Genomic DNA, 57,671 nt, shown 5'->3' with positions numbered 1-57,671 from the left:
ACAGCGGAGTGTCGTACAGCGGTACCACCGGCACACCGTTTACTTCTTCAATGCGTGAATGGAGGATGTTGAAAGTAAAGACGTCCGGGATCAGGATCACCGAGCAGGTGGTGTCCGCCAGCTCGCGCATCAGCTGCTTAATGCGGGATTCGTCCTTCATCTGCATGGCAATGTAGACGTTATGAATTTTGCCGGCCTTCGCGTCTTCAATAAGCTGCGCGTAATTGCCCGCCCAGTCCGACGGCACGCCGCCCGGCTTCGCGTCGTGGTAAATCCCCACCACTTCAAACCCTAACCACGGCTCTTTGCGGAAGCTGTCGAGCAGCACTCTTCCGACCGGTAAATCACCCGCTACGGCGACGAAACGACGGTTATAGCCGCGGTTACGCAGCCAGCCCGCGCCAAAGCGGATCAGGGAACGGCACACTACCATGCCGACGCTGGTTAACAGGTACCAGCAGAGATAGGTCACGAAGCGGTTGTCAAAATCATGGCTGAACGCCACCAGACCCGCGCTGAAGATCAGGCTCAGGGTCCAGTTCTGCAGCAGCAGCATCAGTTCGGTGGTCATTTTCACGCCGCGCCACGAGCGGTAGAAATCGGTCATCCCGCCGATCATCTGAAACACGACCAGCGCAATCAGGGCCATCAGCAGATGCATATATAAGAACGGCAGGCCGCTAATCCGACACACCGCCCACAATCCACCGACCATGATGGTGATATCAGAAAAACGCTGCACCATAGAGATTAACGATGCATTCGTTCTCGCTCGTTCGCGTTTTTTTAGATTCGTCATCGTTGTTCCTTTATTCAACCAAAACCTTACCCCTCACCCCAGCCCTCTCCCCAAAGGGGAGAGGGTGTTCAAGTTCCCTCTCCCCTTTGGGGAGAGGGTTAGGGTGAGGGGCAGACTTCAGGTTTTCGTATTACTGATTCAACAGCGCCAGAATGTCCTTCGTTCGGGCTTCCATCAGCGCCGCGTCGGCACGGGATTCCACGTTCAGGCGCACCACCGGCTCGGTGTTGGACGAGCGCAGGTTAAAGCGCCACTGCGGGAACGCCATGCTGATGCCGTCGGTACGGTCAATTTCCAGCGCGTGAATGGCAAAGTGCTGCTCCACGCGGGCGATGGCCTCGGCCGGCTGCGCCAGCTTGCTGTTGATCTCCCCGCTCGCCGGGAACGCCGCCATGCGGTCGCGCACCAGCTCGCCCAGGGTTTTCCCCTTCAGGCACAGGAGTTCGGTCACCAGCAGCCACGGGATCATCCCGCTGTCGCAGTAGGCAAAGTCGCGGAAATAGTGGTGGGCGCTCATCTCGCCGCCGTAGATGGCGTCTTCTTCGCGCATGCGCTCTTTAATGAAGGCGTGGCCGGTTTTGGACATCACCGGCGTGCCGCCCGCCGCGGACACCACGTCGACGGTGTTCCAGGAGAGGCGCGGGTCGTGGATTATCTTCGCGCCCGGGTTTTTCTCGAGGAACGCTTCCGCCAGCAGGCCGACAATGTAGTAGCCCTCGATGAACTGCCCTTTCTCGTCGAACAGGAAGCAGCGGTCGAAGTCACCGTCAAAGGCGATGCCCATGTCCGCGCCGTGCTCAATCACCGCGTTGCGGGTGTCGTCGCGGCACTCAGGCAGCAGCGGGTTAGGAATACCGTTCGGGAAGTTACCGTCCGGGGTGTTGTGTACCTTGACGAAGGTCACCGGCACGTTCTGCGCCTTAAAGCGCGCTTCCAGCGCATCGACCACCGGGCCGGCCGCGCCGTTACCGGAGTTGATGACCAGCTTCAGCGGCTTGAGGTTCGCCACGTTGATGTAGCCCAGCAGGTGGTCGATGTACTCTTTCTGCAGGTTAATCTGCTTATAGCTGCCGCGCTTCGCGTCGTTCACCGGCGGGAAATCGTTGGCTTCCGCCAGACGCTGCACGTCGCGCAGGCCGGTGTCGCCGCTGATGGGACGCGCGCCCTTGCGCACCAGCTTCATGCCGTTGTAGTCCATCGGGTTATGGCTGGCGGTCACTTCGATACCGCCGTCCACGCCGAGGTGGAAGGTGGCAAAGTAAATCTCTTCGGTCCCGGACAGGCCGATATCCAGCACGTCCACGCCCGCGTCCTGCAGCCCTTTTGCCAGCGCCAGCTTCAGGGATTCGCTGGTCAGACGCACGTCGCCGCCCAGCACGATGGTCTTTGGTTTTAAATATTCGCCGTACGCGCGGCCAATGCGCCACGCAATGTCTTCATTCAGCTCTTCGCCCAGCTTGCCGCGAATATCGTAGGCTTTAAAACAGGTTAATTTTTCCATGATGACCTCTTTTTCAGGCAACAGTTGGCCCTGACCACTTAATGGCCAAATTTATTTTTGTCATTCGTAGGCCCGGCAGGCGCAGCGCCGCCGGGCATGATGCGGAGTGCTACACGCGCCCGTAGCGATCCTGGAAGCGCACAATATCGTCCTCTTCCAGATACGAGCCGGAGCGCACCTCAATTAAGTCGAGTGGAATTTTCCCCGGGTTTTCCAGACAGTGCGTGGCGCCCAGCGGAATATAAATGGACTCGTTCTCGCCCAGCAGCTTCACTTCGCCGTCGATGGTGACTTTGGCCGTACCCGCCACCACCACCCAGTGTTCAGCGCGGTGATGGTGCATCTGCACAGAGAGCCCCTCGCCCGGCTTCACGGTGATGCGCTTCACCTGATAGCGGTCACCCGCGTCGATGGAGTCATATTTGCCCCACGGACGGTACACTTCACGGTGAATGTGGTGCTCGTGACGGCCATCGGCCTTAATCTTCTCCACCACTTTTTTAACGTCCTGCACGGCGTTACGGTCGGCAATCAGCACGGCGTCTTTGGTCTGGACAACCACCAGATCCTTCACCCCGACGGTGGTCACCAGGCCGGATTCGGCGTAAACGTAGCTGTTTTCGGTTTTGTGGCTAATCACATCGCCGTGATGGACGTTACCCTCCGGGGTATGGGCGCTGATCTCCCACAGGGAGGACCAGGAGCCAACGTCGCTCCAGCCTGCGTCCATCGGTACCACGACGGCGTCAGCCGTGCGTTCCATCACCGCGTAGTCGATAGACTCTTCCGGGCAGGAGAGGAACGCCTCTTCATCCACGCGGATAAAGTCGAGATCCGGGTCCACCACCGCCATCGCTTTCTCGCAGGCGTTCAGAATATCCGGGCGGTATTTGCGCAGCTCTTCCAGATAGCGTCCGGCGCGGAACAGGAACATCCCGCTGTTCCAGTAATATTCACCGCTGGCGACATAGGCCTGGGCGGTTTCTAGATTCGGTTTTTCGACAAACTGCGCCACGTCAAACGCCACGCTGTCGCCTTCACCCGGCGTTACGCTGCCGCGACGGATGTAGCCGTAGCCGGTTTCCGGCAGATCCGGCACGATGCCGAAGGTCACCAGCTTGCCGCTCTCGGCGTAAGGGATCGCGGCACGCACCGCGTCGCGGAACGCGTCTTCCTGCTGGATAACGTGGTCAGCCGCCAGGACCAGCATCAGCGGGTCACAGTCAGGGCTGCTGCGCTTTGCCGCCAGCGCCGCCAGGGCGATCGCAGGTGCGGTGTTGCGACCGGCAGGCTCCAGGATGATGTTTTCCGTGAGCTTGTTAAGCTGACGCAGCTGCTCGGCAACGATAAAGCGGTGCTGTTCGTTACAAATCACCACCGGGCTTTCACACTCCACGCCGTGCAGACGGTTTACCGTCGTCTGCAGCATGGTGAGATCCCCTTTCAGGCAGAGGAACTGTTTTGGATAGAGCACGCGGGACAGCGGCCACAACCGGCTACCAGAGCCACCAGCCATCACAACCGGATACAAAGTGGTTTGACTCATGATTTATCCCCGTATATCTGCAATAAATTGGCTCAGCACGTTCTCTTTCTCGAGCGTGCGTTCGGCATATTCACGTGCCACCGTGTTCACTTTTGGCATGGCGAGTGCCTGCTCAATGCCGGTGACCAGCGCCGGGACCGATTCCGGCTCCACGCACACGGCAATCCCCGGATAGCTGTCACACAGCTGGCCTAATTCTGTTTCGGCTTCCGCCGTAATCACCGCGTTACCGCCCACTGCCAGAATGTTGGTCAGCTTGGACGGCAGCACCGCATCCGCCGCGCCGCGCTTTTGCACCACCAGATGGCAGTCGCCCATCTTCAGCAGCGCAGGCAGCGCGTCGTAAGACTGCAGCGGGAAAAACTTCACGTTGGTCAGGCCGCGTTCGCCGGCCATCTTCTCCAGCCGCGCTTTTCCCCCGCCCTGCCCGACAATCACAAACGTCCACGGCTGTTCGCTCAGCAGCTGAGCTGCTTCAATAACGCTCTCCAGCCCCTGCTTTTCGCCGATGTTGCCTGAGTAAAGAATGATTTTTTGGTCTTCAGGCAAACCGAGCCGGGCGCGCAGCGCCTGAGCGTCTTGCTCCGTCACGTCGCGAAAACGCGCCACTTCGGACCAGTTCGGGAAGAAGATCACCTTCTCCGCCGGGACGCCCTTCTCCTGCGCCTTGTTCATCATCGAGCGCGAGATCGTCGAAACGTAATCCACGTTATGCAGCCCGCTGCGCTCAAAGGCGCTGGCGAGTTTCGCCACCTTGCCGCCCTTGCCTTTGCCTGCCATCCCCAGGCCCAGCATGGCGTCCACTTCGTAATCCTGGATGTGCAGCAGGGTGCGCGCGCCGGAGAGTTTGCCCAGCAGGCGCATGCCCGGCGTGCAGAACAGCGTCGGCACCACGCCGATAATGCGATCCGGCTTCCAGCGACGCTGCGCCATCAGCGGGAAGAAGCTGCTCAGGGCAAAGCTGCCCAGATGAATTAACCGTTTCAGCGTCGAAGGCTGCTTCGGTACGTAGAGCGGGCAGCGCCAGACGGTCGCTGCACCCTCTTCGCGACGGTAGCGCCAGCTTGAGTAGCGCTCCCCCACTTTCCACTCCGGGTAGTACGGCGGCGCGGTAATGACCCGCACGTCATGTCCCTGGCTCGCCATCCACTCCACCATCTCGCCGGTGTATTTCCCGATGCCGGTTAGCTCCGGCGAGTAGTTAATTCCGTACACGAGGATCTTCATAGGCCCGGCACCCCGGCCTGACGTTCAGCCAGGAAATAGGCACGGCTGTTGTCATGCACATTTTCACTGGCCAGCAGCGCATCTGGCGTTAGCCAGCGGTAGTCGTCATGCTGGGAATCAGGCAGACGCAGGTCTGCCTCACTCACCTTCAGGCGGAACCCCAGCACGATGTAGTGCGTGGAGAACCCGGTACCTGAAAAGTTATCGTCATAGAAGTGCTGCCAGACCCCGTAAAACTGGCCCGCTGCCATTGGCAGCTGCAGGCCAAGCTCTGCCAGAGTGAGACGCTCGAAGGCATCGACCAGCGTCTCATCCTTCTGCACGCGCCCGCCGGGCACGAACCAGAAGCCCTGTGCAGGACGGTTGGTTCGTTTTCCCAGCAAGAACTCGCCGCGTTCGTTCTCCACGATCAAATCAATCGAGATGAGCGGAGTGGAACGCACCACCGTGGCAAAATCTTCCTGACTTAAAAACATCGTTACCCCCGGAAGCGGTGCTGGTTTTCCAGGAACCACTGATAGGTGCTGGCCAGCCCCTGCTCCAGTGAAACCTCGTGATACCAGCCCAGCTGATGCAGACGGGTCACGTCCAGCAGCTTGCGCGGCGTGCCGTCCGGTTTAGTCGCGTCAAACACCACGCGGCCCTTGTAGCCCACCACCTGCGCGATGGTTTGCGCCAGCTCGCGAATGGTGCAGTCCACGCCGGTACCCACGTTGATGTGCGACAGCATCGGCTCGGTGTTCTCCTGCCACACCTCGCGATCCAGCTCCATCACGTGAATGCTGGCGGCAGCCATGTCGTCCACGTGCAGGAACTCGCGCATCGGCGTCCCGCTGCCCCACACCACCACGTCCGGCGCGTTCTCGGCGGTCGCCTCGTGGAAGCGGCGCAGCAGCGCCGGGATCACGTGCGAGTTGCTCGGGTGGAAGTTGTCGTGCGGTCCGTACAGGTTGGTCGGCATCACCGAGCGATAGTCACGGTTGTACTGACGGTTGTAGGACTCGCACAGCTTGATCCCGGCAATTTTGGCAATCGCGTACGGCTCGTTGGTGGCTTCCAGCGTACCCTGCAGCAGCTCGCTCTCGGCGATTGGCTGCTTCGCCATTTTCGGGTAAATACAGGACGAACCGAGGAACAGGAGCTTATTCACGTTGTTAAGGTGCGCGGCGTGAATGATGTTGCTCTCGATCATCATGTTTTCGTAGATGAAATCCGCCGGATAGGTGTTGTTAGCGACGATGCCGCCCACCTTCGCCGCCGCCAGATACACCTGGTCAATGCGTTCGTTCGCAAAGAAGTCCTGTACCGCACGGCTGTCGAGCAGGTTCAGCTCGTCACGGGTGCGGACAATCACCTCTACGTCACCGCGCTGCTCCAGTTGGCGAACAATCGCGGAACCCACCATTCCGCGATGACCGGCGACAAAAATACGTTGTTTTGTCATTCTCAGGACTCCAGCGCGATGGCAACCTCGTAGCCATGAGACTTGAGCAGGGAGTGTTTTTTCGCCGCTTCAAGATCTTTGGCCACCATCTCGGAAACCATCTCCTGCAGAGTGGTTTCTGGTTTCCAGCCCAGCTTCTCGTGCGCTTTGGTTGGGTCGCCCAGCAGGGTTTCTACTTCAGCAGGACGGAAGTAGCGCGGGTCAACCTGCACAATTACGTCGCCTGGCTTCACGCCCGGCGCGTCGTGGCCGGTCACGGACACAACGATACCTTTCTCTTCCACGCCGGTGCCTTCAAAGCGCAGCTTGATGCCCAGCTGCGCCGCGGCCATCTCAACGAACTGACGCACGGAGTACTGCACGCCGGTCGCGATAACGAAGTCTTCTGGCTGTTCCTGCTGCAGCATCATCCACTGCATTTTCACGTAGTCTTTTGCATGGCCCCAGTCACGCAGGGAGTCCATGTTGCCGAGGTGCAGGCAAGATTCCAGACCCTGAGCAATGTTGGCGATAGCGCGGGTGATTTTGCGGGTCACGAAGGTTTCGCCGCGGCGCGGGGATTCGTGGTTGAACAGGATGCCGTTACAGGCGTACATGCCGTAAGATTCACGGTAGTTCACGGTGATCCAGTAGGCGTACAGTTTTGCTACCGCATACGGAGAACGCGGGTAGAACGGCGTGGTCTCTTTCTGTGGAATTTCCTGCACCAGGCCGTACAGCTCGGAGGTCGATGCCTGGTAGAAGCGAGTTTTCTTCTCAAGGCCGAGGAAGCGAATCGCTTCCAGCAGACGCAGGGTACCCATGGCGTCAACGTCAGCGGTGTATTCCGGGGACTCGAAGGAAACCGCTACGTGGCTCATCGCGCCCAGGTTGTACACTTCATCAGGCTGCACTTCCTGCAGGATGCGGGTCAGGTTGGAGGTATCGGTCAGGTCGCCGTAGTGCAGGTGGAATTTCGGGTTCGCCGCATGAGGATCCTGATAGATGTGATCCACACGCTCGGTGTTGAATGAAGAGGCACGACGTTTAATACCGTGCACTTCGTACCCTTTCTCCAGCAGCAGTTCTGCCAGGTAAGAACCATCCTGCCCGGTAACGCCGGTGATGAGAGCGACTTTAGACATGTTTATATTCCTCTACTTATGAATTTAATCAGTTTCAACGCGTTCGCGTATCACCACTGCGGGGTTGCCACGGCAAATGCTATTTGCCGGTAGCGATTTAAAAACGCTGCTGCGGGCACCGACTACCGTGCCATCGCCAACAGAAATACCGGGTGCAACAAAAACATCCGTTGCCAGCCAGCATTTTTCACCGATCGCGATAGGCGAAGCGGTAATATCAAAATGCGGGCTCATAAAGTCGTGGCTGCCGGTGCACAAATAACACTTCTGTGAAACCACCGAATTTGCGCCAATCGTAATCTCGCCCAGGGTATATAACACCGCGTCATCCCCTACCCAAGCGTAATCCCCGAGGGTTAATTTCCAGGGGTAGGTAATTTTAACCGAAGGTCGGATGACTACGTTTTTTCCGATTTTTGCGCCAAACAGGCGCAATAAAAAGGCTCGCCAGCGGTACAGTATTTGCGGCGACCAGGCAAATAAGGTTGCCTGAACCGCCCACCACAGCTGTACCTTAATACCGTTCCCGCCCCGAAAACCTTTCGGTACGGAGAAACCTTTTAAATCCTGCATTGCGTTTCCTTATATTCAGGCTTTGTTATATAAGGTTTTCGTTTTGCCCGTGGTACGCAGGCGTAACAAATAAGACAATTCCGCCCAGAATCCCGGCACGCGTAATATTTGACGCTGCACCTTTTTTGCGTCCTGGCATAATTCAAGATTATTAGACGTTGACACGCCGCCCATCGAAAATTCAGACACCAGCCCTTTAATTCGGCGGAACGGATAACCTGATTTATACAGGCTGGCGGCCAGCGCATAATCGGATGACACCTTGTACTGCAAATCGTAAGGCTGTTTTTTCAGACCGTTTACCGGGAAGAAAATGGCCTGATGGCTGGCCGGCAAACTGTGGTAGATATACCAGCCTGGCTTGGCGCTGCGGCAGACTTTATGCCCGTCGCCAAAATCGAGCAGCGCATCGCCAATATACATGGCGTCCTCTTTCTGGCGCGCCAGTTGACGGGCAAACAGCGCCACGTCGTCGTGGAAAATATCGCCGGAATTGAGGAAAATGGCATAACGGCCCTGGGCCATATTAATGCCCTTGTTCATCGCATCGTAGATGCCTTTATCTTTCTCGCTGATGTAGCGTAAGTTGAACTCACCGTTGAGTTTTTCCAGAAACTCCGCCGTGCCATCGTTCGAGCCGCCGTCGACCACAATCCACTCAAAGGTGAGGCTTGGATCGCGCGCCAGGTTGCGCAGCGAGCGCCAGGTTTTTACCACCCCTTCGTAATTACGAAAAGCGACAGTAATGACGCTAAGAAACATAAATCACCTCATTTCGTCATACGTTCGTAATATTAAGCGCCTTGCGCAAAATAAACGGACAGACAATCAAGAAAGCATATTCCGGGCTAAATATTGACCCGGTAAAAAACAGCGACACCGGCGTAAAAAGATAAAGCTGCACGCGAAAGTTCTGGTTATCACCAAACGCGTTGATCATCATTTTGAAAACTTTAAACAGATACCATAGCGTCAACAGTACGGCGAACCACGAAAAATAAATAATTAACAGATACAGACCATTGTCTATGGTTTTACCGACATCCGCACCGTTAAAGATTCCGAATGATGCAACATATTCGTAAAGTGAGCCGAATCTTACTACACCATCAATATGGGTTAAGGAATAACCCACCATCACCAGCGGACCAATGATGCGATAATAGGACGATGATCCCTCCGTTCCCAAATCTCCCAGACGTTCTGAGATGTACGGGAAGGCAAATATCACGCCGACCATAAATACCGTCAGGGAGATAATCGCCAGCGGCAGTTTTTTCTTAATCGCATCTTTGTTCAGGTACTGGAACGCCCACTCCAGCAGGTAAAACAGGATAAATGTCATTACCCCTGAGAACGATCCAGACAGAACGATTCCTGCAAGAATCATAGCATCGGTCTTAGGCGTTTTGATACCAAACTGTTTGATGCTGAGCCAAATTGAGATTAACGCCAGAGCGAAAAACGCCGGTTCAAAATAGAGCGCCGTGGTACGCTTCCCGCCAAACTTAATGAAGTTCAGTACATAGCTGTTACTGTAAATGAGATATTTCGAAATTATCTCCATCAGGCTGCTGCCACCGGTCAAAATAATTTGCGCCATTTCCAGTGCGGCAAGCATAACAATTAACGCAACGGCAATATAAAAGAACCTGAGGATTTTCCGATAATTGTGCGGAGATATTGTTTTAAAGCGAATACTCCAGACCATTCCGATAATAATGACAATATAAACAAACAGCATGGTGGAGGTGACGTATTTACTGGCATCCAGCGACTGGCCAAAGATGTAGTTAAACAGCGTCAGGCCCGTGCCCAGCCCCAGGGCAATCATCAGCTTCTTCAGGTTGATTTTATCGACATACAGCAGAAGCAGAACGGGCAGAAAAGTCACGATGGTTATCGGGAAGCTTTCGCCGAGCTGGGCAATTTTGACGTTGACCAGCAGGTAGATCAGCGGCAGCAGCAGATAACTACAGATTCTGATAGAACGAGACATACTCCTCCAGCATCTGTTGTCCACTGTAGGCCTTGCGGCTGTGGTTGCGGAACGATTCCAGGTCAGTGCCAAAAACGGCCTCGGCGATCTGCGCCTTCGGCAGCTGCACCAGCGGCAGGACCTCGTGCTCGGCGAAGGTTTTCCCGCCGGATTTTTCCAGCACTTCGCGCGCCGCATCGCTGTGGGTGGCAATCACCGGCACGCCGATGGAGAGCGCTTCGCAGAGGATCAGCGGGTAGTTATCCACGCGGGAGCTGAACACCAGCGCGTCCATACCGTTCAGGGCGCTCATCAGCTTGCGCTTGTCGGTTTCAAACCCGTGGTTTACCACGTTGGCCCCTTCGAACGGGGAAAACTTGCCGAAGGTGTGCAGTTCAATCTTGTCACCCAGCGCCATCATGTCGCGCACCAGCTGCTGGTTGGTTTTGCCGTCGTAACGCAGATCGTGCGCAACGATGGCGATTTTAGGTTTACCCGCGGTTTCCGCCACCGGCGTCAGCTCGGCCAGGATGGCTTCCGTCGCCACGTCGATGCCGTTGTTGATAATCTGACAGCGCCCTGCCCCATACAGGCTGTTGAAGGCATCGGCCACGTGCTGGCTCGGGGAGATGAACGTGCAGCCGAGCGAGAGCATGTCGCGGAACAGCTGACGCTTTCCGTCTACCAGCTGATGCGCGCGATCCACCTTCACCGGCGGATAGTTGCTCAACGTCGGGCATTTCTGGCAGCTATCTTTCCAGCCTTCGCAGCCGTCGGTAAACGCGCAGCGTCCGGTCACGCTCCAGTGATCGTGCAGCGTCCAGACGAAGCGGGTGTCGGGCTTGTGGGACTGCACCTTCTGACAAAACGCCACCACCTCTTCCAGATTCAGCCAGTAGCTGTGCAGAACGTGGAAATGCAGCACAACCGGGCCCGACGCGCGGGTCACGGTGCGATAAAGACTGTTCAGGTTACCAAACAGATCGCGGTTAAACAGGCGGAACAGCGCGATGTTGGCAACAGAGGTCAGACGCGGCGTGTGCTTGTGCACCTGCGGATAGTTATCGTGGCTGACGCTTTTCTTGCCGCCTTTGCCGTAGCCGTAAATAAAACGAGACTGGAGTCCTTTTTGCAGCGCGCGCTGGTGCAGATCCAGCGCCACGCCGGCCGCCCCGCCTTCTGCGAGGCGCACGTTAAATTGCAGAATGTTCATTTAATCACCTTCACGCGGGCTTTCTCTCCCACCACCAGCGCGTTATCGGGGATGCTGTCCAGCACCACGCTGCCCGCCCCGATCGTCACGTTGTTACCTATCGTAATGTCGCCAATCACCACCACGTTCGCGCCCAGCTCGACGCCGTTGCCGATGACCGGACAGGCCAGGCTGTCTGGCCCACGGTTGCCGATAGTCACCCCATGACGAATGGTGAAATCATCCCCGGCGACAACGAACTTGTTGATCACCACCGCATAGCCGTGGTGGATGGTAAAGCGGCGGCCAATGGTGGCCGCAGCCTGGATCTCATACCCAAAAAAGCATTCGGTGATGATGCGGTACAGCACCAGCACCGGTGCCGCCCAGATATTGTTCAGTACATTTTTCTTGCGCCACACCGAGCAAAAATGCGCGATGCGGTACGCCAGAACCATGCAGCACGGGCGCAGGCTCCAGCTGTTTGCGCGGCAATCTTCCAGAAACATTATTTCCCCCGAAGCCCGTCAGCCAGACGTTTGCCGTTACGCACGGACAGCAGCGTCAGCAGGGTGCGCCAGGTCATGCGCTTATTGCGGATCTGGTACAGGGTGAAGAGCTGATACTTCCGGCTGGCACGGTCAAACTTGTCCTTGTGCTTGCGGTAAAAATGGAAGTAGCCCGAGAACTTCTTCGGTGAGGAGGTGATCTGCATCTCCCCGTGGTTGATGTGCAGGATCTGCGTGGCCTCTTCCACCTTCCACGGCTCGCCGTACTCCACCACCATCCGCAGGAAGATGTCGTAATCCTGCGCGGCCTTCAGTTCGGTATCGAACAGGCACTCCTTAAAGCGCCACGCCCAGGTAAAGACCTGATTGCCAATAATGTTGCGCTTGTAGAACAGGCGGCGAGAATACGGTGATTTCGGGTACAGCGGCAGGCTGGCCGGCTGGGAGTACACTTCGCCCTGGCAGACATAGTCGTTGGCATACAGAAAGGCGTGCGTGACCAGTTGCTCTTTATGCGACAGGAAGACGGACAGGCGGTTTGGCGTCCATTCGTCATCGTCGTCGATGCCGGTCAGATACTGCCCTTTGGCCTGCATAATCGCCTGATTACGTACCGCGCACGCCCCGGAGTTGATGGCGTTGTGCGTGTACACCACGCGCGGATCGTTCAGGTCTTCGACAAATTTTTGCAGCTGCTCGTAAGAGGAGGAACAGTCATCCACGATAATCAGTTCCCAGTTATCGTAATCCTGACGCAGGACTGATTTAATCGCGCGGATCGCCAGCTGCTGACGGTTCCATGTCGGCATATAGATAGAAATCAAAGGGCGTTGTGTGCTCATGTATTCCTCCTGCCCCTCACCCCGGCCCTCTCCCCGGAGGGGAGAGGGTGAAAGACCGCACCAGGCAGTCCCCTCTCCCCTCAGGGGAGAGGGTTAGGGTGAGGGGTGTGGGTGTGTTTTATTATTTACTGTCAGACTTATATTCGTACTCGTAATAGCCGTAATCCTGGTACCCGGTCGCGCGGCGGAAGATGGAGTTCAGAATCACCCCTTTCACCTCAATCCCGTTCTGCTCGAAGCGGCTCAGGCTGGTTTCCACTTCTTTCAGGGTATTCACGGCATAGCGCGCCACCATCAGCGTGGTACCCGCATGGCGGCCCACCACGGCGGCATCGGTCACGGCCAGAATTGGCGGCGTATCGATCAGCACCAGGTCATAGTGTTTGCTCGCCCACTCAATCAGCTGGGTGAAGCGTTCGCTCATCAGCAGTTCAGACGGGTTCGGCGGCACCTGACCACGCGGGATCAGGTCGAATCTCGGAATCGAGGTCGGCTTGGCGCTCTGGCTAATCTCCCCCTGACCCAGCAGGATTTCCGACAGACCGTTCACGTTGTTGGTGCCCAGCAGTTCGTGGGTGTAGCCCTTACGCATATCGCAGTCGATCAGCAGCACGCGCTTGTTGGTCTGGCTCACCACGGCAGCCAGGTTGGCGCACACAAAGGTCTTACCGATAGACGGGCTGACGCCGGTTAACATCAGGACGTTGTTTTTAGCCTGCATCATGGCGAAGTGCAGGCTGGTACGCAGGCTGCGTATCGCTTCAATCGCCAGGTCGGTTGGGTTACCCACGGCCAGCAGCTGGCTCTGTTTGTAACGCTTAACGCCCTTGATGGTCTTGACGCTGTCACGGGATTTTTGCCACTCGGACAGCGGAATGCTGGCGTAGACGTTGATCCCATTCTCTTCCAGCGCCTGCGGGCTTTCGATGCCGCGGTTGAACAGCGAGCGCAGCAGCACGCCAACGATAGAGAGCATCAGGCCGAGAATAATGCTGCCGAGAATAATCAGGGCTTTCTTCGGCTTCAGCACGCCAGGCTGGGTAATGGCCGGGTCAACGATGCGCACGTCACCCACGGTGCTGGCCTCGGTGATTTTCAGCTCCTGCTGCTTGTTCAGCAGCTGCATGTAAACCTGCTGTCCGGACTCCACGTCGCGGGTCAGACGCACGATCTCCTGCTGCGTTTTCGGCATCGCGGTTACGCGGTCGTTCAGCTTCGCCTTCTCCTCTTCGAGAGTGCGGCGTTTTTCCAGCAGCGTGCGGTAGGCCGGGTGGCGTTTGGTGTAAAGCTTGGAAATCTCCGCCTCTTTGAAGGTCAGCTCGTTGAGCTGCGCATCAATGTTGACCATGGAGTCGAGAACCGATTTGGCCTCCAGCGGCAGGTCGACGGAGTCTTTATCCTGACGGAAGGCGTTCAGCTTGTTCTCGGCATCGTCCAGACGGGCACGCACTTCCGGGAGCTGTTTAGAGAGGAACGCCAGGCTTTTCGCCGCTTCCGCCGACTTGCGCTCGACGTTCTGCTCAAGGTAGTTGCGGGTAATGCTGTTCAGGATGTCGCGGATCTGATCCTTATCTTCACCGGTGAAGGTCATGCTCAACACACCGGTGTCCTTACCGTTTTCCGTGACGGTCAGGTTGTTCTGCAGATTGTTAATCATTCCCAGCGTGGAGAATTTGGTCACGGTGAATTCACCGCCCTCCTGGGCGTGGATCGCGCTAACCATCATGCTAACGCCGTCTTTATTCAGCATCTGCCCCACTTCGCCGCGTGCGCTAAAGCCCGCATCGCTGGTCAGCTGGTACTGTTTCGGGCCCAGCACCGTCAGGGTAAAGGTTTGATCCCCCGCCCCTTTCGGCAGCACAAAGTCAGTGACTTTGACGGTGTCATTGCTGCGCCCCATCAGCCGATCCCAGCCGGCACCAAAGATCGGGAACGTATTTTTGGTGACGGAGATGTCGAGGCCGAGGTCGTGAACCGTTTTACCCAGCACAAGACGTGACTGAATCAGCTGAATTTCAGCGTCGGATGCCGGCGGCTTGTTCGCCAGCGCGGAGCCGATATCCTGCACCAGGGAGTTGCCGGTATTCTGTTCAATCTGCACCAGCGCGTCGGCGCTGTAGATAGGCGTCGCAAAGAGCGTATAGATAACGGCCGCCGCGGCAAAGACGGCGGTGATGCCGAGCACCCACCACTTTGCCTCAATAACCGTGCCGACCAGGCGACCAATATCAATTTCATCACTGCCCGAAGTCGGGGCGGCAGAAGGTTTTGTTTTTTCTGTCATTGTTATCCCTGCTGAGCTTTCAGTGCCTGCGCCCACTGTTGGGCAGACTGGTCAAGTAAGGTGTAAACCGCCTCGAAGGCTTCATGGCTCTTGCGATACGGATCGGGGATTTCGCGTTCGTTGTCCCAGTGACCAAACAGCATCACCTTGCCGCGCATCTCCGGAGCGATATCGCATAGCGCATGAATATGGCGTTTTTCCATTGCCAGAATCAGGTCATACTCCCGGCACATGCGGCCGGTGACCTGGCGGGCAATATGCCCGTCAAGAGAGAGGTTGTGATCGCGGGCCACGCTCGTTGCGCGCTCGTCGGCACTTTTGCCCACCAGCGCGCCCAGCCCTGCGGACTCGACCGTTAACTCGGGCTGGTACTGTTTCAACAGCCGTTCAGCCGTGGGGGAACGGCAAATGTTCCCCACGCATACCACCAGAATTTTGTTAAACATCGCGGATTACCAGGTATGAATGTCGCGCGCCGTATCCGTCATGTAGCGAACGCCACTGATGGTTGGCAGCAACTGGTTGATCAGACGGTTCCAGCGGGCAACCGGCGCGGTGGTGACGTAAACCACATCGTATGGCTGGAGACGGAACTCCGTCGCCATCACCAGAGACGTCGCGTCGGACATATCCAGCTGGTAGATGTTGGCAATCTTGCCCTTCGCGCTGCCTTCGCCTTTCAGCGGACGGATGACGAAGATACCGGTCGCGTTGGAAGTGGTCAGATCGATGCCCTCAGCATTGCCCAGCGCTTCGGTCAGGGTCATGCCGCTGAAGTCCATTTTGAGGGTGCTCTGTTTCTTCACTTCACCCATCACGAAGACTTTCAGATCGTCGTTGCGCGGTACGTAGAGGATATCGCCCGGATAGAGCAGGCGGTTCTGGGTCAGATCGCCATTTTGCATCAGCGCCTGCAGCGAAATGCGCTGCTCTTTGCCGTTGTGGGTCAGCACCACGTTGCGCCAGTCGGCGCCGTCGGTTAAGCCGCCCGCGGCGTTAATGGCGTCCAGAACGGTGAGCGGAACGTTGGTGATGGCCTGCTGGCCGGATTTGTTCACCTGACCGGAGATATAGGCTTTTTGCGAGCGGAATGCGGCGATATTAACGTCCACCTGCGGGTCGGCGATGTACTGCGCCAAGCGGCCGGTAATATCACTACGGATCTCGGCAAGCGTTTTTCCGGCGACATGCACTTTACCAATGTACGGATAGAACATGGTGCCATCTGACTGCACCCAGTTCCCGGTGTCGCTTGAGCTGCGGTACTGGCCCGCTGGCGTGGTCAGTTCAGGGTGATCCCAGACGGTCACGTTGATCACGTCGCCCGGCCCCACGCGATACTGATAGGAGGCAATTTCCTGGTCCAGAGACATATTCGGCTGGGCAACGTTCGGACGTGGACGTAATTGTTCGACCAGACGTGGCGTAAGTGGATAAACATTCACCATTTTGTCGAGATCAAAATCGGCATCCTGTTGCTTGATCACATCCTTACCCATTGTTGACATATTGCTGCCGGGAAAGACCGTGCAACCACTCATCAAGGTCACAGACACCAATAATGGCATCAATTTCATTTTGGATTTCATCATTGATTATTTATCACTTTGGCAGAGTAATTATCCTGTGCAATTTAAATAAGCTTGAGACGTATTGGGTTTCAGCATGCAGTTAATCAAATAGAAATATAACTGGCATCAGTCCTAAAAAAAGCTTATTCATCCATTGGCTATTGACAGAATAATCGAGGCTGATTCACACGCTTTCAGGCACGCTACCGCCCTTGGCTTTCAGTTACCAATCCACTGACTAAACAATGTGTTATGGATAGACACCCTCTTGAGTAAGGTCTTCTGGAAATATATCAGCCGCTTGAAATACACAACGGATAATGAATGACCATTCCGAAGACCAAAACAATAATAGCAACAACAAGATTTAACATTTGATGCTGGGAGAATTGTTGCAGCTAACCTAATAGCAGGCAAGGAGACAACTGTCCTAATATCGGTTTTTAAGATTAATATTAAGAGCAAAGTTTTGACCTTTTAGGATTTTCTTTATATTGACAAAAAGAGAGCAAAAACCACTATCTGCGATATATCCTAAAATGTTCTCTGAATAATAAAATATACGTATTTCGCTTATTTACACCCACCTGAGATTGCTCTCTTTTTTACGCATCGTATTAAGAGAAATCTCAGCCCGACATTGCATTTTCCCGCAGCTTTATCCATGATCGAAGTGTGACATTCGTCATATAACAGAAGGTATTGCTATTACTATGGAATGGATTGCCGATCCATCAATCTGGGCCGGGCTGGTGACGCTGGTCGTCATCGAATTAGTGCTCGGGATTGATAATCTGGTCTTTATCGCCATCCTCGCTGAAAAACTGCCCCCTTCCCAGCGCGACCGCGCGCGCGTGACGGGTCTGCTGCTGGCGATGGTGATGCGTTTGCTGCTGCTGGCCTCTATCTCCTGGATGGTCACGCTCACTCAGCCTCTGTTCTCCGTTCGCGGTCTGAGCTTTAGCGCGCGCGACCTGATCATGCTCTTCGGCGGGCTGTTCCTGCTGTTCAAAGCCACGGTGGAGCTTAACGAGCGGCTCGAAGGCAAAGACAGCGAGAACCCGACCCAGCGACGCGGGGCGAAATTCTGGCCGGTGGTGGCGCAAATTGTGGTGCTCGATGCGGTCTTCTCCCTGGATTCGGTGATTACCGCCGTCGGGATGGTGGACCATCTCGCCGTCATGATGGCCGCGGTAATCATCGCCATCACGCTGATGGTGATGGCGAGCAAAGCGCTGACCCGCTTTGTGAACAGTCACCCGACCATCGTGATCCTCTGTCTGAGCTTCCTGCTGATGATTGGCTTTAGCCTGGTCGCCGACGGTTTCGGGTTCCACATTCCGAAAGGCTATCTGTACGCCGCCATTGGCTTCTCCGTCATGATTGAAGCCCTCAACCAGCTGGCGATATTTAACCGCCGCCGATTTCTCTCCGCGAATCAGACCCTGCGCCAGCGCACGGCAGAAACCGTCATGCGCCTGCTGAGCGGCAGGAAAGAGGATGCCGAGCTGGACGCCGAATCCTCCGCCCTGCTTGCCGATCACAGCGACGGGCAGATCTTTAACCCGCAGGAGCGGCTGATGATCGAGCGTGTGCTTAACCTGAATCAGCGCACGGTGAGCAGCATTATGACCTCCCGTCATGACATTGAGCATATTGACCTCACGGCACCGGAAGAGCAGATCCGCGCCCTGCTGGATAAAAACCAGCACACCCGCGTGGTGGTTACCGGCGGTGAAGAGGAAGAGGAGCTGCTGGGAGTGGTACACGTGATTGACCTGCTCCAGCAGCAGCTTCACGGCGAGCCGCTCAACCTGCGCGCGCTGGTGCGCCAGCCGCTGGTCTTCCCGGAAGCGCTTCCGCTGCTTTCCGCGCTGGAGCAGTTCCGCAACGCGCGCACGCACTTCGCCTTCGTAGTGGATGAGTTTGGTTCGGTGGAAGGGCTGGTCACGCTCAGCGACGTGATGGAAACCATCGCCGGCAATCTGCCAAACGAGGTGGATGAGATTGATGCCCGCCACGACATTCAGAAAAACGCAGACGGTTCGTGGACGGCCAACGGCCACATGCCGCTGGAAGACCTGGTGCAGTACGTGCCGCTGCCGCTGGACGAAAAACGGGAATACCACACCATTGCCGGTCTGCTGATGGAGTATTTACAGCGCATTCCGCAGCCGGGGGAAGAGGTTCAGGTGGGCGACTATCTGCTTAAAACCCTGCAGATTGAAAACCATCGCGTGCAGAAAGTGCAGCTTATTCCACTGCGGGATGAGAAAGAGCTGGATTTTGAGGTTTAGGTAAAACAAAACGGCAACCTCGTTGCCGTTTTCGTGTTTGCTCCCTCTCCCGCGGGAGAGGGGCGGGGTGATGGCATCAGGCTGCACCGCCTGCACCACGAACCTTAAAGCTTATCCAGCAGCTTCTTCACGTCCTTGCCGTTCTGGGAATCTTTATTACGATCCGCCCAGCTGTTAAGCCGACGCTTCGCTTCATCCTGCAGGTGCTTACGCAGGATCTGATCCACCTGAAGGCTGTAGTTCAGCGCCTGCCATTTGCCGTATACGCTAAGCGGAACCGGCGTCTCTTTGAGGAAGTCAATCAACTTGCTTTCGCCCTGCCAGCCGGAAAGTACCCGGACGTTAAAGCGCGTGTCCGCCGTCTCTTTGACCAGATCCAGCGAGCCTTCTCCGGTTAACGACAGCATAGACGAGGTTCCCTGCATTCCGGCCATCGTCAGTATCCCGTTATCCAGCGTCAGATCCGTGGTGAAGCTGTCGAGGCGCGTTGCGCTGTCATAGTTTTCCTGGGCTTTAACATCGCTGCTGCGCTCCACCGCCTGCTGGACCAGCTGCTGGAAGTTGAGCCCTTCCATTCGCGAATCTTTCAGGTCAACGTGCGCCTCGCCCTGCCACTCACGGCGGAAGGCGTTGGCATCAATTCTGGTGCCTGAGAAATCCCCGGCCAGCGTCAGCTGCCCCGTCAGGGAAATCGGATAGTTAAAGGCTTTGAGGATGCTGCCAATCTCAACGTTGTCGAGACGCGGCTGGAATTCAGCGCTGGCAACGTCCTTACGCACGTCCAGCGTACCCGGAAGTGACAGGTGACCCGCCCCCATTTTGCCGCTCAGTTCTGAAATCACCAGCAACCCATTATGGTTGAACATCTGGCCGCTCACGTCGGTGAAATCAATACCGCGCCAGCGCACGCTGTTGGCTTTCAGCAGAATATCCGCCGTGAAGCCGCGCAGCACGTTATAGTCAGGCTGTTCAAGGTTGGACGAGATAACCGGACGCGACACCGGTGACTGGCTTTGCCCCGTCTGTACGGCATCGCTGTCCGTTGCGCTTGCCGGCACCGGCGGCAGGATGTTCTCCAGGTTGAGCTTGTCAAACTGCAGGTTCAGCACCCACTTCGGCTTATCGTCGAGCGTGACGCTCGCCTGCCCTTTCAGGCTGCTGTCGTTGGCCTGCAGATTGAGGTTATCCAGCGCCAGCTGTTTTTGTTCTTCGCGCCAAACGGCCTGCAGCGTCCCCTGCCCGGTAATCCCCTGGGTAGGGAGATCCGCCCCCGTCAGCTGCCAGTTGAGCTGCAGGATGTCGGCCGTCAGCTGATGCGGGTAGTCCGACGCATTCACGTTTGCATTCAACGAGAGGGTCAGATCGCGCTGGTCGCGATTCACCCGTCCGCTAAATTCCAGCGACGCAAGATGGTGTTCATCCTGTTCCATCTGCAGGTTGATGTTGCGAACGGTGACCTGCTCCTGATCCTCATGCTGGAACACCAGCACGCTATCGGCAACTTTCAGTTTGCCTATATCAAAGGACCAGCCCGTATCGGACGGTTCATCCGGTAAGGTATTCTCGCGCGGCGCGACCGGCGCATTCGCATCGCGCACGGCTTCGGTCTGCGGGGTAAGCTGAATGACCGCGCCCTTCAGCATCACCTGGTTAACCTGCAGCTGATGGGAGATGAGCGGGATCAGCGCCACGTCAAGACGCATGTTGTCCGCAGAGACCAGCGGCTGTGCGGCCCCCGGCGCGGTTAACGACATATGGCCAGAGAGAATGCTGAGCTGCGGCCAGACGTGCCAGCGCAGCGGCCCGTCAAGCTTCAGTTGGTAACCACTGCGTGCCTCGACCTGCCGCACCATGTAAGCGCGGAAATCATTCGGGTTAACCAGCAGAACCAACGCCGAAAGGCCAGCAACCAGCACCACCAGCAAAATCATCAGCGTTGTCAGAACTCTTCTCATGGCATCCTCAATGGACTAACGATCAGTCTTTATCAATACGGCTGGCAACCGCACCCTGCTGGTCGCGGTATTTTGCGTCCTGGCGGCGGTTATAAGGCCTGTCTGCCGGGCCTGTCAGCGGTTCAAAGCTTAACGCACCAATCATCATTCCGGGGCGCAGCGCCAGCGGCAGTTTGCCGGCGTTGAAGAACTCCAGCACGATACGGCCGGACCAGCCTGGATCGATACGGTGCGCGGTCACGTGAACCATCAGGCCCAGGCGGGCCAGAGAAGAACGGCCATCAAGCCAGCCAACCAGATCCGCAGGCAGGGTCACGGATTCATACGTCACCGCCAGCGCCAGTTCACCCGGGTGCAGATAAAAAGCTTCGCCTTCGTCAATGATGATTTCATCACTCATGACGCGATCGAGCGCGGCGCTGACTTCATCCTTCGGCCCGCTGAGGTCGATGAATGGCGCAGTATGGCCACTAAAGGTGCGGAATTTATTCCCCAACCGTACGTCAACGGTCACCCCATTGATACGCTCCACGGGGGGACGCGGGGTAATAGACAAGCGGCCTTCATCCAGCCAGGCTTCAATATCACGATCGCAAAGACGCATGGCACTTTCTCCTTTCATGCATCGTACCCTGAGGCCTTAAACACTCAGGGTAAAACCAGGTTATCTCTGAACGGTACACAATTCGCGCGGCTTATTCAAAAAACTGGCTGATTTTCGCTTTTAAGATATCAATCGCAATGCGGTTTTTGCCCCCGCGAGGCACGATGATATCGGCGTATTGTTTGGATGGTTCAATAAACTGCAGGAACATCGGACGCACCGTTTTCTGGTATTGCGCCATGACGGAGTCCATCGAACGGCCGCGCTCGTTAACGTCTCGCTTGATGCGGCGCATCAGGCAGATATCCAGCGGGGTATCGACGAAGATGGAGAAGTTCATGGATTCACGCAGGCGGGCGTCGGTCAGGAGCAGGATGCCCTCAAGGATAATGACCTTCTTCGGCTCGATGCGGATCGTTTCCTGGGTTCGGGTGTGTTCTACGTAACTGTAAACGGGCAGCTCAATGGCCTGGCCGCTCTTTAGGGCTTCTAAATGCTGGAACAGTAAACTGTGATCCATCGCATTCGGGTGGTCGTAGTTGGTTTTTACGCGCTCTTCCATCGACAGATGGGATTGATCTTTGTAATAGCTGTCTTCGGGAATGACGCCGATATGCTCATCACCTACTTGTTCACGCAGTTCGCGATAAAGCGTACTGGCAATTAGACTTTTACCTGAAGCCGATGCGCCGGCGATGCCTATAATGACGCACTGATGAGACTTATCAGTCATAAATTTAGCGACCTGAATAACCTGGATGTTAAGGAAGGACGACGCCGGAGCGTCAAACGCGGCAATTATAGGGATTTCGCGGGCGTGATACCAGTCGAATGCGCAGGTTCTGCGAGACAGGCTGAAAAGTGGCACATTGCTCCCTGAGAGAAATTTTAATGGCCGTTTTTTCAGCGTTTAACAGGGATTTTTTAGCGAGTAACTATTTAATAAGTCTATGATGTCAAATTATGAGCAGTCGCCATATGAATTGTAAATTGTTTGTACTAGCATAAACCAAATTATCAAATTCACTCGTGCGCACTTCTCTCCTGACGGCATGGCGTCTCTGGATAAAGCGGTAATGAATAAACAATACCAGCGGGTTTTGGTTACCACCCCACATCCTTTATTACGACTTGTCTGTCTGGGCCTGGTCACCTTTATCTTTACCTTATTTTCGCTGGAGCTTACCCGCTTCGGTACCCTGCTGGCGCCGCTCTGGTTTCCTACCGCCATTATGATGGTGGCGTTTTACCGCCATGCGGGAAAAATGTGGCCCGGGATTGCCCTGGCCTGTTCATTGGGCAATATTCTGGCCTCGTGGATGGTGTTCTCCTGGGCGTCGATAAACCTCACCTACGCCGCAATAAACATTATTGAGGCCGTCATCGGTGCCGTGTTACTGCGCAAGCTGCTTCCGTGGTACAACCCGCTGCAAAATTTAAACGACTGGATCCGCCTGGCCATAGGCAGCGCGCTGGTGCCGCCGCTGGTGGGCGGTATTCTTATGACGCTTCTGATCCCCGGCCCTGAGCCGCTGCGTAATTTCATCGTCTGGGTGCTATCTGAATCCATTGGCGCGCTGGCGCTGGTGCCGCTGGGGCTGCTGTTTAAATCCCACTACTTGCTCCGCCACCGTGATCCGAGATTGCTGCTGGAAACGCTGGTTACCATGGCCGTGACGCTGGCGCTCAGCTGGGCATCCATCACCTGGCTGCCGTGGCCTTTTACCTGCGTGATTGTCCTGCTGATGTGGAGCGCCGTGCGCTTGCCGCGGATGGAAGCGTTCATGGTGTTTCTGGTTACCGTGATGGTCGTTTCCCTGATGATTGCCCATAACCCTTCGGCGCTGACCACCCAACATGCCGGGCCGATGATGAACGCGCCGTGGCTGCCGTTCCTGATGCTGCTTCTCCCCGCTAACGTGATGACCATGGTGATGTATGCCTTCCGTGCCGAACGCAAACACATCACCGAGAGCGAAGAGCGCTTTCGCAATGCAATGGAGTATTCCGCCATCGGCATGGCGTTAGTCAGCATGGAAGGCCAGTGGCTTCAGGCCAACAAGGCGCTGTGCAATTTCCTCGGTTACAGTCAGACCGAGCTGCAGTCGCTCACCTTCCAGCAGCTCACCTGGCCGGAAGATTTGCATACCGACCTGGAACAGCTGGAGCAGTTGGTCAACGGCGAGATCAACACCTACACCCTTGAAAAGCGCTATTACACGCGTAACGGCGAGGTCGTCTGGGCGCTTCTGGCCGTCTCCGTCGTGCGCCATGCCGACGGCTCGCCGCTCTATTTTATCGCCCAGATTGAAGACATTAACGACCTGAAGCAGACCGAGTGGGTCAATAAACGCCTGATGGAGCGCATTACGCTGGCCAACGAAGCGGGCGGCATCGGCATCTGGGAGTGGGATCTGGAGCCCGACATTATCAGCTGGGATAAGCGGATGTTTGAGCTGTATGAAATTCCGCCGCACATCAAGCCCACCTGGCAGCTCTGGCACGAAAGAATGCTGCCGGAGGATCGCGCCCATGCGGAGCAGGTGCTGCGGGATTCACTGGTCTCACGTCTGCCGTTTAAGCTTGAATTCCGTATCCGCGTGAAGGAAGGCGTGCGCCATATTCGCTCCCTGGCAAACCGGGTGCTGAATAAAGAGGGTGAAGTGGAGCGTTTACTCGGCATCAATATGGACATGACCGAGGTGAAGGAGCTTAACGAAGCGCTGTTCCAGGAAAAAGAGCGTCTGCACATCACGCTCGACTCCATCGGCGAAGCTGTGCTCTGTACCGATATCGACATGAACGTCACCTTTATGAACCCGGTCGCCGAGAAAATGAGCGGCTGGCTTCAGACCGAGGCCATCGGCCAGCCGATCCTGAAGGTGTTACACATCACCTTTGGGGAACGGGGCCCGCTGATGGAGAACATTCACAGCGGCGATATGTCACGCTCCGATATCGACCAGGACGTAGTGCTGAACTGCCGCACCGGCGGATCGTTTGATATCCACTACAGCATTACGCCACTCAGTACCCTTGACGGGCACAGCATTGGCTCGGTGATCGTTATTCAGGACGTTACCGAGTCGCGCAAAATGCTGCGTCAGCTGAGCTACAGCGCGTCGCACGATGCCCTCACCCACCTGGCAAACCGGGTCAGCTTCGAAAACCATCTCAAACGACTTCTGCAAACCGTTCGCGAGACGCGTCAGCGTCATGCGCTGGTCTTTATCGACCTGGACCGCTTCAAAGCCGTCAATGATACCGCAGGCCATGCGGCGGGAGATGCCCTGCTGCGGGAACTCTCCTCCATGATGTTAACCATGCTTCGCTCCAGCGACGTGCTGGCGCGCCTGGGCGGCGACGAGTTTGGGCTGCTGCTGCCGGACTGCAATATTGAGAGCGCGCGCTATATCACCGGTCGTCTGATCCATACCATCAATGACTATCACTTTATGTGGGAAGGCCGCCTGCACCGGATTGGCGCCAGCGCAGGGATCACGCTGATTGATGAGCATAATAACCAGGCGTCAGAAGTGATGTCGCAGGCGGATATTGCCTGTTATGCCTCGAAAAACAGCGGCCGCGGCATCGTGACGGTGTACGAACCGCAGCAGGAGCGGGATCGGAGCGCGCGCAGCATGATGTCGCTGGACGAACAGTGGCACATGATCAAAGACAATCATCTGATGATGATAGCCCGCAGCGTCGCCTCCCCGCGCATACCGGAAAGCTGTAACTTCTGGCTGGTTTCGCTACGCCTGTGGACCAGCCAGGGTGAAGTCCAGGAGGAGCACGCCTTCCGTTCTGGCCTGGCGGAGCCCGAGCTGCTGCACGCCCTCGACAGACGTATCTTTGGCGAGTTTTTCCGCACCTCTGCCGCGCAGGTCGCCCGTAAAGGGATGGGGGTAGCGCTACCGCTTTCTGCCGCCGGTTTAGCCAGCGTAACGCTGGTCGATGAACTCCTCGACCTGCTCGATAATAGCCCTATGCCGGGCCGTCTGCTGCATCTGATCATCGCGGCCGACGCGGTGTGTAACCCGGATGAGAATCTGCAGCGAGGGCTGCAAAAGCTTCGCCAGGCGGGCTGCCGGTTGATCTTCAGCCAGATAGGGCGCGACATGAACGTCTTTACCCACCTGAGCCCGAACATGGCCGATTATCTGATGCTGGATGCCGAGGTGGTGAGCAACGTGTACGGCAATCTGATGGATGAGATGATGGTGACCATCGTTCAGGGCCACGCCCAGCGTCTGGGGATGAAAACCATCGCGGGCCCCTGCAATCAGCCCATTATGATGGATACGCTTTCCGGCATCGGCATTGATTTTATCTATGGCGACACCATCGCCGAGCCGCAGCCGCTGGATCTACTGCTCAACACCAGCTATTTCGCCATCAACTGACGGCGTCCAGCCGTCGGTATACCAGATGTGCAGCAGCGCGTAGGAGCGCCACGGCTGCCAGCGTTCGGCGTAACGACGGATCTGCGCCGGAGTCATCCCGGCGAAGCGTTGCTTAATCAGATAATCATCCGGCAGGAACACGTCTTTCGCCTGCCAGCCGCGCAGGGCCAGGTAATTTGCCGTCCAGCGCCCGATGCCGGGCCGCTGCTGTAGCGCCTTCATGCCCGCCTCAACGTCCTCAGGCGGCGTCAGCGGAAACGTCTCGTCAACAACCGACTGTGCCAGATGAATCAGCGACTCCGCGCGTTTTACCGGCATCCCGAGCGCCTTGAGCGCCAGCGGATCGGCAGCGGCCAGCGCTTGGGGGGAGGGAAAGCAGACATAGCCCGGTGCATCCTTCACCGGCTCACCGCACAGGGCGACAACGCGGGAAGCCAGTTTCGCCGCCATCGCCACGCTGACCAGCTGCCCGAGAATGGCCCGGACTCCCTGCTCGTACGCATCCATCGCCCCCGGCAAACGCAGGCCGGGCCGGGCTGCGCCGAGATCCCCCAGCGTATCCGCGACGCGCTGCGGGTTGCAGGCGAGATCGAACAGGCGCGCGATGCGTTCAAGACACGTCTTCGCAACCGGGACCAGCCCGGGGCTGAGCGTCACGGTCAGCGTATGGGTGGCGATATCCGGCGTCACGCGAAATATCCCCTGATGGCCGTCGCAGGCAAAACTGCGCTCGTAGTAGTCGCTCGTGACGGTTTCAATGCCCGTCACCGCACGCGCGCCGAGAAAGCCAAACATCCACTGCCAGTCGTAGGGAGGTTGCCAGGTCAGGGTATACATTATTGCTCCTTTTTTATTCCTCTCAGGATAAACGGAAAAGCAGTGTTTCGCCTTGCTTTCATATTCCTGTTGTCGCCATGCAGACATTTCGTTAAAGTCTCGCCCCTTCTCACCGGCATGGGGATTCATTGTGTTTATCGGATTTGACTACGGTACGGCAAACTGCTCGGTTGCGATTATGCAGAACGGACAACCGCAGCTTCTTAAAATGGAAAAAGAGAGCACGCTGCTGCCGTCAATGCTCTGCGCGCCGACGCGTGAGGCGGTGAGCGAGTGGCTGTTCCGCCACCATCAGGTTCCTGCTACCGCGGCGGAAACCCAGGCGCTGCTGCGTCGGGCGGTCAGCTTCAACCGCGAGGAAGATATCGACGTTACCCCGTCCAGCGTAGAGTTCGGCCTCTCCTCGCTCGGGCACTACATTGAAGACCCGGAAGAGGTCTACTTCGTTAAATCGCCAAAGTCCTTCCTCGGCGCGAGCGGCCTGAAGCCGCAGCAGGTGGCGATGTTTGAAGACCTGGTGTGCGCCATGATGCTGCATATCCGTCATCAGGCGCAGACGCAGGTTTCCGAGGAGATTACCCAGGCGGTGATTGGCCGCCCGATCAACTTCCAGGGGCTGGGCGGCGACGAAGCTAACCAGCAGGCGCAGGGGATCCTTGAACGCGCGGCGCACCGGGCAGGCTTCCGCGACGTGGTGTTCCAGTACGAGCCGGTTGCGGCGGGGCTGGATTTTGAAGCCACGCTGACGGAAGAGAAGCGCGTGCTGGTCGTGGACATCGGCGGGGGAACCACCGACTGCTCGCTGCTGCTGATGGGGCCGCAGTGGCATAACCGTCGCGATCGTGAAAACAGCCTGCTCGGGCACAGCGGCTGCCGCGTAGGCGGTAACGATTTGGATATCGCGCTGGCCTTCAAGAGCCTGATGCCGCTGCTGGGCATGGGCGGGCAAACGGAAAAAGGCATCGCCCTGCCGATCCTGCCGTGGTGGAACGCGATTGCCATCAACGACGTTCCGGCGCAGAGTGATTTTTACAGCACCGCGAACGGGCGCTTCCTTAACGATCTGGTGCGCGACGCGCAGGACGCCGAGAAGGTCGCCCTGCTCTATAAAGTGTGGCGTCAGCGCCTGAGCTACCGCGTGGTGCGCACCGCCGAAGAGAGCAAAATTGCGCTGTCGGATCGTCCTGAACATGCGGTTTCGCTGCCCTTCATCAGCGACGATCTGGCCACGGCGATTTCACAGGAGGGGCTGGAGACGGCGCTCGCGCAGCCGCTGCAGCGTATTCTGGAGCAGGTCCAGCTGGCGCTGGAGAACGGCAAAGAGAAGCCGGATGTGATCTACCTGACCGGGGGTAGCGCCCGCTCGCCGCTGATCAAGAAAGCGCTGGCGGAACAGCTGCCGGGCATTCCGATTGCCGGCGGGGATGACTTTGGCTCCGTTACCGCAGGGCTGGCGCGCTGGGCGCAGGTGATGTTTAGCTAGTGTTGTTGCGGTGCGGTCTGATGCCCTCACCCCGGCCCTCTCCCTCAGGGAGAGGGAGAAAACCGCGGCGCTACTCTCAGACCATTCCTGACAGTCTTCCATATTTCCTCCATTTTTCCGCTGTGTTAGCTGACTAAACTAGTATCATTCCCCGAAGTATTCAGGATGAGAACGTATAACGATGAAAGGCAGTAACAAATCCCGCTGGGCAATCGCCGCTGGCATCATTGTGGTGGTCCTTGCCGCCGCCTGGTACTGGCACAGTCAATCCGCGAACTCCGCCGCTCCCGCCGGTGCCAATAGTGCACCACAGCGCCCGGCAGGCGGCGGCCGTCACGGCATGCGCGGCGGCGCGCTGGCGCCGGTTCAGGCGGCAACGGCGGTGAGCAAAGCCGTTCCACGTTATCTGACGGGGCTCGGAACCATCACCGCCGCCAACACCGCCACGGTACGCAGCCGCGTGGACGGCCAGCTCATCGCGATCCACTTCCAGGAAGGTCAGCAGGTTAAAGCGGGCGATCTGCTGGCGGAAATCGACCCGAGCCAGTTTAAGGTTGCCCTCGCCCAGGCGCAGGGGCAGCTCGCGAAAGACAAAGCCACCCTCGCCAACGCCCGTCGCGATCTGGCCCGCTACCAGCAGCTGGTGAAAACCAACCTCGTTTCTCGTCAGGAGCTGGACACCCAACAGTCGCTGGTCAGCGAAACGCAGGGCACCATCAAAGCCGACGAGGCCGCCGTCGCCAGCGCGCAGCTGCAGCTGGACTGGAGCCGCATCACCGCGCCGATTGACGGGCGCGTGGGCCTGAAGCAGGTCGATATCGGTAACCAGATCTCCAGCGGCGACACCACGGGCATCGTGGTGATCACCCAGACCCACCCGATTGATTTAGTCTTTACCCTGCCGGAAAGCGATATTGCGACCGTCATGCAGGCGCAAAAAGCCGGTAAAGGCCTGGTGGTGGAAGCCTGGGACCGCACCAACAAGCAGAAGCTGAGCGAGGGTTCCCTGCTTAGCCTGGATAACCAGATCGATACCACCACCGGCACCATCAAGCTGAAGGCGCGCTTTAACAACCAGGACGATGCCCTCTTCCCGAACCAGTTCGTCAACGCGCGAATGCTGGTCGCTACCGAAGAGAACGCGGTGGTGATCCCCACCGCAGCGCTGCAGATGGGTAACGAAGGAAGCTTTGTCTGGGTGCTGAACAGCGACAATAAAGTGAGCAAGCATCTGGTGAAAACCGGGATTCAGGACAGCCAGACGGTGGTCATCAGCGCCGGGCTCTCCGCCGGCGACCGCGTGGTCACCGACGGCATCGACCGCCTCACCGAAGGCGCGAAGGTTGAGGTGGTTGAACCTGCGAAACAGGGAGCGACCTCCTGATGCAGGTTATGCCCCCGAGCTCTACAGGTGGGCCGTCACGCCTGTTTATCCTCCGCCCTGTCGCCACCACGCTGTTGATGGTGGCGATCCTGCTGGCCGGGATCATTGGCTACCGCTTCCTGCCCGTGTCGGCGCTGCCGGAGGTGGATTACCCCACCATTCAGGTGGTGACGCTTTATCCTGGCGCCAGCCCGGACGTGGTGACGTCCGCCATTACCGCCCCGCTGGAGCGCCAGTTTGGCCAGATGTCCGGGTTAAAACAGATGTCCTCCCAGAGTTCCGGCGGGGCATCCGTCGTGACGCTGCAGTTCCAGCTGACGCTGTCGCTGGACGTCGCCGAGCAGGAGGTGCAGGCCGCCATCAACGCCGCCACCAACCTGCTGCCGTCGGACCTGCCTAACCCGCCGGTCTACAGCAAGGTGAACCCGGCGGATCCGCCGATCATGACGCTCGCCGTCACCTCCTCCGCCATGCCGATGACCCAGGTCGAAGACATGGTCGAAACCCGCGTGGCGCAGAAAATTTCTCAGGTTTCCGGCGTCGGCCTCGTCACGCTGGCGGGCGGCCAGCGCCCGGCCGTGCGCGTGAAGCTTAACGCGCAGGCGATTGCCGCGCTGGGGCTGACCAGCGAAACCATCCGCACCGCCATCAGCAGTGCCAACGTCAACTCGGCGAAAGGCTCGCTGGACGGCCCGACCCGTGCGGTCACCCTCTCGGCAAACGACCAGATGCAGTCCGCCGACGAATACCGTCAGCTGATTGTGGCCTACCAGAACGGCGCGCCGATCCGCCTGGGCGACGTCGCCACCGTGGAACAAGGCGCGGAAAACAGCTGGCTCGGCGCGTGGGCGAACAAGCAGCAGGCGATCGTGATGAACGTGCAGCGCCAGCCGGGTGCCAACATCATCGAAACCGCCGACAGCATTCGCACCATGCTGCCGCAGCTGATTGAAAGCCTGCCAAAATCGGTCAGCGTGAAGGTGCTTTCTGACCGCACCACCAACATTCGCGCGTCGGTCACCGATACCCAGTTCGAGCTGATGCTGGCGATTGCGCTGGTGGTGATGATCATCTACCTGTTCCTGCGCAACGTTCCGGCAACCATTATTCCCGCCGTCGCCGTGCCGCTCTCGCTGGTCGGCACCTTTGCGGTGATGGTGTTCCTCGACTTTTCGATTAACAACCTGACGCTGATGGCGCTCACCATCGCCACCGGGTTCGTGGTGGATGACGCCATCGTCGTTATTGAGAACATCTCGCGCTATATCGAGAAAGGCGAAAAGCCGCTGGCCGCCGCGCTGAAGGGCGCGGGGGAAATCGGCTTTACCATTATCTCACTCACCTTCTCGCTGATTGCGGTGCTGATCCCGCTGCTGTTTATGGGCGATATCGTCGGGCGGCTGTTCCGCGAGTTTGCCGTGACGCTGGCGGTCGCCATTTTGATCTCCGCCGTGGTGTCGCTGACCCTGACCCCGATGATGTGCGCCCGCATGCTGAGCCACGAGTCCCTGCGCAAGCAAAACCGCTTCTCCCGCGCCTCCGAGCGAATGTTCGAGCGGATTATTGCCGCCTACGGTCGCGTGCTGGCGAAAGTGCTGAACCATCCGTGGGCAACGCTTGGCGTGGCGCTGGGAACGCTGGCGCTCAGCGTGATGCTGTGGATTTTCATTCCGAAAGGCTTCTTCCCCATCCAGGACAACGGCATTATTCAGGGCACGCTTCAGGCGCCGCAGTCGGTCTCCTTCGCGAACATGGCCCAGCGCCAGCAGCAGGTGTCTGAAATTATTATGAAAGATCCGGCTGTGGAGAGCCTGACCTCCTACGTCGGCGTGGATGGCACCAACCCGTCGCTCAACAGCGCTCGTCTGCAGATCAACCTCAAGCCGCTGGATGAGCGCGACGACCGCGTGAACGCCGTCATCGAGCGGCTGCAAAGCGCCGTGGCCCGCCTGCCGGGCGTTGAGCTTTACCTGCAGCCGATTCAGGATTTGACCATCGATACCCAGGTCAGCCGCACGCAGTATCAGTTCACGCTCCAGGCCACATCGCTTGACGCCCTCAGCACCTGGGTGCCGCAGCTGGTGGAGAAACTTAACACCCTGCCACAGCTCGCCGACGTCAGCAGCGACTGGCAGGACAAAGGGCTGGCGGCCTACGTGAACGTCAACCGCGACACCGCCAGCCGTCTGGGCATTACCATGTCTGATGTGGACAACGCCCTGTACAACGCCTTCGGTCAGCGCCTGATCTCCACCATCTACACCCAGGCGAATCAGTACCGCGTGGTGCTGGAGCACAACACGGAGAACACGCCCGGCCTGGCCGCGCTGGACTCGGTGCGCCTGACCAGCAAAGACGGCGGGATTGTGCCGCTGAGCGCCATCGCCACGGTGGAGGAGCGCTATACCCCGCTGTCGATTAACCACCTGGATCAGTTCCCGTCCACCACCATTTCCTTCAACGTGCCGGACGGTTACTCGCTGGGCGAGGCGGTGGAAGCCATCCAGGCTGCTGAAAAAGCGCTCAGCTTCCCGTCCGATATTCAGACCCAGTTCCAGGGCAGCACGCTGGCGTTCCAGGCCGCGCTGGGTAACACCGTCTGGCTGATCGTCGCGGCGGTCGTGGCGATGTACATCGTGCTTGGCGTGCTGTACGAAAGCTTTATCCACCCGATCACCATCCTCTCTACCCTGCCGACGGCGGGCGTGGGGGCGCTGCTGGCATTGATGCTGGCGGGCAGCGAGCTGGACGTCATTGCCATCATCGGCATTATCCTGCTTATCGGGATCGTGAAGAAAAACGCCATCATGATGATCGACTTTGCGCTGGCCGCCGAGCGCGAACAGGGCATGTCGCCGCGCGATGCCATCTTCCAGGCCTGCCTGCTGCGTTTCCGCCCGATCCTGATGACCACGCTGGCAGCCCTGCTGGGGGCGCTGCCGCTGATGCTCAGCACCGGCGTCGGCGCGGAGCTGCGCCGCCCGCTGGGTATCGGTATGGTTGGCGGTCTGCTGGTCAGCCAGGTGCTGACGCTCTTCACCACGCCGGTGATCTACCTGCTGTTTGACCGCCTGGCGCTGTGGACCAAAAGCCGTTTCCCGAAGCGTGAAGAGGAGGCGTAAGTGAAGTTTTTCGCCCTCTTCATTTACCGTCCGGTGGCGACGATTTTACTCTCCGTCGCCATCACCCTGTGCGGCGTGCTGGGCTTCCGGCTGCTGCCCGTCGCCCCGCTGCCGCAGGTGGATTTCCCAGTGATCATGGTCAGCGCCTCGCTGCCGGGCGCGTCACCGGAAACCATGGCGTCGTCGGTCGCCACGCCGCTGGAGCGTTCGCTCGGGCGGATTGCGGGGGTCAACGAGATGACCTCCAGCAGCTCGCTGGGCAGCACGCGCATCATTCTGGAATTCAGCTTCGACCGGGATATTAACGGCGCCGCTCGTGACGTGCAGGCGGCGATCAACGCCGCGCAAAGCCTGCTGCCGAGCGGGATGCCGAGCCGTCCGACCTACCGCAAGGCCAACCCGTCCGATGCGCCGATCATGATCCTGACGCTGACCTCAGACACCTATTCTCAGGGGCAGCTCTACGATTTTGCGTCGACCCAGCTGGCGCAGACGATCTCACAAATAAACGGCGTGGGTGACGTGAGCGTTGGCGGCAGTTCCCTGCCCGCCGTGCGCGTGGGCCTGAACCCGCAGGCGCTGTTTAACCAGGGCGTGTCGCTGGACGACGTGCGTTCCGCCATCAGCAACGCCAACGTGCGCAGGCCGCAGGGGGCGATTGAGGACGCTAGCCATCGCTGGCAGATCCACACCAACGACGAGCTTAAAACCGCCGCGGAATACCAGCCGCTGATTATTCACTACAACAACGGCGCGGCGGTACGCCTGAGCGACGTTGCCAGCGTCACCGACTCGGTGCAGGACGTGCGCAACGCCGGGATGACCAACGCCAAACCGGCCATCCTGCTGATGATCCGCAAGCTGCCGGAGGCGAACATTATTGAGACGGTGAACAGCATTCGCGCCCGCCTCCCGGAGCTGCAGGAGACCATCCCGGCGGCAATCGATCTGCAGATTGCCCAGGATCGCTCCCCGACCATTCGCGCCTCGCTTGAAGAGGTGGAGCAAACGCTGATTATCTCCGTCGCGCTGGTGATCCTGGTGGTGTTCCTGTTCCTGCGCTCCGGCCGCGCGACGCTGATCCCGGCGGTGGCCGTGCCTGTGTCGCTGATTGGGACCTTTGCCGCCATGTACCTGTGCGGCTTTAGCCTTAACAACCTGTCGCTGATGGCCCTGACGATCGCCACGGGCTTCGTGGTGGATGACGCCATCGTGGTGCTGGAGAACATTTCCCGCCACCTTGAAGCGGGCGTGAAGCCGCTGCAGGCCGCGCTGCAGGGCACGCGCGAGGTAGGCTTTACGGTACTCTCCATGAGCCTGTCGCTGGTGGCGGTGTTCCTGCCGCTGCTGCTGATGGGCGGGCTGCCGGGGCGGCTGCTGAGGGAATTTGCCGTCACCCTTTCCGTCGCTATCGGGATTTCGCTGGTGATTTCCCTGACGCTCACGCCGATGATGTGCGGCTGGATGCTCAAGCGCAGCAAGCCCCATTCGCAGCCGCGTCGCAAAGGCTTTGGTCGTTTTCTGATGGCGATGCAGGAAGGCTACGGCAAATCGCTGAAGTGGGTGCTGAACCATACGCGGCTGGTCGGGCTGGTGCTGATCGCCACCATTGGGCTCAACGTCTGGATGTACATCACCATCCCGAAAACCTTCTTCCCGGAGCAGGACACCGGCGTGCTGATGGGCGGCATCCAGGCGGACCAGAGCATTTCATTCCAGGCGATGCGCGGCAAGCTGCAGGACTTTATGAAGATCATTCGTGAAGACAACGCCGTGGATAACGTGACTGGCTTTACCGGCGGGTCGCGCGTTAACAGCGGGATGATGTTCATTACCCTTAAGCCGCGCGGCGAGCGCAGCGAAACGGCGCAGCAGGTGATTGATCGCCTGAGGGTGAAGCTCGCCAAAGAGCCGGGCGCAAACCTGTTTTTGATGGCCGTTCAGGATATCCGCGTCGGCGGACGACAGGCGAACGCCAGCTACCAGTACACGTTGCTCTCGGACGATTTAGCCGCCCTGCGCGAGTGGGAGCCGAAGATCCGCAAGGCGCTGGCCGCCCTGCCCCAACTGGCGGACGTGAACTCCGATCAGCAGGATAACGGCGCCGAGATGGCGCTCACATACGACCGCGAAACCATGTCGCGGCTGGGCATTAACGTTGAAGCCGCCAACAGCCTGCTGAACAACGCCTTCGGCCAGCGGGAGATCTCCACCATCTATCAGCCGATGAACCAGTACAAGGTGGTGATGGAAGTTGACCCGCGCTACACCCAGGACATCAGCGCGCTGGATAAAATGTTTGTGATTAACAGCGACGGCAAGGCGATTCCGCTCTCCTACTTCGCCAGCTGGCGGCCGGCCAACGCGCCGCTGTCGGTGAACCACCAGGGGCTTTCGGCAGCGTCGACCATCTCCTTTAACCTGCCCGCCGGTTCGTCGCTTTCCGAGGCCAGCGACGCGATCAACCGCGCGATGACGCAGCTTGGCGTGCCGTCCACCGTGCGCGGCAGCTTTGCCGGTACCGCGCAGGTATTCCAGGAGACGATGAACTCGCAGGTGATTTTGATTCTGGCGGCCATCGCCACGGTCTATATTGTGCTGGGCGTGCTGTACGAGAGCTACGTTCACCCGCTGACCATTCTCTCGACGCTGCCGTCCGCGGGCGTAGGGGCGCTGCTGGCGCTGGAGCTGTTCGGCGCGCCGTTCAGCCTGATCGCGCTCATCGGGATCATGCTGTTAATCGGCATAGTGAAGAAAAACGCCATCATGATGGTGGACTTCGCGCTGGACGCCCAGCGCAACGGCAGCCTGTCGCCGGAGGAGGCGATCTTCCAGGCCTGCCTGCTGCGTTTTCGTCCGATCATGATGACCACCCTGGCGGCGCTGTTTGGCGCGCTGCCGCTGGTGATATCCGGCGGCGATGGCTCAGAGCTGCGCCAGCCGCTGGGGATCACCATCGTCGGCGGGCTGGTCATGAGCCAGCTGCTGACGCTGTACACCACGCCGGTGGTCTATCTGTTCTTTGACCGCCTGCGGCTGCGCTTTGCGCGTAAAAACAGAACCACGGTGACCGGGTAAATGACTGAGCTTCCCAGCAACGTTCGCTGGCAATTGTGGATAGTCGCCTTCGGCTTCTTTATGCAGTCGCTGGATACGACCATCGTTAACACCGCCCTCCCCTCGATGGCGAAAAGCCTGGGAGAGAGCCCGCTGCATATGCATATGGTGATTGTCGCCTACGTGCTGACGGTTGCGGTGATGCTGCCTGCCAGCGGCTGGCTGGCGGACAAAGTGGGCGTGCGGAATATCTTTTTTACCGCCATCGTGCTGTTTACCGCCGGCTCGCTGTTCTGCGCGCAGGCCAGCACCCTCGACCAGCTGGTGATGGCGCGCGTGCTGCAGGGCGTCGGCGGCGCGATGATGGTGCCCGTCGGGCGGTTAACGGTGATGAAGATCGTGCCGCGCGAGCAGTACATGGCGGCGATGACCTTCGTCACCCTGCCCGGTCAGGTGGGGCCGCTGCTGGGCCCGGCGCTCGGCGGAATGCTGGTGGAGTACGCCTCCTGGCACTGGATTTTCTTAATCAATCTTCCTGTTGGCATCATCGGCGCTATCGCCACCCTGGCGCTGATGCCGAATTACAAAATGCAGACGCGGCGCTTTGATTTCTTTGGCTTTATCCTGCTGGCGGCGGGCATGGCGACGCTAACCCTGGCGCTCGACGGGCAAAAGGGGCTGGGCATTTCGTCCCTGACGCTGGGCGCTCTGGTTGCCCTCGGCCTTACCGCCGTTGGATGGTATTTGTGGCATGCGCGTGGGAATGAAAAGGCGCTGTTCAGCCTGAATCTGTTTAAAAACCCCACCTACCGCCTTGGCCTGTTCGGCAGCTTCGCCGGACGCATCGGCAGCGGCATGCTGCCGTTTATGACGCCCGTGTTTCTGCAAATTGGCATGGGCTTTTCGCCGTTTCACGCGGGCCTGATGATGATCCCGATGGTGCTTGGGAGCATGGGGATGAAGCGCATCGTGGTGCAGGTAGTGAACCGCTTTGGCTACCGCCGCGTGCTGGTGACCGCCACGCTGGGGCTGGCGCTGGTGAGCCTGCTGTTTATGGCCGTGGCGCTGATGGGCTGGTACTACGTTCTGCCGCTGGTGCTGTTCTGTCAGGGGATAGTCAACTCCATGCGCTTCTCGTCGATGAATACCCTGACGCTGAAGGATCTCCCTGACGAGCTGGCGAGCAGCGGCAACAGCCTGCTGTCGATGATCATGCAGCTCTCCATGAGCATCGGCGTGACCATCGCCGGTTTACTGCTCGGCATGTACGGCCAGCATCACCTCAGCGTCGACACGCCCGTGGCGCATCAGGTCTTTTTATACACTTATCTCAGCATGGCGGTGATTATCGCCCTGCCCGCCGTCATCTTCGCCCGGGTGCCGGATGATACCAGCAAGAACGTCGTGATTAGGCGCGGCAAAAGGAGTGGCTCATGAAATTCTGGCGTCCGGGCATTACCGGCAAGCTCTTTGTGGCGATTTTTGCCACCTGTATCGTCCTGCTGATCACCATGCACTGGGCGGTGCGGGTCAGCTTCGAGCGCGGCTTTATTGACTACATCAAGCATGGCAACGAGCAGCGCCTTCAGGGCTTAAGCGATGCGCTGAGTGAACAGTACGCCCAGCACGGAAACTGGCGTTTTCTGCGCAATAACGACCGCTTTATTTTCCAGATCCTGCGCTCGCTGGAGCACGACACCGGCGACGATCGTCCGGGGCCGGGCATGCCGCCGCACGGCTGGCGCACCCAGTTCTGGGTGATCGACCAGGATATGCGCACGCTGGTGGGCCCGCGCGCGCCGATACCTCCGGACGGCACCCGCCGGGCGATTAAGGTGAATAACGCGACCGTCGGCTGGGTTATCGCCTCGCCGGTGGAGCGCCTGACGCGTAACACCGACATTAACTTTGACCGCCAGCAGCGCCGGACCAGCTGGCTAATCGTCGCCCTCTCTACCCTGCTCGCCGCGCTCGCCACCTTCCCGCTGGCGCGCGGTCTGCTCGCGCCGGTGAAACGGCTGGTGGAAGGCACGCACAAGCTGGCTGCCGGGGATTTCACCACCCGCGTCGACACCCGCAGCCAGGACGAACTGGGCAAGCTGGCGCAGGACTTTAACCAGCTCGCCAGCACGCTTGAGAAAAACCAGCAGATGCGCCGCGACTTTATGGCCGATATTTCCCACGAGCTGCGCACCCCGCTGGCGGTGCTGCGCGGCGAGCTGGAGGCGATTCAGGACGGCGTGCGCCAGTTTACGCCCGAATCGGTGGCCTCTCTGCAGGCGGAGGTAGGCACGCTCACCAAGCTGGTGGACGATCTCCACCAGCTCTCCATGTCCGACGAAGGGGCGCTGGCCTACCAGAAGGCTCCCGTCGATGTGATTAACGTGCTCGAAGTGGCCAGCGGCGCCTTCCGGGAACGGTTTGCCAGCCGCAACCTGAAAATCGATCTCTCCCTGCCGGACAGCGCGGTGGTATTTGGCGACAAAGACCGGCTGATGCAGCTGTTCAACAACCTGCTGGAGAACAGCCTGCGCTACACCGATAGCGGCGGCGGGCTGCATATCTCCGGCAGGCAGGAAAACGGACGCTTCGCCCTCACCTTCGCCGATTCCGCCCCCGGCGTGCAGGACGCGCAGCTGGAAAAACTGTTTGAGCGCTTTTACCGCACCGAAGGCTCCCGCAACCGCGCCAGCGGGGGTTCCGGCCTGGGGCTGGCGATTTGCGTTAACATCGTCGAGGCGCATAATGGCACCATTCGCGCCGCCCATTCGCCTTTTGGCGGGGTTAGCATTACAGTAGAGTTACCTCTGGAACGGGATTTATCGAGGGAAGCATGACCGAGTTACCGATTGACGAAAACACGCCGCGCATTTTGATTGTCGAAGACGAACCCAAGCTGGGGCAGCTGCTGATCGACTATTTACGCGCGGCCAGCTACGCCCCGTCACTGATAAGCCACGGCGACCAGGTGCTGCCGTACGTGCGCCAGACGCCGCCGGACCTGATCCTGCTGGATCTGATGCTCCCCGGTACCGACGGCCTGACCCTGTGCCGGGAGATTCGTCGCTTCTCCGACGTGCCGATCGTCATGGTCACCGCCAAAATCGAAGAGATTGACCGCCTGCTGGGGCTCGAAATTGGCGCGGACGATTACATCTGCAAGCCCTACAGCCCGCGTGAAGTGGTGGCCCGCGTGAAAACCATTCTGCGCCGCTGCAGGCCGCAGCGCGAGCTTCAGGTGCTGGACGCCGAAAGCCCGCTGATTGTGGATGAGAGCCGCTTCCAGGCGAGCTGGCGCAGCAAGCTGCTGGACCTGACGCCTGCGGAGTTCCGCCTGCTGAAAACCCTCTCCCACGAGCCGGGAAAAGTGTTCTCCCGCGAACAGCTGCTGAACCACCTGTATGACGATTACCGCGTGGTGACCGACCGCACCATCGACAGCCACATCAAAAACTTGCGCCGCAAGCTGGAGGCGCTGGACGCCGAGCAGTCGTTTATTCGCGCGGTGTATGGCGTGGGGTATCGGTGGGAAGCGGATGCGTGCAGGATCGCCTAATTAAACACCCCCTCACCCTGCCCTCTCCCCAAAGGGGAGAGGGTGTTTGAGTTCCCTCGCCCCTTTGGGGAGAGGGTTAGGGTGAGGGGCAAAGCTTTACCTGTCTTCTCCGCAGCGCTACAATGCCCGCCCTTAAAGTGGGGGATCTCCCCTTACCGCTGCACCAGGTGCACGCGGATCTGACCTGTCATCAGAACGAGAACAAACATGTTTAAACCGGAACTCCTTTCCCCGGCGGGAACGCTGCAAAATATGCGTTACGCTTTCGCCTATGGTGCCGACGCCGTTTACGCGGGCCAGCCGCGCTACTCGCTGCGCGTGCGTAACAACGAATTCAACCACGAGAACCTGCAGCTCGGCATCAACGAAGCGCATGCCCTGGGCAAAAAATTCTACGTGGTCGTGAACATCGCGCCGCACAACGCCAAGCTGAAAACGTTCATCCGCGACCTGAAGCCGGTGGTGGATATGGGGCCAGACGCGCTGATCATGTCGGACCCGGGTTTAATCATGCTGGTTCGGGAGAACTTCCCGGAGATGGATATTCACCTCTCCGTACAGGCTAACGCCGTCAACTGGGCGACGGTGAAGTTCTGGAAGCAGATGGGGCTGACCCGCGTCATTCTGTCTCGCGAGCTTTCGCTGGAAGAGATCGAAGAGATCCGCACTCAGGTGCCGGACATGGAAATTGAAATCTTCGTCCACGGCGCGCTGTGCATGGCCTACTCCGGCCGCTGCCTGCTCTCCGGCTATATCAACAAGCGCGACCCGAACCAGGGTACCTGCACCAACGCCTGCCGCTGGGAATATAACGTCCAGGAAGGCAAAGAGGACGATATCGGCAACATCGTCCACAAGCATGAGCCTATTCCGGTGACCAACGTTGAGCCTACGCTGGGCATCGGCGCGCCAACCGACAGCGTGTTTATGATTGAGGAAGCCAAACGTCCGGGCGAGTACATGACCGCCTTCGAAGACGAGCACGGCACCTACATCATGAACTCGAAAGACCTGCGCGCCATCGCCCACGTTGAGCGTCTGACCCAGATGGGCGTGCACTCCCTGAAGATCGAAGGCCGCACCAAATCCTATTACTACTGCGCGCGTACCGCGCAGGTGTACCGCAAGGCCATCGACGATGCGGCAGCCGGTAAACCGTTCGACACCAGCCTGCTGGAAACCCTGGAAGGGCTGGCGCATCGCGGCTATACCGAAGGCTTCCTGCGCCGTCATACCCACGACGACTACCAGAACTACGAGCACGGCTACTCCGTATCCGAGCGCCAGCAGTTTGTCGGCGACTTCACCGGCGAGCGCAAAGGCGCGCTGGCTGCCGTGGCGGTGAAAAATAAGTTCACCAAAGGCGACAGCCTGGAGCTGATGACCCCGCAGGGCAACATGAACTTCACGCTGGAACATCTGGAAAACGGCAAAGGCGAAGCGATTGACGTTGCGCCGGGCGACGGGCATACCGTCTGGCTGCCGGTTCCGGAAGAGGTGGAGCTGAAGTTCGCGCTGCTGATGCGTAACTTCAACGGTGAAAGCACCCGAAACCCACACAGCAAATAGTTAATCAGGGAAATTTTTTCGCGCTGGGATAATTCTTAGAATCGGATCACATACCGCTTCGTTCAATACGGGTATTATCCCCAGCGCTGAAAAACATAACCCATAAATGCTAGCTGTACCAGGAACCACCTCCTTAGCCCGCGTAATCTCCCTTACGCGGGCTTATTTTTTTATGCCCTTTTCAGTCCCCTTTTTGAAAATGAAATTGCAAAAACCAACCATATGAAGGGTGTAGGTTCGCGATAGCATCTGCTGGAGTACCGTTATGAAAATCGTGCGTACATACGACAGACATCACAACCTTTAACGACACTGGCGGGGATGAACGTCAATCGGAGTATTCCTAATTGCCAGCCAAAACATGCCCTTTACTCTTGATAACTTAGCGACAAACGATTTCACATGGATGGAGAATCACATGACATTTCCTGGTCAGATTTCAAAGGATATTCCTGATTACGAACTCGCACGCAGTCTGGGTCTTGCGTCCGGCGGAGATATTAATTTCAGCGCCCTTGCCAACCAGCTGGACTGTAGCCGTAACTTTAGTCAGGTTGGGATCATCTACTCAGACGGTGCACGTCAGTGGTTAGTGAGACCATCAAGACGGATTGCGACGCCAAACGAAAGTTCGGTAAGCCATGTCGTCATAACTTAAGTAAATGCCTCCTCAAGTAATCCTGTCCAGGCAACGACCAGTACGATTCAGTCTCCTTCATTAGCGACTGAAATCGGCTCTACAGCGATTTCTTGCGGAGCAGCAATTCTCACCGTCGTACTTGCAGCAGGTGCAGGTATGGCCATTCCTCTCACCGCTGGTTCTTCCGGTGCTGTTGCCGCTGTGATTGTCGCCGGTGGCGTAGCAACAGGAATTCAATGTGCAAACGGACTTGGCCGCTTATCACTTATTGTCATGAATCATAACGACTATGTTGCCTGGATGGATTCTCAGGAGTGGTATACCGCAACCAATACTGCTCTTGATGCAATTTCACTTGCCGGGGCAGCTGCGGGTCTAAAAAGTGCTGTATTAACCTACCGCCTACTTAATCGCTCGACGTCTGAAAGTTTACTCTCTCTATTACAAAAAATGAGCCGAGCGGACCGTACGCGTTTAACTGAGGAAATCATCCGTATCCAAAATCCCGGGATCTCGAATTCAGGTATTAAAGCAGCGATGAAGGCCGGGGTTTACCCTAAACGTTATCCATCGGAAGCGCTGCAGTTGCTCTTACAGCGTGAGCTATTGAATGCTATTTCAAACTCCTCAGCATTTGCTGGAAGTGCTGTCTCGGGTACAATCCGGAATCCTCAGAATATTACCCAATCTGGTAAATACATTTTTGGTTTGATTCAGTCTTTTTCATTTACAGGAAGTTATTGACGCGGACATGTTAAATTACATCAAGAAGAGCCTTGCATTAAGCACCGTGATAACAGGTGAAATGGCGACTGACGATCGCCAACGCCTTGAATCATTAAAGAATCGTTTAAAAGCTCAGTTCGGTGTGCCCGTGGGGGTACATATGACTGGCATTCCTTTGGCAATAAGTACATTACTTACGATTTTTTGCTACGCTATGCTGCAAGTTTCTGTCTGGATGTTGCTATTTCACCTGCTCGGCCTACCTGAATTTAAGGTAATGATGGGAGTATTCCTTGCAGCAGTGGTGTATTGCATGGTTGTGATGAGCACTATGTTTCTGACTGCCAGGGGATCCTTAACTGGATATAAGCTGCATATTTCCGCTATTACACTGACTGGCTTGATGAGCATCGTTTATTTTATCTGGACGTGGATTTCGCTTTTATTCAGCTCGGTAGAAAATTACACACCGCAAATAACCTCTTTGTTAGGGTTGGTTTTCTTCTGCCTGAATATCGTGTGGATGAATACATCGGTCTTTTACCGTTCAATTGCGCTAACGCTACATAATCGGGTTTGGCGTAAGCAGTTGAAGATGGATAAGAGGTAAATGCCCTTTGCGCGGGCTTATTTTTTACCTTTCATCCTGTTCTTACCCGCTTTTTTCCTCTCTGCTATACACTCTTACTAACGCTAAAAAAGGGAGCAGCGCGGATGGCAACCTATCCAGACAGTTTATTGATTCTCAACGGCAAAAGTGCAGGTAACGATCCGCTGCGTCAGGCGATTATGGGTTTGCGTGACGACGGCGCGCGCATCCACGTACGCGTGACGTGGGAAAAAGGCGACGCGGCACGCTACATCGACGAAGGCTTAGCATTAGGCGTCAGCACCATTATTTCCGGCGGCGGGGATGGCACCATCAATGAGATCGCCTCTGCGCTTATTGGCCTGCCCACAGCAGACCGCCCGGTAATGGGCATTTTACCCCTTGGCACCGCCAATGATTTTGCCACCAGCGCCGGGATCCCGGAAGATTTAGAGAAGGCGCTCCAGCTGGCGATCCTCGGCAAAGCCACCGCCGTGGATATTGCCCAGGTGAATGACAAAACCTGCTTTATCAATATGGCAACGGGCGGATTCGGCACGCGCATTACCAGCGAAACGCCGGAAAAACTGAAGGCGGCGCTGGGCGGCGTGTCATACCTGATCCACGGTTTGATGCGCATGGACACCCTCAAGCCGGACCGATGCGAAATTCGCGGCGAGGATTTTCAGTGGCAGGGTGACGCGCTGGTGATTGGGATTGGCAACGGACGTCAGGCAGGCGGCGGGCAGCAGCTCTGCCCGGAGGCGCTGATTAATGATGGTCAGCTGCAGCTGCGCATTTTCACCGGCGACGGTCTGCTGCCCGCGCTGTTTACCACGCTGACGCAGCCGGAAGAGAGCCCGAATATCATTGACGGTAAATCGGCGTGGTTCGAGGTGAATGCTCCGCACGGGATGACGTTTAACCTCGACGGAGAACCGCTGAGCGGGACGCAGTTCCGCATTGAAGTGTTGCCCGGCGCGCTGCAGTGCAGGCTGCCGCCGGACTGTGTGCTTTTGCGCTGATATTTCACATAGTCCGCGATCATGCCCTCACCCCAGCCCTCTCCCACGGGGAGAGGGAGTTAAAGGCATCAGGCTATCGTCACTTTGCTGTCCAGATACACGTCCTGAACCGCATTAATCAGCTTCACGCCGTCGGCCATGGATTTCTTGAACGCCTTACGGCCAAGGATCAGCCCCATGCCGCCCGCGCGTTTGTTGATAACCGCCGTACGTACCGCGTCTGAGAGGTCGGTATCACCGCCCGCCGCCCCGCCGGAGTTGATCAGCCCCGCGCGGCCCATATAGCAGTTTGCCAGCTGGTAGCGTACCAGGTCGATCGGGTTGTCGCTGGTCAGCTTGCTGTAGACGCGGTCGTCGGTGTAGCCAAAGTTCACCGCCTTATAGCCGCCGTTATTCTCGGCCATTTTCTGCTTCACAATATCCGCGCCGATGGTGGCCGCCAGATGGTTCGCCTGCCCGGTCAGATCGGCGGAAACGTGGTAATCCACCCCGTCTTTTTTGAACGCCGAATTACGCAGGTAGGCCCACAGCACGGTCACCATGCCCAGCTCGTGCGCGCGCTCGAACGCCGCGGAGATCTCTTCAATCTGACGACGAGACTGTTCAGAGCCGAAGTAAATCGTCGCCCCGACAGCCACCGCCCCCATATTGAACGCCTGCTCGACGCTGGCGTAGAGGGTCTGATCATACTCGGTGGGGTAGCTGAGGGTTTCGTTGTGGTTCAGCTTCACGAGGAACGGAATGCGGTGGGCGTAGCGACGCGATACCGAGGCCAGCACGCCGTAGGTGGACGCCACGCAGTTACAGCCCGCTTCAATCGCCAGCTCTACGATGTTCTTCGGATCGAAGTAGAGCGGGTTCGCCGCGAAAGAGGCGCCCGCAGAATGCTCAACGCCCTGGTCCACCGGCAGAATAGAGAGATACCCGGTGCCGCCGAGTCGCCCGGTGTTGTAGAGGGTCTGCATGTTTCGCAGAACCGCTGGCGGACGGTTGTTATCCACCATCACGCGGTCAACGTAATCGTGACCAGGCAGGTAAAGCTGGTCGGCTGGAATGGTCATACAACGATGCTGTAAAAGGCTGTCGGCGTCTTTGCCAAGCAACTGCGCAATATCAGTCATGTGATACTCCCGTAAGTCCGACGTCGTGTCGGTGTGTGTTTATCCAGTCCCATTTTTTATGGGCAGACTAAGCCTGGTACCGACTTAACAGATTTTCCACCATTTGCATTTTTTTTCAGCACAATCTGCTGGCTCGATTCGTGTACAACAAAACTGTTACATTGATCAAACAATCGCCACAAAGGTATTTAAAAGGTATTATTGAGTGGTATGTTAAAGGCGTACCTTATCTGACATGCAGGATTAAAAAATGAAAACGAAAGTCCAACTGTCATTCATGATGTTTGTTGAATGGTTTATCTGGGGCGCGTGGTTTGTGCCATTGTGGCTGTGGCTGAGCAAAAGCGGGTTTACCGCCGGGGAAATTGGCTGGTCTTACGCCTGTACCGCGATTGCCGCTATCCTCTCCCCGATTCTGGTCGGCTCGCTGACGGATCGCTTCTTCGCCGCGCAGAAAGTGCTGTCGGTGCTGATGTTTGCCGGCGCGATCCTGATGTACTTCGCCGCGCAGCAAACCCAGTTCAGCACCTTCTTCCCGCTGCTGCTGGTCTATTCCCTGACCTATATGCCGACCATCGCGCTGACTAACAGCATTGCCTTCGCGAACGTGGACGACGTTGAGGCCGATTTCCCGCGCATCCGCGTGATGGGCACCATCGGCTGGATCGCCTCGGGGCTGGCGTGCGGGTTCCTGCCGCAAATGCTCGGCTACAGCGATATTTCCGATACCAATATTCCGCTGCTGATGACCGCAGCCAGCTCCGCCCTGCTCGGCGTCTTTGCCCTGTTCCTGCCGAACACGCCGCCGAAAAGTACCGGCAAGCTGGATTTCAAAGTCATGCTGGGGCTGGATGCGCTGGTCCTGCTGCGCGACAAAAACTTCCTGGTATTCTTCTTCTGCTCGTTCCTGTTCGCCATGCCTCTGGCCTTCTACTACATCTTCGCCAACGGCTATCTCACCGAAGTGGGGATGAAAAACGCCACCGGCTGGATGACCCTCGGCCAGTTCTCTGAAATCTTCTTTATGCTCGCCCTGCCGTTCTTTACCAAACGCTTTGGTATTAAGAAGGTCTTGCTGCTGGGCCTGATCACCGCCGCCATCCGCTACGGGTTCTTCGTCTATGGCGGTGCGGAGCAGTACTTCACCTACGCCCTGCTGTTCCTCGGCATTCTGCTGCACGGCGTGAGCTACGACTTCTACTACGTGACCGCGTACATCTACGTGGATAAAAAAGCGCCGGTGCACATGCGCACCGCCGCGCAAGGCCTGATTACGCTGTGCTGTCAGGGGTTTGGTAGCCTGCTGGGTTACCGCCTGGGCGGCGTGATGATGGAAAAAATGTTCGCCTACAAAGAGCCGGTGAATGGGCTGACCTTCAACTGGGCCGGAATGTGGACATTTGGTGCAATCATGATTGCCGTGATTGCCGTGCTGTTTATGCTGTTTTTCCGCGAATCGGATAAAGAGATCACCGCAATTGAGGTGGTTGATGGCGATACCGCGCTGACACAAGGGGAAGTTAAATGAAACAAGACCGTATTCTCGGGGCCCTTTACGGCCAGGCGTTAGGGGATGCGATGGGCATGCCGTCGGAGCTGTGGCCGAGAAAGCGCGTCAAGGCGCACTTCGGCTGGATCGACCGTTTTTTACCCGGTCCGGCAGAGAATAACGCGGCCTGCTATTTCAAACAGGCAGAGTTCACCGATGATACCTCGATGGCGCTGTGCCTGGCCGATGCGATCGTTGAGTGCGACGGGGAGATTAACGCGGACGTTATCGGCAAGCATATCCTGAACTGGGCGCTCGACTTCGACGCGTTTAACAAAAACGTGCTCGGCCCAACCTCAAAAATCGCGCTTAACGCGATCCGTGACGGGAAGCCGGTCAGCGAGCTGGACAACAACGGCGTGACTAACGGGGCGGCGATGCGCGCCTCCCCGCTGGGCTGCCTGCTCCCGGCGACGCGGCTGGAGCACTTTGTGGGACAGGTAGCGCTGGCCTCCAGCCCGACGCATAAATCGGATCTCGCCATAGCCGGCGCGGTGGTGATTGCCTGGGCAGTTTCCCGCGCCATCGACGGGGAACGCTGGCAGAACATCGTCGATGCCCTGCCGGGGATCGCCCGCTATGCGCAGGAGGCGAAAACTACCACCTTCAGCGCGTCGCTGGCGGCGCGCATTGAGCTGGCGCTTAAGACCGTGCGGGAAGCCAACGGCATCGACTCCGCCAGCGAGCAGATTTATCAGCTCACTGGCGCAGGTACCAGCACCATTGAGTCCGTTCCTGCGGCCATCGCGATGGTGGAGCTGGCGGGAACCGACCCGAACCGCTGCGCGATTTTATGCGCCAATCTGGGCGGCGATACCGACACCATTGGCGCGATGGCGACGGCCATCTGCGGCGCGCTCCACGGCGTGCAGGCGATTGACCCGGCGCTGAAGGCCGAGCTCGATGCCGTTAACCAGCTCGATTTCGGTCACTACTGCGAAAAACTGCTGCACTTCAGGGAGCAAAGGGAGGGCGTATGAATTCGTTTGCCCAACATCTCGACACCCTGCACGCCACGCGCCCGGTGACGGTGCTGGGCGCGGCGGTAATTGACGTCATCGCCGACGCCTACGCCCTGCCCTGGCGCGGGTGTGATATCGAGCTTAAACAGCAGGGGGTGAATATCGGCGGCTGCGCGCTGAATATCGCCATCGCCCTGAAGCGGCTCGGCATTGCGGCGCAAAACGCCCTCCCCGTCGGCCACGGCGTGTGGGCGGATATTATTCGTAACGCGATGGCGAAGCAGGATCTGCACAGCGCCGTGGAGGCTGAAACCGGCGACAACGGCTGGTGTCTGGCGCTGGTGGAGCCTGACGGCGAGCGCACCTTTATGTCCTTTAGCGGCGTGGAGAACCAGTGGCAGCAGCGCTGGCTTGACGAGCTAAACGTTCCGCGAAACAGCCTGGTTTATCTTTCCGGCTACCAGCTGGCCTCGCCGTGCGGCGAGCTGCTGACAGGCTGGCTTGAAGGGCTGCGGGACGTGACGGCGCTTATCGATTTCGGCCCGCGCATCGCGGATATCCCCGACGCGCTGATGGCGCGGATTATGGCCTGCAGGCCGATCGTGTCGCTTAATCGTCAGGAAGCGGAGCTCGCTGCTGAAAGGCTGGGCGTTGAGGCTGAAAACCTGGGTGTGGAGTGGCAGCAGCGCTTCGGCGCCGCGCTGATTGTGCGCCATGATAAAGACGGTGCTACGTGGTATGACGGTGGTGCCTCGGGCGTTGTTCCGGCGTTTCCCGCCACGGTCGTGGACACCATTGGCGCTGGCGACAGCCACGCGGGCGGCACGCTTGCCGGGCTGGCGGCGGGATGGTCACTGGCGGATGCCGTTCTGCTGGGAAATGCCGTGGCGTCCTGGGTGGTCAGCCACCGCGGCGGGGACTGCGCCCCGACTCGCGAAGAATTATTCCTCGCACACAAAAACGTATAGATCGCTGCGACAGTAGCTGATGCTGTACTCAATCGGCCGGTGCTGCTGGTCAAGCGCAACCTGCTTGATCACCAGCACCGGTATTTTTTCGTCCATCTTAATGTGCGCCTGAAACTCGCTGTCCGGCATGCGGGCGCTGACCCGTGAACGGGTGCGCTGCGGGAAGATATTCTGACTGCGGAAGTAGTCGTACAGCGAAATCCCTATCGCATCCGGTTCGGGAATGAGCCCGACCGGCACCCAGGACTCTTCAATCGACACCGCATCATCATCCACATAGCGAATACGCTTCAGCAAAAAGACGTCGCTGTTCGGCTCCAGCGACAGGTGGCCCGCCACCTCTTCCGGGCATTTCACCACGCGCTTGTTGACCCAAAGCGTATTAGGCGTTTTACCGCGCAGCACCACCTGCTGAGAGAACCCGCGCGCTTCCTTGAGCGAGTATTCGAAGATGTTGTTAATTTGCGTGCCGTAACCCCGGGCTCGCGTGACAACCCCCTCGGCTTCCAGCGCCTGCATCGCTTTGCGCACGGTGATCCGCGACACCCCCGTTAACTGGCTCAGATCGCGCTCGCCGGGCAAAATGTTCCCGTGCTCCAGCACGCCGCTGCGCACCGCATTTTTTACCGTTTCGGCAAATTTCAGGTACAGCGGCGTGTTGTCAGGCGCGGCGATCCGTTCAGTCAGTTGAGCGATTAACCGGGTATGCGCTTGTTCCATCTCTGTTTTCTCAGGCGTGGTGTTTCCTGCCAGTATACTGGGTTACCACCACGCATGAAAATGATGAACCGGCCCAATACCGTGACCGACTTCCAGAGTATCGGCTTTTGCCAGCGCCGCCGAGAGCCAGATTTTCGCTTCTCGCACCGTCTCAGCCCAGCCGTCATGCCGCGGGCGCAGCGCCGCCAGCGCGGCGGAGAGGGTGCAACCCGTGCCGTGTGTGTTTTTGGTCTGCACGCGCGGAGCCGTAAAACGCTGCTCGCCGTCGCGGGTAAAGAGCCAGTCCGGGCTTTCAGCGTCATCCAGGTGGCCGCCTTTCAACAGCACCGCCCCGCACCCCATCGCCAGCAGCGCGTTCCCCTGCTCTTTCATTTCCCGTTCAGTTTGCGCGTGCGACGTGCCTAACAGCGCGGCGGCTTCCGGCAGATTGGGCGTGATGAGTGCAACCTGCGGCAGCAGCTTATTGCGCAGCGTCTCAACCGCAGAGGCGGAGAGCAGCGGATCGCCGCTTTTTGCCAGCATGACGGTATCCAGCACCACGTTTTGCACCTGATAGCGTTTAAGCCGCTCGGCCACCGCTTCCACAATGTCCGTTTCAGCCAGCATGCCGATCTTGGTGGTATCAATACGCACGTCGCTGAACACCGAATCCAGCTGCGCGGCAACAAAATCCGGCTCGATGCGGTAGACCGACTGCACGCCGCGCGTGTTTTGCGCCACCAGCGCGGTAATCACCGAGCAGCCGTACGCGCCAAGGGCCGAGAAGGTTTTCAGATCGGCCTGGATGCCCGCCCCGCCGCTGGGGTCGGTACCGGCTATGGTGAGAGCGTTAATCCGTTTCATGCCTGCTCCTCCAGCGTATAGAGCGCATCCAGGAACGCGCTGGCAAAGCTGCCTGGCCCTTGTGACTGCGCAACGGCCACCGTTCCGGCTCGCTTCATCCATCCACAGGCGGCGGCAACGTTATCCAGCCGGTCGCCCGGCAGCGAGCAGCTCGCCGCCACAACGGCAGAGAGCGCGCATCCGGTTCCCACTACGCGCGTCATCAGCGGGTCACCGCCCGTGACCGTGCGGGTCCGCTCTCCGTCGGTGATATAGTCCACCTCGCCAGTGACGACTATGATGGCATTGGTCTGGCGGGCCAGCGCCTGAGCGGCAGGCAACGCGCTGGCGGCGGTGTCGGTGGTATCAACGCCGCGCCCGCCCGCGCTCATTCCGGCAAGGGCCAGGATTTCGGAGGCGTTGCCGCGAATGGCGGCCGGTTTCAGGGCCAGAATTTGATGGCAAAAACGGGTGCGGAACGTCAGGGCGCCCACCGCAACCGGATCCAGCGTCCAGGGTTTGCCTGCCGCCACCGCGCTTTCAATCGCCCGACGCATCGACTGCGCGCGCGGCGAGGTCAGCGTGCCGACGTTAATCAGCAGCGCATCGGCAATGGCGGCGAACTGTTCAGCCTCTTCGGCCTCAATCACCATCGCCGGCGATGCGCCAAGCGCCAGCAAAACGTTAGCCGTAAAGGTCTGTACGACATCGTTGGTCATACAGTGGGTCAGCGGAGAACGGGTTCGGAAGTGGTGTACAACGTGTAAATCGAGCAGGTCAGGCTGCATGGGTTCGCTCCTGCCTTGCGTGAAGAAGCGATGACCGGGAAGGCATCTGACTTCCCTACGCTGGCATTATCCAGATCAGGTAATACGGGTATTTCTCAGCCTTCAACGTAGAAGGGCACCCCGAGTCATTTGGTAAGAATTAACTTACTTTTTGCCAGATTAGGGGAAGTTGCTTGCTGGCGCAAGCGCCCTTTTGGGGATCGCTTCTTCATGCAGGGTTGGTGCGAAAGAAAAGGTTAGTAGCGACAATTACAGGACTATTATGCCACTTCTTTAAATTAACACCATTCTCTATAACAATTACATTACGTCCAAAAAACACTCACTTTTTTCAGCGTTTAAGAAATAGCTCTACCAACATAATTTTTTCCGCTATTAGTCAGTCTTTTTTATGTTTCATTAATCATCAAATCTTATTTCGAATGAAATATAAAGTGAGTTCTAAACCGTTTAACCTCGCTAAACATTTAACCACTCAATCAAGGGGTTATCACGAAACGCGCATCTGGCCACGCACTTTATAAGTTAATGTAAACATTGAGATATTTTGCGCCACCTTTTAAAAAAAACACTTTGGCTATTCATGCCAATTATGATTTAGATCAATATCCTAAATCTCACATTAATTGATAGTTACTGCACGTTACGAATTAAGTGATTTATTCAAAATTCTCCGTAACGCCCGTTATTTTAATCAGGCGTAACCAGACGTTACATCAACGCGCCAGGATAGCCAGCCTTGCCCATTTTACTTTTTAAATGATGAGTGCTTTTCAAATGAAAGTTGTTAAAAATGCCGTTGCTGCTTTTGTATTTGGTGTTATTTCCACTGGCTCTATGAATGTAACTCAAGCTGCTGATGTAAACGTAAACGTAAACCTTAACGATAACGTAAAAAATCCAGGTACTTTCATTCAGATTCAGGGTACTGATAATAAAGCTTATAATCTGGATAACATGAAAGCTGAAAACGTAACGCAAGACGGGCAGATCTATAACCTGCAAGGCGATCGTGAACGTATGCAGAACGAGATTGACCTAAGTAAAGATAATATCAGCACTAATGCCAACGATATTTCCTCTCTTCAGACCTCTGTTTCTAATGTCGATCAGGAAGCTAAATTAGCAGGCGCTCTTGCCGACACCGCTAATACAAAAGGTGATGTGGCGTTAAAAGGCGTCCTTACTAACGGAACTGCAATTACTAATATCGAAACTGTTAACGCTGTCCAGGATAGCCGCCTTACAACTGTTGAAGCTACTAACGGTATACAAGATGGCCGCCTGTTAGCTCTTGAGAATGCACCAAAACCAACTAACGGCGTAGATGGAAAAGATGGCGCTAAAGGTGATAAAGGCGATACCGGCTCTACAGGCGCACAGGGCGTTGCTGGAGTTAACGGACGTGACGGAGCGAATGGTAAAGACGGCAAAGATGGCAAAAATGGCGTGATGACCACCGTGACACGCACGCAGGTAGACACGGCAACCCAGGCAAAAGTCGCCACTAATAGCCAGGCTATTACTGCCGAGGCTCAGGAGCTGCAGGCGACCAAACAGACATTACAGGCTCTGAATAACAACACTAACCAGCAATTTAGATCGCTGCGTGAGGAAGTCGATAATAACAAGAAAGAAGCAAACGCGGGTATCAGTGGCGCGATGGCGATGGCCGGTTTACCTCAGGTGCAAACGAATCAGCGCGTGATGTTCTCGGCTGGCGGTGCGACTTACAACGGTGAAAGCGCTTTAGCGGTTGGGGCGTCGGTTAACTTTAACGAACATATGGTTGGTAAAGTGAGCTTCTCTGATGACACAGCGAATAACATGGGAGCTTCAGTCGGCGTAGGGATCGGCTTTTAATAAATAACCAGCATGACAAAATACATTGTTATCTCTGTAATATTATACCTGATGCTTATTATCGTTGGCGCATGGTTAGGTATGATGTATCAGGCTTATTATATTTGCGGCTATTAAACCTCCTTTTATAGAAATTATTTCATCTAAGGTATCATCGTAATGATAAAGTCACTCTTGTCGGTATTAATAGCTGGTGCTGCCATCCTGCTTTCTGCGTGTACTTCACCTGCTCAGCGCATGGCCGAATGTGAGCGCCAGGGGATCAGCAAAGACACCTGCTACCTGGCTGAGCAAAATCGCCAGAATGTTTATAATGAAGCCGCACAAAATGCAGCATGGGCGAACGCGCGTGATGCCGCAGCGGGTACAGGTATTTGGGCTAAAAAAGACGCGAAACAACATGCTCAGGCAGCCAAAGCGGTTCACGCCTTTAAATGGGAAGGGATGAAGATCACGATTAAAGGCGAGATACTGGATGTCGATGGCGTATTGGGCGCGCTGGATGAAAATGAGCCTCAGGCAAAAGTTTATTCACAAGGGCTATACACCTTCATTTACTATCCTGCTAAAGGCAAACTAGCGGTGAGTAAAGAAGGAAAGTTTGTAGGCTACGCAACAAAGATTAAATAGAAAACAAAGGCGACACCTGTCGCCTTTTTCATTTGCAGGCCTTAACGTATTACTCTAACTGCCACGCCCCGGCATGAATAAGCGATGCGGTTCCCGTCCAGGCAAACAGCGCCAGCTCGCGCGCCCCTTCATCAGGGTAAATGCGGCTGCTCAGGCAGGCCTCCCCTTCATTGACAAACACTTCCACTGACGAGCTGTCAAAGAACAGGCGCAAGCTTAGCGTGTCGTTCAGGTTAAGCGCGACGCTTCGGGTACCGCACAGGCCATACTGCGGATAATGCCGCTCCAGCACCAGGCGCTGCATCTGCGCATCGACGTAGAGACGGAATCCGTCGCCAAGACGAATGCCGTACTGCTCCGCGCTGATGTTAGCGCAATCCCACTGCAGAATGACCTCCATCGCATCACAGCTTTCCACCTGAGCGATCTGCTGATTGTTGAGCGTACTCACCGGCCAGGGGAACCACGCTCCCCGCAGGCTTTCGACTTCTCTGGCTGGCCACATTTGCAGGCGGTTATCCGCGCCTAGCGTCAGCTCGCGCGGTAAAGAGAGCATGCCAGCCCACCCGTCCTGCTGTTCCGGAAGCGGGGATTCCCACATGTCCAACCAGCCGATAACGATGCGGCGGCCGTCAGGCGTCAGGAAGCTTTGTGGCGCATAGAAATCATGCCCGCAGTCCATCTCCACAAACTCACCTTCACGCACGAAAGGTTGGCCAGGCTGCCACTCCCCCAGCAGGTAACCGCTCTGGAAAAGATTACGATTTTTGAATCCCTCCGCAGCCAGCCCCTGAGGTGAAAACATCAGCACGCGTTTGCCGTTGAGGGTGAAAAAGTCCGGGCATTCCCACATGTAACCCATCTCTTTTTCAGCCACCGCAAGCACGCCCATATCCTGCCATTCGCGCAGGTCGTCAGAACGGTAAACGCGCACCTGGCCCGTCTCGCCATCACGTGCGCCGACAACCATGTACCAGCGATCCCCTTCGCGCCACACTTTCGGATCGCGAAAGTGATGCAGGCCAGGCGGCGTATCAACGATCGTTCCTTGTCGCGTAAAATGGACGCCATCACGGCTGGTTGCCAGGCACTGCACCTGGTAAAGGTTAGCATCGTCACCCGGATCGCCGTGGAATTTGTGTCCGGTATAAATCAGCGCCAGCGTATCGCCATCCACCACCGCCGAGCCGGAAAAACAGCCGTCCTTGTCTTCTGGCCCTTCCGGTGCCAGCGCCACCGGGAGGTGTTCCCAGCGAACTAAATCCTTGCTGCGCGCATGGCCCCAGTGCATCGGTCCCCATTGGGTCGAGTACGGATGATGCTGGTAAAAGGCGTGATACCAGCCGTCAAACCACACCAGGCCATTCGGGTCGTTCATCCAGCCGGCACGCGCGGCGAGGTGGTAACGGGGATACCAGCGCAGGTTAAGATCGCCGCGTTTGGCCTGTAATGCCTGTTCAGCTTTGGCAATGGAATACATCATTTGTTTACTCTTTTTAGTCAGACAGTCGAGGGTTGCGGCACGAGCGGGTCAGAAGAAGACTTACCCGAGCGCAACAGGAAGATGGAGATGAGCGTGGTGCTGAAAACTAACAGCCCCATGATGAGATAGGATTGGGCAAAGCCGTATTTCTCATAGCTGTAGCCTGCCAGCGGCGACAGAACCGAAGCAATCACCGAGCTTGTACAGGCAAAGCCCACCAGATAGAGGGTGGAGGAGAGCCGCTTATCAAAATGTAAGCTGTTGTATTTAAATACCGAAACCAGCAATACGGGCAGTTCAACCGCGTGCAGCAGCTTGGTAATGGAGATGAGCACTGGCCCCTCAACCAGCCCGGATGCCACCATACGCATTGCCATCACCATTCCCGCGAATATCAGGCCGTTTTTCGCGCCGAGGCGGTTCACCAGCCACGGGGCGCAAAACATACCCGCCGCCTCAAGGAAAACCTGGAAGGAGTTGAGATAGCCGTACATGGCGTTCCCTTCCTGCAACGTCGGGAACTGTGACGAGAAATAGACCGGGAACTGCTGATCGTAAACGCCGTAAATGCAGGTGCCGATAACGAAAAACACCAGCGCCCAGAAACGCGGCAGCGTCAGCAGGCGCAATGCGTCTTCCAGCGTCACCTTGCCACCGGACACCGCTTCCTGCATGGCGTGCGGTGCGGAAGAGACCCTGAGGCGCGCGAGCAAAACAAAAAACACCAGCCCGGCGCAGCTCGCGACAGCGAAATTCAGCTTCGGATTGATGTTAAACAGAAGCCCCGCAAAAAAGGTTGCCGCCGCCCAGCCAAGCGATCCCCACATTCTCGCCTTGCCAAACTCAAACTGGCTCTGACGGGCGACGCGTTCGGTATAGGATTCCAGCACCCCAATCCCACCGTTAAACGTCAGGCCAATAAAAATCCCGCCGAAAATACTGCCCAGCAACACGTTAATTTGCAGCAGATAGCCAAACAGCAAAAAGGCCGGGCCGGAAAGAATAAGCAGACTCGTCAGAAACCAGAGCAGGTTTTTGCGCAGGCCGAGTTTGTCCTGAATAAATCCATAGCAGATTTGAGCAAACAGCGCGGAGACGGAAAGCACGGCATAGATAACGCCCGTATCCCCCGCTTTTAAGCCCACTTCCTGATGGAGCCAGATAGAGAGCAACGAACCGGAAGATGACCAGGTGACAAAAAAGAAAAACAGTAAAGCGCTTAGTAAGAGGTAGCTGTGAGAGTGATGCGTTTTCATCATGGCATTCTCGTGTTGGAGTAATGACCCAATGGTAACGTTAACATTCATGCTTTCTCATGCTGCTTGATTAAGATTTAAGATGTTAATCACGAAAGTTAACGTTAACATTAAGGGAATGAGATCGCGATCAAAAATTCATCACTGAGGTAAGCATGACTTAACCTGATCATCAGCCTTCCTTTTACATCAGCGACTTAGTTGTATACCCTCTCACAGAGCATTAACGGAGTAAGAAAATGGCTTCCCTGAAGGACGTCGCAAAGCTGGCTAACGTCTCGCTGATGACGGTTTCCCGCGCGCTTAACAGCCCGGAGCGCCTCAAGCCGGAAACGCTGGCGCGCGTGCAGTGGGCTATCGAGCAGACCAGCTACGTCCCCGATCTGTCCGCAAAGAAAATACGCGGCGCGAATGCTTCGCCTAAAACCATAGGCGTGCTGGCGCTTGATACGGTCACGACACCTTTTTCGGTGGAGATTACGCTGTCCATTGAAGAGACGGCCAGGATGCACGGCTGGAATAGCTTCGTCATGAATATGTTTGCTGACGACAACCCGGATGCCATCGTCGATCTTCTGCTCTCCCACCGGCCAGACGGGATTATCTACACCACGATGGGGTTACGTCAGGTTCCTCTTCCTGCCAAGCTGCTCACCCTTCCCTGCGTGCTGGCGAACTGTGAGAGTGTCGGTGAAAAGGTCGCCAGCTATATCCCGGATGATGAACAGGGGCAGTACGCCGCCGTCAGGGCCTTACTCGCGGAAGGCTATCGGAAACCCCTGTGCCTGCATTTACCTGTGGGCCATCTGGCCACAACCCGACGCCGCCAGGGGCTGGAACGCGCCTGCCGTGAAGCCGGGGTCGACCCGGACAGCCTCGAACATGAGTATATGGCGCTCGGGGATGAGCATTACCGTGATATTCCGTCCGCATTGCTGGCGCGCATCCAGAACGGCATTCCGCGGTTTGACTCCGTTATCTGCGGTAACGATCGTATCGCGTTTATGGTGTACCAGACGCTGCTGGCGCAAGGGCTTCGCATTCCTGAAGATGTCGCGGTTATCGGCTACGACAATATGGTGGGCATTGGCGAGCTATTTTTGCCGCCTCTTTCAACGGTTCAGTTGCCCCACTACGAAATTGGCCGCCTGAGCGCCCTGCACATTATTAACGGTGACGAACACCGGGAAACGACGCGCGTTGAAAGTCCATTTTTAATGCGTGATTCTATTGCGCGCGCCATGTGACTGCCGCTTTTTGTCGTTGATGGAAAAATAAGGAGGTATGAAGGCAGCATACCGCCTTTTTTTGTCAGTCAATGGCACGATTTGTCACACTCTTTTCTGTCATTTAACACACCGAACAAAACCACCATAACACTTTGTTTTTATTGCAAATAAATTGCAATTCTCTTTTTAAAAATGGTGATCTCGCCTCTCCTGTGCCCCATGTCACAAAACAGTAAACAAATTAACCATTGAGCCCCGTGACAAAAGGCTCTATATTGGCGGCGTTTTTTTCAGGCCCCCATCTGTTTTTTAACTTTTTATTCAATCGTGGCTCATAGCGAAGCGGCGGTTGTAGGAGTGATATGATGACGGATAAAGTCCGTATTGACACCGTAGATGCCCACAAAAGCAACGAAACCTATCTGGCCCGTCAGGCCGAG

45 protein-coding genes, 1 pseudogene and 1 riboswitch (2 of these 47 running past the window's edge) are annotated in these 57,671 nt (G+C 57.2%); of the genes and pseudogenes, 20 read left to right on the top strand and 26 right to left on the bottom strand.

Annotation, left to right across the window (positions count from 1 at the left end):
* The 16 genes from wcaJ to UTO39_RS17870 form a co-directional block, all read right to left on the bottom strand.
* Window positions 1-799: the 5' portion of an undecaprenyl-phosphate glucose phosphotransferase gene (gene wcaJ, locus UTO39_RS17945; protein ID WP_320727731.1), read on the bottom strand. The gene continues 596 nt to the left of window position 1, outside the view; only the first 799 of its 1,395 coding nucleotides appear in the window; the start codon lies at window positions 797-799; its stop codon lies beyond the left edge, outside the window.
* A 130-nt stretch (window positions 800-929) separates the two neighbouring features.
* On the bottom strand, window positions 930-2,300 hold the full coding sequence (gene cpsG / locus UTO39_RS17940; RefSeq protein ID WP_320727730.1) for a colanic acid biosynthesis phosphomannomutase CpsG: 1,371 nt from the start codon (window positions 2,298-2,300) through the stop codon (window positions 930-932).
* A 109-nt stretch (window positions 2,301-2,409) separates the two neighbouring features.
* Window positions 2,410-3,846: a mannose-1-phosphate guanyltransferase gene (cpsB, locus tag UTO39_RS17935; protein WP_320727729.1), complete on the bottom strand. Its 1,437-nt coding sequence runs from the start codon at window positions 3,844-3,846 to the stop codon at window positions 2,410-2,412.
* A 3-nt stretch (window positions 3,847-3,849) separates the two neighbouring features.
* The gene (gene wcaI, locus UTO39_RS17930; protein WP_320727728.1) at window positions 3,850-5,073 is read right to left on the bottom strand and encodes a colanic acid biosynthesis fucosyltransferase WcaI; all 1,224 of its coding nucleotides are present in this window, start codon (window positions 5,071-5,073) and stop codon (window positions 3,850-3,852) included.
* Window positions 5,070-5,549 (bottom strand): GDP-mannose mannosyl hydrolase, encoded by a 480-nt coding sequence (locus UTO39_RS17925; protein ID WP_061097674.1) that lies wholly within the window; start codon window positions 5,547-5,549, stop codon window positions 5,070-5,072. Before UTO39_RS17925 ends, wcaI begins: the two co-directional genes overlap by 4 nt.
* 2 nt (window positions 5,550-5,551) lie before the next feature.
* Window positions 5,552-6,517 carry a GDP-L-fucose synthase gene (locus tag UTO39_RS17920; RefSeq protein ID WP_151413081.1) on the bottom strand — a complete coding sequence of 322 codons (966 nt, stop codon included), beginning with the start codon at window positions 6,515-6,517 and terminating at the stop codon, window positions 5,552-5,554.
* 2 nt (window positions 6,518-6,519) lie between these two features.
* Window positions 6,520-7,641, bottom strand: coding sequence for a GDP-mannose 4,6-dehydratase (gene gmd / locus UTO39_RS17915; RefSeq protein WP_003863514.1), 1,122 nt, complete (start codon window positions 7,639-7,641; stop codon window positions 6,520-6,522).
* Window positions 7,642-7,665: 24 nt separating this feature from the next.
* Window positions 7,666-8,214, bottom strand: a complete 549-nt coding sequence (gene wcaF, locus UTO39_RS17910) for a colanic acid biosynthesis acetyltransferase WcaF (RefSeq protein WP_061097672.1) — start codon at window positions 8,212-8,214, stop codon at window positions 7,666-7,668.
* A 15-nt stretch (window positions 8,215-8,229) separates the two neighbouring features.
* Window positions 8,230-8,976, bottom strand: coding sequence for a colanic acid biosynthesis glycosyltransferase WcaE (wcaE, locus tag UTO39_RS17905; protein ID WP_153656618.1), 747 nt, complete (start codon window positions 8,974-8,976; stop codon window positions 8,230-8,232).
* A 16-nt stretch (window positions 8,977-8,992) separates the two neighbouring features.
* Window positions 8,993-10,213, bottom strand: a complete 1,221-nt coding sequence (gene wcaD / locus UTO39_RS17900) for a colanic acid polymerase WcaD (protein ID WP_029742034.1) — start codon at window positions 10,211-10,213, stop codon at window positions 8,993-8,995.
* Entirely contained in the window at window positions 10,188-11,405 is a 1,218-nt protein-coding gene (gene wcaC / locus UTO39_RS17895) for a colanic acid biosynthesis glycosyltransferase WcaC (RefSeq protein ID WP_320727727.1), read from the bottom strand. Before wcaC ends, wcaD begins: the two co-directional genes overlap by 26 nt.
* Window positions 11,402-11,893, bottom strand: a complete 492-nt coding sequence (gene wcaB / locus UTO39_RS17890; protein WP_320727726.1) for a colanic acid biosynthesis acetyltransferase WcaB — start codon at window positions 11,891-11,893, stop codon at window positions 11,402-11,404. Before wcaB ends, wcaC begins: the two co-directional genes overlap by 4 nt.
* Window positions 11,893-12,735 carry a colanic acid biosynthesis glycosyltransferase WcaA gene (gene wcaA, locus UTO39_RS17885; protein WP_266178771.1) on the bottom strand — a complete coding sequence of 281 codons (843 nt, stop codon included), beginning with the start codon at window positions 12,733-12,735 and terminating at the stop codon, window positions 11,893-11,895. Before wcaA ends, wcaB begins: the two co-directional genes overlap by 1 nt.
* A gap of 121 nt (window positions 12,736-12,856) precedes the next feature.
* Window positions 12,857-15,019 carry a tyrosine-protein kinase Wzc gene (gene wzc / locus UTO39_RS17880; RefSeq protein ID WP_061097667.1) on the bottom strand — a complete coding sequence of 721 codons (2,163 nt, stop codon included), beginning with the start codon at window positions 15,017-15,019 and terminating at the stop codon, window positions 12,857-12,859.
* Between the two features lie 2 nt (window positions 15,020-15,021).
* Window positions 15,022-15,465, bottom strand: coding sequence for a low molecular weight protein-tyrosine-phosphatase Wzb (gene wzb, locus UTO39_RS17875; protein ID WP_061097666.1), 444 nt, complete (start codon window positions 15,463-15,465; stop codon window positions 15,022-15,024).
* A gap of 6 nt (window positions 15,466-15,471) precedes the next feature.
* Window positions 15,472-16,611, bottom strand: coding sequence for a polysaccharide export protein (locus tag UTO39_RS17870; RefSeq protein WP_014170829.1), 1,140 nt, complete (start codon window positions 16,609-16,611; stop codon window positions 15,472-15,474).
* A 692-nt stretch (window positions 16,612-17,303) separates the two neighbouring features.
* Between UTO39_RS17870 and UTO39_RS17865 the strand changes: the two genes are divergently transcribed.
* Entirely contained in the window at window positions 17,304-18,887 is a 1,584-nt protein-coding gene (locus UTO39_RS17865; RefSeq protein ID WP_320727725.1) for a TerC family protein, read from the top strand.
* A 104-nt stretch (window positions 18,888-18,991) separates the two neighbouring features.
* Here UTO39_RS17865 and asmA read toward each other — a convergent pair whose 3' ends face one another.
* The 3 genes from asmA to udk form a co-directional block, all read right to left on the bottom strand.
* On the bottom strand, window positions 18,992-20,842 hold the full coding sequence (gene asmA, locus UTO39_RS17860; RefSeq protein WP_320727724.1) for an outer membrane assembly protein AsmA: 1,851 nt from the start codon (window positions 20,840-20,842) through the stop codon (window positions 18,992-18,994).
* Between the two features lie 22 nt (window positions 20,843-20,864).
* The gene (gene dcd / locus UTO39_RS17855) at window positions 20,865-21,446 is read right to left on the bottom strand and encodes a dCTP deaminase (protein WP_028013805.1); all 582 of its coding nucleotides are present in this window, start codon (window positions 21,444-21,446) and stop codon (window positions 20,865-20,867) included.
* Between the two features lie 91 nt (window positions 21,447-21,537).
* On the bottom strand, window positions 21,538-22,179 hold the full coding sequence (gene udk / locus UTO39_RS17850) for a uridine kinase (RefSeq protein ID WP_008500855.1): 642 nt from the start codon (window positions 22,177-22,179) through the stop codon (window positions 21,538-21,540).
* Window positions 22,180-22,522: 343 nt separating this feature from the next.
* Between udk and UTO39_RS17845 the strand changes: the two genes are divergently transcribed.
* Window positions 22,523-25,852 carry a diguanylate cyclase gene (locus UTO39_RS17845; protein WP_320727723.1) on the top strand — a complete coding sequence of 1,110 codons (3,330 nt, stop codon included), beginning with the start codon at window positions 22,523-22,525 and terminating at the stop codon, window positions 25,850-25,852.
* On the opposite strand, the gene alkA is transcribed toward UTO39_RS17845, so the two are convergent.
* The gene (alkA, locus tag UTO39_RS17840; protein ID WP_320727722.1) at window positions 25,817-26,689 is read right to left on the bottom strand and encodes a DNA-3-methyladenine glycosylase 2; all 873 of its coding nucleotides are present in this window, start codon (window positions 26,687-26,689) and stop codon (window positions 25,817-25,819) included. The genes UTO39_RS17845 and alkA overlap by 36 nt on opposite strands.
* Window positions 26,690-26,819: 130 nt before the next feature.
* Here alkA and yegD point away from each other — a divergent pair, with 130 nt between their 5' ends.
* The 11 genes and pseudogenes from yegD to yegS all read left to right on the top strand — a co-directional run bounded on the left by yegD (window position 26,820) and on the right by yegS (window position 43,840).
* Window positions 26,820-28,172: a molecular chaperone gene (gene yegD, locus UTO39_RS17835; RefSeq protein ID WP_320727721.1), complete on the top strand. Its 1,353-nt coding sequence runs from the start codon at window positions 26,820-26,822 to the stop codon at window positions 28,170-28,172.
* Between the two features lie 181 nt (window positions 28,173-28,353).
* Complete coding sequence (locus tag UTO39_RS17830) at window positions 28,354-29,556, top strand: MdtA/MuxA family multidrug efflux RND transporter periplasmic adaptor subunit (protein ID WP_320727720.1); 1,203 nt, start codon at window positions 28,354-28,356, stop codon at window positions 29,554-29,556.
* Window positions 29,556-32,678, top strand: a complete 3,123-nt coding sequence (locus UTO39_RS17825) for an MdtB/MuxB family multidrug efflux RND transporter permease subunit (RefSeq protein WP_320727719.1) — start codon at window positions 29,556-29,558, stop codon at window positions 32,676-32,678. Before UTO39_RS17830 ends, UTO39_RS17825 begins: the two co-directional genes overlap by 1 nt.
* Window positions 32,679-35,756, top strand: a complete 3,078-nt coding sequence (gene mdtC, locus UTO39_RS17820) for a multidrug efflux RND transporter permease subunit MdtC (RefSeq protein ID WP_320727718.1) — start codon at window positions 32,679-32,681, stop codon at window positions 35,754-35,756. It begins immediately after the preceding gene.
* Window positions 35,757-37,172 carry an MFS transporter gene (locus UTO39_RS17815; RefSeq protein ID WP_320727717.1) on the top strand — a complete coding sequence of 472 codons (1,416 nt, stop codon included), beginning with the start codon at window positions 35,757-35,759 and terminating at the stop codon, window positions 37,170-37,172. It begins immediately after the preceding gene.
* A complete protein-coding gene (gene baeS / locus UTO39_RS17810; RefSeq protein ID WP_061097656.1) occupies window positions 37,169-38,572 on the top strand; it encodes a two-component system sensor histidine kinase BaeS in 1,404 nt (467 codons plus the stop codon). Before UTO39_RS17815 ends, baeS begins: the two co-directional genes overlap by 4 nt.
* Complete coding sequence (gene baeR / locus UTO39_RS17805; RefSeq protein WP_024908120.1) at window positions 38,569-39,291, top strand: two-component system response regulator BaeR; 723 nt, start codon at window positions 38,569-38,571, stop codon at window positions 39,289-39,291. Before baeS ends, baeR begins: the two co-directional genes overlap by 4 nt.
* A gap of 207 nt (window positions 39,292-39,498) precedes the next feature.
* The gene (gene yegQ, locus UTO39_RS17800; protein WP_320727716.1) at window positions 39,499-40,860 is read left to right on the top strand and encodes a tRNA 5-hydroxyuridine modification protein YegQ; all 1,362 of its coding nucleotides are present in this window, start codon (window positions 39,499-39,501) and stop codon (window positions 40,858-40,860) included.
* Between the two features lie 418 nt (window positions 40,861-41,278).
* Window positions 41,279-42,244 (top strand): annotated as a pseudogene (locus UTO39_RS22355) (hypothetical protein).
* Window positions 42,245-42,251: 7 nt separating this feature from the next.
* Window positions 42,252-42,836 (top strand): hypothetical protein, encoded by a 585-nt coding sequence (locus tag UTO39_RS17785; protein WP_320727713.1) that lies wholly within the window; start codon window positions 42,252-42,254, stop codon window positions 42,834-42,836.
* Window positions 42,837-42,940: 104 nt separating this feature from the next.
* Window positions 42,941-43,840 (top strand): lipid kinase YegS, encoded by a 900-nt coding sequence (gene yegS / locus UTO39_RS17780; RefSeq protein ID WP_320727712.1) that lies wholly within the window; start codon window positions 42,941-42,943, stop codon window positions 43,838-43,840.
* Window positions 43,841-43,908: 68 nt separating this feature from the next.
* Here yegS and fbaB read toward each other — a convergent pair whose 3' ends face one another.
* On the bottom strand, window positions 43,909-44,961 hold the full coding sequence (gene fbaB / locus UTO39_RS17775; protein WP_008500869.1) for a class I fructose-bisphosphate aldolase: 1,053 nt from the start codon (window positions 44,959-44,961) through the stop codon (window positions 43,909-43,911).
* Between the two features lie 250 nt (window positions 44,962-45,211).
* On the opposite strand from fbaB, the gene UTO39_RS17770 reads away from it, so the two are divergent.
* The 3 genes from UTO39_RS17770 to UTO39_RS17760 are packed head-to-tail and all read left to right on the top strand — an operon-like array spanning window position 45,212 to window position 48,440.
* Window positions 45,212-46,489, top strand: a complete 1,278-nt coding sequence (locus UTO39_RS17770; RefSeq protein ID WP_320727711.1) for a nucleoside permease — start codon at window positions 45,212-45,214, stop codon at window positions 46,487-46,489.
* Window positions 46,486-47,490 (top strand): ADP-ribosylglycohydrolase family protein, encoded by a 1,005-nt coding sequence (locus UTO39_RS17765; protein WP_253542764.1) that lies wholly within the window; start codon window positions 46,486-46,488, stop codon window positions 47,488-47,490. Before UTO39_RS17770 ends, UTO39_RS17765 begins: the two co-directional genes overlap by 4 nt.
* Window positions 47,487-48,440 (top strand): PfkB family carbohydrate kinase, encoded by a 954-nt coding sequence (locus tag UTO39_RS17760; RefSeq protein WP_320727710.1) that lies wholly within the window; start codon window positions 47,487-47,489, stop codon window positions 48,438-48,440. Before UTO39_RS17765 ends, UTO39_RS17760 begins: the two co-directional genes overlap by 4 nt.
* On the opposite strand, the gene UTO39_RS17755 is transcribed toward UTO39_RS17760, so the two are convergent.
* The 3 genes from UTO39_RS17755 to thiM are packed head-to-tail and all read right to left on the bottom strand — an operon-like array spanning window position 48,414 to window position 50,770.
* Complete coding sequence (locus tag UTO39_RS17755) at window positions 48,414-49,160, bottom strand: GntR family transcriptional regulator (RefSeq protein WP_028013821.1); 747 nt, start codon at window positions 49,158-49,160, stop codon at window positions 48,414-48,416. The genes UTO39_RS17760 and UTO39_RS17755 overlap by 27 nt on opposite strands.
* Before the next feature lie 42 nt (window positions 49,161-49,202).
* Window positions 49,203-50,003, bottom strand: a complete 801-nt coding sequence (thiD, locus tag UTO39_RS17750; protein ID WP_320727709.1) for a bifunctional hydroxymethylpyrimidine kinase/phosphomethylpyrimidine kinase — start codon at window positions 50,001-50,003, stop codon at window positions 49,203-49,205.
* Window positions 50,000-50,770 carry a hydroxyethylthiazole kinase gene (gene thiM, locus UTO39_RS17745; protein ID WP_320727708.1) on the bottom strand — a complete coding sequence of 257 codons (771 nt, stop codon included), beginning with the start codon at window positions 50,768-50,770 and terminating at the stop codon, window positions 50,000-50,002. Before thiM ends, thiD begins: the two co-directional genes overlap by 4 nt.
* Before the next feature lie 35 nt (window positions 50,771-50,805).
* Window positions 50,806-50,903: riboswitch (TPP riboswitch) on the bottom strand.
* A gap of 644 nt (window positions 50,904-51,547) precedes the next feature.
* Here thiM and UTO39_RS17740 point away from each other — a divergent pair.
* Both UTO39_RS17740 and UTO39_RS17735 read left to right on the top strand, forming a co-directional pair.
* Complete coding sequence (locus tag UTO39_RS17740) at window positions 51,548-52,633, top strand: YadA-like family protein (RefSeq protein WP_320727707.1); 1,086 nt, start codon at window positions 51,548-51,550, stop codon at window positions 52,631-52,633.
* Between the two features lie 159 nt (window positions 52,634-52,792).
* Window positions 52,793-53,263 (top strand): hypothetical protein, encoded by a 471-nt coding sequence (locus tag UTO39_RS17735; protein WP_320727706.1) that lies wholly within the window; start codon window positions 52,793-52,795, stop codon window positions 53,261-53,263.
* A 49-nt stretch (window positions 53,264-53,312) separates the two neighbouring features.
* On the opposite strand, the gene UTO39_RS17730 is transcribed toward UTO39_RS17735, so the two are convergent.
* Window positions 53,313-54,746 carry a glycoside hydrolase family 32 protein gene (locus UTO39_RS17730; protein ID WP_320727705.1) on the bottom strand — a complete coding sequence of 478 codons (1,434 nt, stop codon included), beginning with the start codon at window positions 54,744-54,746 and terminating at the stop codon, window positions 53,313-53,315.
* Window positions 54,747-54,763: 17 nt separating this feature from the next.
* Entirely contained in the window at window positions 54,764-56,005 is a 1,242-nt protein-coding gene (locus UTO39_RS17725; protein ID WP_320727704.1) for an MFS transporter, read from the bottom strand.
* 236 nt (window positions 56,006-56,241) lie between these two features.
* On the opposite strand from UTO39_RS17725, the gene UTO39_RS17720 reads away from it, so the two are divergent.
* Window positions 56,242-57,249 carry a LacI family DNA-binding transcriptional regulator gene (locus UTO39_RS17720; RefSeq protein ID WP_320727703.1) on the top strand — a complete coding sequence of 336 codons (1,008 nt, stop codon included), beginning with the start codon at window positions 56,242-56,244 and terminating at the stop codon, window positions 57,247-57,249.
* Window positions 57,250-57,593: 344 nt separating this feature from the next.
* Window positions 57,594-57,671 carry the start of a diaminobutyrate--2-oxoglutarate transaminase gene (locus UTO39_RS17715; protein WP_014884533.1) on the top strand. It continues 1,299 nt past the right edge of the window, so only the first 78 of its 1,377 coding nucleotides appear in the window; its start codon is at window positions 57,594-57,596; the stop codon falls past the right edge of the window.

Origin of the sequence: Enterobacter sp. 118C5 (assembly GCF_034107645.1) — a bacterium.
Taxonomy (GTDB): domain Bacteria; phylum Pseudomonadota; class Gammaproteobacteria; order Enterobacterales; family Enterobacteriaceae; genus Enterobacter; species Enterobacter nematophilus.
This window is presented reverse-complemented; position numbering and strand designations above follow the sequence as displayed.

Bases quoted from the DNA above. Each gene is read 5' to 3' on its own strand.
- wcaI (WP_320727728.1), bottom strand. From the start codon at position 5,073: ATGAAGATCCTCGTGTACGGAATTAACTACTCGCCGGAGCTAACCGGC.
- UTO39_RS17785 (WP_320727713.1), top strand. From the start codon at position 42,252: ATGTTAAATTACATCAAGAAGAGCCTTGCATTAAGCACCGTGATAACA.
- wcaE (WP_153656618.1), bottom strand. From the start codon at position 8,976: ATGTTTCTTAGCGTCATTACTGTCGCTTTTCGTAATTACGAAGGGGTG.
- UTO39_RS17815 (WP_320727717.1), top strand. From the start codon at position 35,757: ATGACTGAGCTTCCCAGCAACGTTCGCTGGCAATTGTGGATAGTCGCC.
- wcaC (WP_320727727.1), bottom strand. From the start codon at position 11,405: ATGAACATTCTGCAATTTAACGTGCGCCTCGCAGAAGGCGGGGCGGCC.
- udk (WP_008500855.1), bottom strand. From the start codon at position 22,179: ATGACTGATAAGTCTCATCAGTGCGTCATTATAGGCATCGCCGGCGCA.
- UTO39_RS17845 (WP_320727723.1), top strand. From the start codon at position 22,523: ATGAATAAACAATACCAGCGGGTTTTGGTTACCACCCCACATCCTTTA.
- UTO39_RS17735 (WP_320727706.1), top strand. From the start codon at position 52,793: ATGATAAAGTCACTCTTGTCGGTATTAATAGCTGGTGCTGCCATCCTG.
- wcaB (WP_320727726.1), bottom strand. From the start codon at position 11,893: ATGTTTCTGGAAGATTGCCGCGCAAACAGCTGGAGCCTGCGCCCGTGC.
- alkA (WP_320727722.1), bottom strand. From the start codon at position 26,689: ATGTATACCCTGACCTGGCAACCTCCCTACGACTGGCAGTGGATGTTT.
- thiD (WP_320727709.1), bottom strand. From the start codon at position 50,003: ATGAAACGGATTAACGCTCTCACCATAGCCGGTACCGACCCCAGCGGC.
- UTO39_RS17920 (WP_151413081.1), bottom strand. From the start codon at position 6,517: ATGACAAAACAACGTATTTTTGTCGCCGGTCATCGCGGAATGGTGGGT.
- wcaA (WP_266178771.1), bottom strand. From the start codon at position 12,735: ATGAGCACACAACGCCCTTTGATTTCTATCTATATGCCGACATGGAAC.
- dcd (WP_028013805.1), bottom strand. From the start codon at position 21,446: ATGCGTCTTTGCGATCGTGATATTGAAGCCTGGCTGGATGAAGGCCGC.
- gmd (WP_003863514.1), bottom strand. From the start codon at position 7,641: ATGTCTAAAGTCGCTCTCATCACCGGCGTTACCGGGCAGGATGGTTCT.
- UTO39_RS17740 (WP_320727707.1), top strand. From the start codon at position 51,548: ATGAAAGTTGTTAAAAATGCCGTTGCTGCTTTTGTATTTGGTGTTATT.
- wcaD (WP_029742034.1), bottom strand. From the start codon at position 10,213: ATGTCTCGTTCTATCAGAATCTGTAGTTATCTGCTGCTGCCGCTGATC.
- UTO39_RS17925 (WP_061097674.1), bottom strand. From the start codon at position 5,549: ATGTTTTTAAGTCAGGAAGATTTTGCCACGGTGGTGCGTTCCACTCCG.
- UTO39_RS17825 (WP_320727719.1), top strand. From the start codon at position 29,556: ATGCAGGTTATGCCCCCGAGCTCTACAGGTGGGCCGTCACGCCTGTTT.
- UTO39_RS17730 (WP_320727705.1), bottom strand. From the start codon at position 54,746: ATGATGTATTCCATTGCCAAAGCTGAACAGGCATTACAGGCCAAACGC.
- wzc (WP_061097667.1), bottom strand. From the start codon at position 15,019: ATGACAGAAAAAACAAAACCTTCTGCCGCCCCGACTTCGGGCAGTGAT.
- UTO39_RS17760 (WP_320727710.1), top strand. From the start codon at position 47,487: ATGAATTCGTTTGCCCAACATCTCGACACCCTGCACGCCACGCGCCCG.
- yegQ (WP_320727716.1), top strand. From the start codon at position 39,499: ATGTTTAAACCGGAACTCCTTTCCCCGGCGGGAACGCTGCAAAATATG.
- wzb (WP_061097666.1), bottom strand. From the start codon at position 15,465: ATGTTTAACAAAATTCTGGTGGTATGCGTGGGGAACATTTGCCGTTCC.
- UTO39_RS17830 (WP_320727720.1), top strand. From the start codon at position 28,354: ATGAAAGGCAGTAACAAATCCCGCTGGGCAATCGCCGCTGGCATCATT.
- thiM (WP_320727708.1), bottom strand. From the start codon at position 50,770: ATGCAGCCTGACCTGCTCGATTTACACGTTGTACACCACTTCCGAACC.
- fbaB (WP_008500869.1), bottom strand. From the start codon at position 44,961: ATGACTGATATTGCGCAGTTGCTTGGCAAAGACGCCGACAGCCTTTTA.
- yegS (WP_320727712.1), top strand. From the start codon at position 42,941: ATGGCAACCTATCCAGACAGTTTATTGATTCTCAACGGCAAAAGTGCA.
- UTO39_RS17765 (WP_253542764.1), top strand. From the start codon at position 46,486: ATGAAACAAGACCGTATTCTCGGGGCCCTTTACGGCCAGGCGTTAGGG.
- cpsB (WP_320727729.1), bottom strand. From the start codon at position 3,846: ATGAGTCAAACCACTTTGTATCCGGTTGTGATGGCTGGTGGCTCTGGT.
- baeS (WP_061097656.1), top strand. From the start codon at position 37,169: ATGAAATTCTGGCGTCCGGGCATTACCGGCAAGCTCTTTGTGGCGATT.
- wcaF (WP_061097672.1), bottom strand. From the start codon at position 8,214: ATGCAGGATTTAAAAGGTTTCTCCGTACCGAAAGGTTTTCGGGGCGGG.
- UTO39_RS17770 (WP_320727711.1), top strand. From the start codon at position 45,212: ATGAAAACGAAAGTCCAACTGTCATTCATGATGTTTGTTGAATGGTTT.
- asmA (WP_320727724.1), bottom strand. From the start codon at position 20,842: ATGAGAAGAGTTCTGACAACGCTGATGATTTTGCTGGTGGTGCTGGTT.
- UTO39_RS17870 (WP_014170829.1), bottom strand. From the start codon at position 16,611: ATGATGAAATCCAAAATGAAATTGATGCCATTATTGGTGTCTGTGACC.
- UTO39_RS17720 (WP_320727703.1), top strand. From the start codon at position 56,242: ATGGCTTCCCTGAAGGACGTCGCAAAGCTGGCTAACGTCTCGCTGATG.
- cpsG (WP_320727730.1), bottom strand. From the start codon at position 2,300: ATGGAAAAATTAACCTGTTTTAAAGCCTACGATATTCGCGGCAAGCTG.
- UTO39_RS17755 (WP_028013821.1), bottom strand. From the start codon at position 49,160: ATGGAACAAGCGCATACCCGGTTAATCGCTCAACTGACTGAACGGATC.
- UTO39_RS17725 (WP_320727704.1), bottom strand. From the start codon at position 56,005: ATGATGAAAACGCATCACTCTCACAGCTACCTCTTACTAAGCGCTTTA.
- UTO39_RS17865 (WP_320727725.1), top strand. From the start codon at position 17,304: ATGGAATGGATTGCCGATCCATCAATCTGGGCCGGGCTGGTGACGCTG.
- baeR (WP_024908120.1), top strand. From the start codon at position 38,569: ATGACCGAGTTACCGATTGACGAAAACACGCCGCGCATTTTGATTGTC.